The sequence below is a fragment of the Antarctobacter jejuensis genome (genome assembly GCF_052266595.1).
GTDB classification, from domain to species: Bacteria; Pseudomonadota; Alphaproteobacteria; order Rhodobacterales; family Rhodobacteraceae; genus Antarctobacter; species Antarctobacter jejuensis.
Genome location: NZ_JBQQXJ010000003.1, coordinates 113,052 through 169,385, shown reverse-complemented (window position 1 = coordinate 169,385; position 56,334 = coordinate 113,052). Strand labels below are relative to the sequence as shown.

Annotated in this window: 56 protein-coding genes and 1 tRNA gene (1 of these 57 cut by a window edge); 37 read left to right on the top strand and 20 right to left on the bottom strand. The window is 63.3% G+C overall.

All coding sequences use genetic code 11. From position 1 onward, the window contains the following. The first annotated feature begins 235 nt into the window (after positions 1-235). The gene (locus ACTXGA_RS05775) at positions 236-889 is read left to right on the top strand and encodes a CatB-related O-acetyltransferase (RefSeq protein WP_443392189.1); all 654 of its coding nucleotides are present in this window, start codon (positions 236-238) and stop codon (positions 887-889) included. A gap of 67 nt (positions 890-956) precedes the next feature. Here ACTXGA_RS05775 and ACTXGA_RS05770 read toward each other — a convergent pair whose 3' ends face one another. After that, positions 957-2,591, bottom strand: a complete 1,635-nt coding sequence (locus tag ACTXGA_RS05770; protein WP_443392188.1) for a SulP family inorganic anion transporter — start codon at positions 2,589-2,591, stop codon at positions 957-959. 89 nt (positions 2,592-2,680) lie between these two features. Beyond that, positions 2,681-4,852, bottom strand: a complete 2,172-nt coding sequence (locus ACTXGA_RS05765; RefSeq protein WP_443392187.1) for a DEAD/DEAH box helicase — start codon at positions 4,850-4,852, stop codon at positions 2,681-2,683. Between the two features lie 228 nt (positions 4,853-5,080). Between ACTXGA_RS05765 and ACTXGA_RS05760 the strand changes: the two genes are divergently transcribed. The 4 genes from ACTXGA_RS05760 to ACTXGA_RS05745 all read left to right on the top strand — a co-directional run bounded on the left by ACTXGA_RS05760 (position 5,081) and on the right by ACTXGA_RS05745 (position 7,880). Continuing rightward, positions 5,081-5,959 carry an S-methyl-5'-thioadenosine phosphorylase gene (locus tag ACTXGA_RS05760; protein ID WP_443392186.1) on the top strand — a complete coding sequence of 293 codons (879 nt, stop codon included), beginning with the start codon at positions 5,081-5,083 and terminating at the stop codon, positions 5,957-5,959. A 4-nt stretch (positions 5,960-5,963) separates the two neighbouring features. Continuing rightward, positions 5,964-6,641: a DUF2927 domain-containing protein gene (locus tag ACTXGA_RS05755; RefSeq protein WP_443392185.1), complete on the top strand. Its 678-nt coding sequence runs from the start codon at positions 5,964-5,966 to the stop codon at positions 6,639-6,641. Between the two features lie 4 nt (positions 6,642-6,645). Then, positions 6,646-7,266 (top strand): LysE family translocator, encoded by a 621-nt coding sequence (locus ACTXGA_RS05750; protein WP_443392184.1) that lies wholly within the window; start codon positions 6,646-6,648, stop codon positions 7,264-7,266. 74 nt (positions 7,267-7,340) lie between these two features. Next, positions 7,341-7,880, top strand: a complete 540-nt coding sequence (locus tag ACTXGA_RS05745; RefSeq protein ID WP_443392183.1) for an adenine phosphoribosyltransferase — start codon at positions 7,341-7,343, stop codon at positions 7,878-7,880. 147 nt (positions 7,881-8,027) lie between these two features. On the opposite strand, the gene phaZ is transcribed toward ACTXGA_RS05745, so the two are convergent. Then, positions 8,028-9,311, bottom strand: a complete 1,284-nt coding sequence (gene phaZ, locus ACTXGA_RS05740; protein WP_443392182.1) for a polyhydroxyalkanoate depolymerase — start codon at positions 9,309-9,311, stop codon at positions 8,028-8,030. 133 nt (positions 9,312-9,444) lie between these two features. Here phaZ and ACTXGA_RS05735 point away from each other — a divergent pair, with 133 nt between their 5' ends. From ACTXGA_RS05735 to ACTXGA_RS05725, 3 genes are all read left to right on the top strand, one after another. Next, entirely contained in the window at positions 9,445-11,247 is a 1,803-nt protein-coding gene (locus ACTXGA_RS05735) for a PHA/PHB synthase family protein (protein ID WP_443392181.1), read from the top strand. A gap of 122 nt (positions 11,248-11,369) precedes the next feature. After that, positions 11,370-11,822 (top strand): phasin, PhaP, encoded by a 453-nt coding sequence (locus ACTXGA_RS05730; RefSeq protein WP_443392180.1) that lies wholly within the window; start codon positions 11,370-11,372, stop codon positions 11,820-11,822. 305 nt (positions 11,823-12,127) lie between these two features. Beyond that, positions 12,128-12,586: a phasin, PhaP gene (locus ACTXGA_RS05725; RefSeq protein WP_443392179.1), complete on the top strand. Its 459-nt coding sequence runs from the start codon at positions 12,128-12,130 to the stop codon at positions 12,584-12,586. A gap of 168 nt (positions 12,587-12,754) precedes the next feature. Here ACTXGA_RS05725 and ACTXGA_RS05720 read toward each other — a convergent pair whose 3' ends face one another. The 7 genes from ACTXGA_RS05720 to topA all read right to left on the bottom strand — a co-directional run bounded on the left by ACTXGA_RS05720 (position 12,755) and on the right by topA (position 19,009). Continuing rightward, entirely contained in the window at positions 12,755-13,273 is a 519-nt protein-coding gene (locus ACTXGA_RS05720; RefSeq protein ID WP_443392178.1) for a hypothetical protein, read from the bottom strand. 72 nt (positions 13,274-13,345) lie between these two features. Beyond that, a complete protein-coding gene (locus ACTXGA_RS05715; RefSeq protein ID WP_443392177.1) occupies positions 13,346-13,612 on the bottom strand; it encodes a hypothetical protein in 267 nt (88 codons plus the stop codon). Positions 13,613-13,941: 329 nt separating this feature from the next. After that, positions 13,942-14,565 carry a CoA transferase subunit B gene (locus ACTXGA_RS05710; protein ID WP_443392176.1) on the bottom strand — a complete coding sequence of 208 codons (624 nt, stop codon included), beginning with the start codon at positions 14,563-14,565 and terminating at the stop codon, positions 13,942-13,944. A 3-nt stretch (positions 14,566-14,568) separates the two neighbouring features. Beyond that, entirely contained in the window at positions 14,569-14,796 is a 228-nt protein-coding gene (locus ACTXGA_RS05705; RefSeq protein ID WP_443392175.1) for a hypothetical protein, read from the bottom strand. 1 nt (position 14,797) lies between these two features. Then, positions 14,798-15,496: a CoA transferase subunit A gene (locus tag ACTXGA_RS05700; RefSeq protein ID WP_443392174.1), complete on the bottom strand. Its 699-nt coding sequence runs from the start codon at positions 15,494-15,496 to the stop codon at positions 14,798-14,800. 87 nt (positions 15,497-15,583) lie between these two features. Continuing rightward, on the bottom strand, positions 15,584-16,165 hold the full coding sequence (locus ACTXGA_RS05695) for a L,D-transpeptidase (protein ID WP_443392173.1): 582 nt from the start codon (positions 16,163-16,165) through the stop codon (positions 15,584-15,586). 102 nt (positions 16,166-16,267) lie between these two features. Continuing rightward, positions 16,268-19,009, bottom strand: coding sequence for a type I DNA topoisomerase (gene topA, locus ACTXGA_RS05690; protein WP_443392172.1), 2,742 nt, complete (start codon positions 19,007-19,009; stop codon positions 16,268-16,270). Positions 19,010-19,196: 187 nt separating this feature from the next. Here topA and ACTXGA_RS05685 point away from each other — a divergent pair, with 187 nt between their 5' ends. After that, a complete protein-coding gene (locus ACTXGA_RS05685; RefSeq protein ID WP_443392171.1) occupies positions 19,197-19,637 on the top strand; it encodes a hypothetical protein in 441 nt (146 codons plus the stop codon). On the opposite strand, the gene dprA is transcribed toward ACTXGA_RS05685, so the two are convergent. From dprA to tldD, 3 genes are all read right to left on the bottom strand, one after another. After that, positions 19,634-20,854: a DNA-processing protein DprA gene (gene dprA / locus ACTXGA_RS05680; protein WP_443392170.1), complete on the bottom strand. Its 1,221-nt coding sequence runs from the start codon at positions 20,852-20,854 to the stop codon at positions 19,634-19,636. The two genes, ACTXGA_RS05685 and dprA, sit on opposite strands and share 4 nt — an antisense overlap. A gap of 146 nt (positions 20,855-21,000) precedes the next feature. Beyond that, positions 21,001-21,450, bottom strand: coding sequence for a hypothetical protein (locus ACTXGA_RS05675; RefSeq protein ID WP_443392169.1), 450 nt, complete (start codon positions 21,448-21,450; stop codon positions 21,001-21,003). Between the two features lie 16 nt (positions 21,451-21,466). Next, entirely contained in the window at positions 21,467-22,888 is a 1,422-nt protein-coding gene (gene tldD / locus ACTXGA_RS05670; RefSeq protein WP_443392168.1) for a metalloprotease TldD, read from the bottom strand. 186 nt (positions 22,889-23,074) lie between these two features. On the opposite strand from tldD, the gene coxB reads away from it, so the two are divergent. The 11 genes from coxB to ACTXGA_RS05615 all read left to right on the top strand — a co-directional run bounded on the left by coxB (position 23,075) and on the right by ACTXGA_RS05615 (position 33,035). Beyond that, positions 23,075-23,950 (top strand): cytochrome c oxidase subunit II, encoded by an 876-nt coding sequence (gene coxB, locus ACTXGA_RS05665; RefSeq protein ID WP_443392167.1) that lies wholly within the window; start codon positions 23,075-23,077, stop codon positions 23,948-23,950. Positions 23,951-24,032: 82 nt separating this feature from the next. Next, positions 24,033-24,968 carry a heme o synthase gene (cyoE, locus tag ACTXGA_RS05660; RefSeq protein WP_443392166.1) on the top strand — a complete coding sequence of 312 codons (936 nt, stop codon included), beginning with the start codon at positions 24,033-24,035 and terminating at the stop codon, positions 24,966-24,968. After that, positions 24,965-25,135, top strand: a complete 171-nt coding sequence (locus ACTXGA_RS05655; protein ID WP_443392165.1) for a cytochrome c oxidase system small membrane protein — start codon at positions 24,965-24,967, stop codon at positions 25,133-25,135. Before cyoE ends, ACTXGA_RS05655 begins: the two co-directional genes overlap by 4 nt. Further along, positions 25,125-25,709 carry a cytochrome c oxidase assembly protein gene (locus tag ACTXGA_RS05650; RefSeq protein WP_443392164.1) on the top strand — a complete coding sequence of 195 codons (585 nt, stop codon included), beginning with the start codon at positions 25,125-25,127 and terminating at the stop codon, positions 25,707-25,709. The genes ACTXGA_RS05655 and ACTXGA_RS05650 overlap by 11 nt, the downstream gene beginning before the upstream one ends. A 24-nt stretch (positions 25,710-25,733) precedes the next feature. After that, positions 25,734-26,540, top strand: coding sequence for a cytochrome c oxidase subunit 3 (locus tag ACTXGA_RS05645; RefSeq protein ID WP_443392163.1), 807 nt, complete (start codon positions 25,734-25,736; stop codon positions 26,538-26,540). Positions 26,541-26,672: 132 nt separating this feature from the next. Next, positions 26,673-27,350, top strand: coding sequence for an SURF1 family protein (locus ACTXGA_RS05640; RefSeq protein ID WP_443392162.1), 678 nt, complete (start codon positions 26,673-26,675; stop codon positions 27,348-27,350). 1 nt (position 27,351) lies between these two features. Next, positions 27,352-28,740 carry a threonine synthase gene (thrC, locus tag ACTXGA_RS05635; protein ID WP_443392161.1) on the top strand — a complete coding sequence of 463 codons (1,389 nt, stop codon included), beginning with the start codon at positions 27,352-27,354 and terminating at the stop codon, positions 28,738-28,740. Further along, the gene (locus ACTXGA_RS05630; protein ID WP_443392160.1) at positions 28,737-29,999 is read left to right on the top strand and encodes a M16 family metallopeptidase; all 1,263 of its coding nucleotides are present in this window, start codon (positions 28,737-28,739) and stop codon (positions 29,997-29,999) included. Before thrC ends, ACTXGA_RS05630 begins: the two co-directional genes overlap by 4 nt. Further along, positions 29,999-30,583 carry a GNAT family N-acetyltransferase gene (locus ACTXGA_RS05625; RefSeq protein ID WP_443392159.1) on the top strand — a complete coding sequence of 195 codons (585 nt, stop codon included), beginning with the start codon at positions 29,999-30,001 and terminating at the stop codon, positions 30,581-30,583. The genes ACTXGA_RS05630 and ACTXGA_RS05625 overlap by 1 nt, the downstream gene beginning before the upstream one ends. 130 nt (positions 30,584-30,713) lie before the next feature. Further along, on the top strand, positions 30,714-31,541 hold the full coding sequence (locus ACTXGA_RS05620) for an MBL fold metallo-hydrolase (protein ID WP_443392158.1): 828 nt from the start codon (positions 30,714-30,716) through the stop codon (positions 31,539-31,541). 72 nt (positions 31,542-31,613) lie between these two features. Next, entirely contained in the window at positions 31,614-33,035 is a 1,422-nt protein-coding gene (locus ACTXGA_RS05615; RefSeq protein WP_443392157.1) for an FAD-binding oxidoreductase, read from the top strand. A gap of 103 nt (positions 33,036-33,138) precedes the next feature. Here the strand turns inward: ACTXGA_RS05615 and ACTXGA_RS05610 are convergent, their stop codons facing one another. Continuing rightward, the gene (locus ACTXGA_RS05610; RefSeq protein WP_443392156.1) at positions 33,139-33,990 is read right to left on the bottom strand and encodes a lytic transglycosylase domain-containing protein; all 852 of its coding nucleotides are present in this window, start codon (positions 33,988-33,990) and stop codon (positions 33,139-33,141) included. 368 nt (positions 33,991-34,358) lie between these two features. Between ACTXGA_RS05610 and ACTXGA_RS05605 the strand changes: the two genes are divergently transcribed. From ACTXGA_RS05605 to ACTXGA_RS05540, 14 genes are all read left to right on the top strand, one after another. After that, positions 34,359-34,538 (top strand): hypothetical protein, encoded by a 180-nt coding sequence (locus tag ACTXGA_RS05605; protein WP_443392155.1) that lies wholly within the window; start codon positions 34,359-34,361, stop codon positions 34,536-34,538. Positions 34,539-34,664: 126 nt separating this feature from the next. Beyond that, positions 34,665-34,844: a hypothetical protein gene (locus tag ACTXGA_RS05600; RefSeq protein WP_443392155.1), complete on the top strand. Its 180-nt coding sequence runs from the start codon at positions 34,665-34,667 to the stop codon at positions 34,842-34,844. A 103-nt stretch (positions 34,845-34,947) separates the two neighbouring features. Beyond that, on the top strand, positions 34,948-35,127 hold the full coding sequence (locus tag ACTXGA_RS05595; protein ID WP_443392154.1) for a hypothetical protein: 180 nt from the start codon (positions 34,948-34,950) through the stop codon (positions 35,125-35,127). A gap of 188 nt (positions 35,128-35,315) precedes the next feature. Then, entirely contained in the window at positions 35,316-36,170 is an 855-nt protein-coding gene (gene cpaB / locus ACTXGA_RS05590; RefSeq protein ID WP_443392153.1) for a Flp pilus assembly protein CpaB, read from the top strand. Positions 36,171-36,411: 241 nt separating this feature from the next. Continuing rightward, the gene (locus tag ACTXGA_RS05585; protein ID WP_443392152.1) at positions 36,412-37,839 is read left to right on the top strand and encodes a type II and III secretion system protein family protein; all 1,428 of its coding nucleotides are present in this window, start codon (positions 36,412-36,414) and stop codon (positions 37,837-37,839) included. Between the two features lie 14 nt (positions 37,840-37,853). Next, complete coding sequence (locus ACTXGA_RS05580; protein WP_443392151.1) at positions 37,854-38,510, top strand: OmpA family protein; 657 nt, start codon at positions 37,854-37,856, stop codon at positions 38,508-38,510. Between the two features lie 331 nt (positions 38,511-38,841). Beyond that, positions 38,842-40,089, top strand: a complete 1,248-nt coding sequence (locus tag ACTXGA_RS05575) for a CpaE/TadZ family protein (RefSeq protein ID WP_443392150.1) — start codon at positions 38,842-38,844, stop codon at positions 40,087-40,089. A 14-nt stretch (positions 40,090-40,103) separates the two neighbouring features. After that, positions 40,104-41,546, top strand: a complete 1,443-nt coding sequence (locus tag ACTXGA_RS05570; protein ID WP_443392149.1) for a TadA family conjugal transfer-associated ATPase — start codon at positions 40,104-40,106, stop codon at positions 41,544-41,546. Positions 41,547-41,551: 5 nt separating this feature from the next. Next, complete coding sequence (locus ACTXGA_RS05565; RefSeq protein WP_443392148.1) at positions 41,552-42,517, top strand: type II secretion system F family protein; 966 nt, start codon at positions 41,552-41,554, stop codon at positions 42,515-42,517. A 10-nt stretch (positions 42,518-42,527) separates the two neighbouring features. Further along, positions 42,528-43,505, top strand: a complete 978-nt coding sequence (locus ACTXGA_RS05560) for a type II secretion system F family protein (RefSeq protein ID WP_443392147.1) — start codon at positions 42,528-42,530, stop codon at positions 43,503-43,505. A 146-nt stretch (positions 43,506-43,651) separates the two neighbouring features. After that, entirely contained in the window at positions 43,652-44,083 is a 432-nt protein-coding gene (locus ACTXGA_RS05555; protein ID WP_443392409.1) for a tetratricopeptide repeat protein, read from the top strand. A gap of 87 nt (positions 44,084-44,170) precedes the next feature. Beyond that, positions 44,171-45,019 (top strand): tetratricopeptide repeat protein, encoded by an 849-nt coding sequence (locus ACTXGA_RS05550; protein WP_443392146.1) that lies wholly within the window; start codon positions 44,171-44,173, stop codon positions 45,017-45,019. A gap of 4 nt (positions 45,020-45,023) precedes the next feature. After that, a complete protein-coding gene (locus ACTXGA_RS05545; protein ID WP_443392145.1) occupies positions 45,024-45,527 on the top strand; it encodes a prepilin peptidase in 504 nt (167 codons plus the stop codon). A 199-nt stretch (positions 45,528-45,726) separates the two neighbouring features. After that, complete coding sequence (locus ACTXGA_RS05540) at positions 45,727-47,040, top strand: DUF8689 domain-containing protein (protein ID WP_443392144.1); 1,314 nt, start codon at positions 45,727-45,729, stop codon at positions 47,038-47,040. A gap of 36 nt (positions 47,041-47,076) precedes the next feature. Here the strand turns inward: ACTXGA_RS05540 and ACTXGA_RS05535 are convergent, their stop codons facing one another. Then, positions 47,077-48,093, bottom strand: a complete 1,017-nt coding sequence (locus tag ACTXGA_RS05535; protein WP_443392143.1) for an alpha/beta hydrolase family protein — start codon at positions 48,091-48,093, stop codon at positions 47,077-47,079. 134 nt (positions 48,094-48,227) lie between these two features. On the opposite strand from ACTXGA_RS05535, the gene ACTXGA_RS05530 reads away from it, so the two are divergent. Both ACTXGA_RS05530 and ACTXGA_RS05525 read left to right on the top strand, forming a co-directional pair. Beyond that, positions 48,228-49,229: a helix-turn-helix domain-containing protein gene (locus ACTXGA_RS05530; protein ID WP_443392142.1), complete on the top strand. Its 1,002-nt coding sequence runs from the start codon at positions 48,228-48,230 to the stop codon at positions 49,227-49,229. Between the two features lie 100 nt (positions 49,230-49,329). Continuing rightward, positions 49,330-49,406 (top strand) — tRNA-Met (locus ACTXGA_RS05525). Between the two features lie 114 nt (positions 49,407-49,520). Here ACTXGA_RS05525 and ACTXGA_RS05520 read toward each other — a convergent pair. The 5 genes from ACTXGA_RS05520 to ACTXGA_RS05500 all read right to left on the bottom strand — a co-directional run bounded on the left by ACTXGA_RS05520 (position 49,521) and on the right by ACTXGA_RS05500 (position 55,746). Then, complete coding sequence (locus ACTXGA_RS05520; RefSeq protein ID WP_443392141.1) at positions 49,521-50,018, bottom strand: pseudoazurin; 498 nt, start codon at positions 50,016-50,018, stop codon at positions 49,521-49,523. A gap of 132 nt (positions 50,019-50,150) precedes the next feature. Continuing rightward, positions 50,151-51,191, bottom strand: a complete 1,041-nt coding sequence (locus ACTXGA_RS05515; protein WP_443392140.1) for a lipocalin-like domain-containing protein — start codon at positions 51,189-51,191, stop codon at positions 50,151-50,153. Further along, positions 51,181-53,580 (bottom strand): FtsX-like permease family protein, encoded by a 2,400-nt coding sequence (locus ACTXGA_RS05510; RefSeq protein WP_443392139.1) that lies wholly within the window; start codon positions 53,578-53,580, stop codon positions 51,181-51,183. Before ACTXGA_RS05510 ends, ACTXGA_RS05515 begins: the two co-directional genes overlap by 11 nt. Then, on the bottom strand, positions 53,577-54,233 hold the full coding sequence (locus ACTXGA_RS05505; RefSeq protein ID WP_443392138.1) for an ABC transporter ATP-binding protein: 657 nt from the start codon (positions 54,231-54,233) through the stop codon (positions 53,577-53,579). The genes ACTXGA_RS05510 and ACTXGA_RS05505 overlap by 4 nt, the downstream gene beginning before the upstream one ends. A gap of 142 nt (positions 54,234-54,375) precedes the next feature. After that, positions 54,376-55,746 (bottom strand): aspartate aminotransferase family protein, encoded by a 1,371-nt coding sequence (locus ACTXGA_RS05500; RefSeq protein ID WP_443392137.1) that lies wholly within the window; start codon positions 55,744-55,746, stop codon positions 54,376-54,378. A 375-nt stretch (positions 55,747-56,121) separates the two neighbouring features. On the opposite strand from ACTXGA_RS05500, the gene ACTXGA_RS05495 reads away from it, so the two are divergent. Then, a protein-coding gene (locus ACTXGA_RS05495; protein ID WP_443392136.1) for a hypothetical protein crosses the window boundary here: on the top strand, positions 56,122-56,334 show its 5' end (the start). Its footprint extends 330 nt past the window's final position; only the first 213 of its 543 coding nucleotides appear in the window; its start codon is at positions 56,122-56,124; its stop codon lies beyond the right edge, outside the window.

The following is a 56,334-nucleotide window of genomic DNA, read 5'->3' as shown; positions in this document are numbered from 1 at the left end:
CCAGTGGGCAAAGGTGCCTTTCCACAGGAAAGGTCACCTCCCACACCCTCGCTGTTCCGGGCGCAACGCCTCCCCCACGTCCCAGCGCGGATACACAGGTGCCATGCAGATCCGTTTGGCCCCGGCTCTCGCATTTTATGCCGATCCGTGTTATTCGGCCCCCGCACCAATGGAGGCACCGATGGACCAGACCCTTTGAACCCCTGACATTTCTCAAGCGTTCACAGGAGGCATCATGCCCGTTCCATCCCCCCTGCCCGCGGCCGATCTGGCCCATCCCATCACCCTGCCCGACGGGTCCAGTCACCTCGGCACGGTCTATTTGAAAAACGTCATCGACCACCCGAAGTTCGAGATCGGTGATTTCACCTACGCCAGCGATTTCGACCCGCCCGAGGATTGGGCCGCGCGGCTGGCGCCCTTCCTGTTTCCCTTCAGTCAGGAAATGCTGCACATCGGCAAGTACTGCCAGATCGCGCATGGGGTGCGCTTTATCGGGTCTTCGGCCAATCATGCGACGGATGGTCTGACCACTTTTCCCTTTGCCGTTTTCGACCCTGAATCCATGCTGGGCTATCAGCCCGACAGCCGCGACATAGTGATCGGCCATGACGTCTGGCTGGGATACGGTGCCATGGTCTTGCCCGGCGCGCGGATCGGCAACGGCGTGATTGTCGGTGCGGGCGCGGTCGTGCGCGGCACGGTGCCGGATTACGCGGTCGTCACCGGCAACCCGGCGCAGGTGGTTCGGATGCGGTTTTCACCCGAAGACATCGCTACGCTGAATGCGCTGGCATGGTGGGATTGGCCACCCGAGACAGTGGCCAAGGCGCGGCCTGCGTTGGAGGCCGGTGATGTTGCGGCGCTGCAGAGTTTCGCGCCGTCGTGACATGAGGGCCTGACATGGAAAGGGCGCCCCGCGGGGCGCCCTTTCGAAACCTTGGATGACGTAGCGCTCAGTGCCCGCCCAGAATACCGGTGCGCACGTTGTAATCGACCGCGATTTCATAGTCGGGATCGTCGTCGCTATCGACCATCAGGTGACCCGCCTTGGTCAGCAGCTTGTGACAATCACGGCTCAGGTGGCGCAGCTTGATATGCTTCCCGGCGGCTTCGTATTTCGCGGCCAGCGCCTCGATCGCCTGCAGGGCCGACTGGTCGACCACGCGGCTTTCCTTGAAGTCGACGATCACGGTTTCGGGGTCGTTTTCGATGTCGAACAGCTCACCAAACCCTTCCGAAGAGCCAAAGAACAGCGGGCCGCGGATCTCGTAGACCTTGGCGCCAAGGTCCGTCACCGACTCACGCGTGTGGGCATCGATGCGCCGCGCGTTGTTCCACGCATAGGCCAGCGCCGAGACGATCACGCCGACGACCACGGCGACCGCAAGGTCCTCCATCACCGTGACCACGGTCACCAGCAGAATGACAAAGGCATCGGTCAGCGGCACTTTCCTCAGGATCGTCAGGGAGTTCCACGCAAATGTCCCGATCACCACCATGAACATCACCCCCACCAGCGCGGCCAGAGGGATCAGTTCGATCAGAGGTGCGGCGAAGAGAATGAAGATCAAAAGGAACAGCGCCGCCGCGATCCCCGCGATCCGCGTCCGCGCGCCGGATTTCACGTTGATCATCGACTGGCCGATCATGGCGCAACCGCCCATGCCGCCAAAGAAGCCGGTCAGCACGTTGGACGCGCCCTGCGCGATACACTCTTGCGATGCACCGCCGCGCTTGCCAGTCATTTCACCGACAAGGTTCAGCGTCAAAAGCGATTCAATCAGCCCGATGGCCGCAAGGATCACCGCGTAGGGCAGGATGATTTCGAGGGTTTCCAGATTGAAGGGCACCGACGGGATATGAAAGGTCGGCAGACCGCCCTGGATCGAGGCAAGGTCCCCGACACGCGGCACATCAAGACCAAAGCCGATCACCAGCGCCGCCACCACGAAGATGCCCGCAAGCGGTGCAGGCACCACCTTGCTGATCTTCGGCATCAGCCAGATGATTGCCATTGTCAGCGCCGTCAGCCCCAGCATCATGTACAGCGGCATGCCCGACAGCCATTCACCCCCGCTCAGGCCATGGCCTGTGTTCTCCATCGTGCCGGGCACCTTGAACTGTCCCAACTGGGCCAGGAAGATCACGATGGCCAGACCGTTCACAAAGCCCAGCATCACCGGATGCGGCACCAGACGGATGAACTTGCCCCATTGCAGCGCCCCGGCGATCACCTGCAGGATCCCCATCAGCACCACGGTCGCAAACAGGTACTCGACCCCGTGTTGAGCCACCAGCGCCACCATCACCACGGCCAAAGCCCCGGTCGCCCCCGAGATCATGCCCGGGCGGCCGCCGATCAGCGCCGTTACAAGCCCCACAAGAAACGCCGCATAGAGCCCCACCAGCGGGTGCACACCTGCCACAAAGGCAAAGGCCACCGCCTCCGGGACAAGGGCAAGGGCGACGGTAAGACCTGCAAGCAGTTCAATCCGCAGCCGCCCGGCGGTAAGCTTTTCCTCCGGCATCAGCGACAGGTCTGACAATTCGAGGCGATTGGCGAAACGCGCCAGCAAAGCTTTTTTCATCGGGGGAATCCTTGGTGTTTGCGCTCACGCACTTACTGCAACGCAGCATGAAAGGCCACCCCGCGGGGCCTGCGCCCCACGGTTGCCAGTCACTTCGGTTTGCGTCTTGGCACCGCATCGCCACCACGCCGCGCATCCGCGCCGCGCGGTTTGGCCGGTCCGGGTTTTCCGGGCTTGGGCTTGCCCCCGGCCTTTGGATGGCTCTTGGGTTTGCCGGTTGCGCCATCGGCGCGTTTGCCCGGTTTACCAGTGGACCGCTCGCTCTTGCGGAAGGACTTGCCCGCCGATTCCGCGCCCGGGCGGAACGGTTTGCCCTTGGCTTCCGGCTTTGACTTCCAGACCTTGGCAGGTTTGTCGGACTTTTCGCGCTTCGGCTCTGCCGGTGCCGCATCGGCCCCCGGTTTGGATGCCGCAGGATCGGGGCGCTCTGACCGCTGGGGACGATCTTGGCGGTCGGGACGTTCGGCGCGCGCCGGTCGTTCCGGGCGCGCGGGCCGATCCTCACGCGCAGGTCGCTCTGCACGGTCAGGCCGATCTTCCCGCGCCGGTCGCTCTGCGCGTTCGGGGCGCTCGGGGCGCCCCGCCCGTTGCGGGCGATCACCCTTGTCGCGGCGCGGACCGCCACGGTCCTTGCCTTCGTAGCGCGGCTTGTCCCCGGCATAGGGTTTGCGGGCCGGGCGTTGCGCGCCCTCGGGCACCCCGTCGACCAGACGGGCGGTGACCTCATCGGACAATTCGCCGTTCGCCCCCAAAGCCGCCTGAACCTTGGCAACCTGCGCCTCGGCAATCTCGACATAGCTTTCACTGTCCTGAACCCGGATCGCGCCAATCGCATCCTTGTTCAGGTCCGCCGCGCGCAAAATCATCGGCAACAGCCAGCGCGGCTCTGCCCGGTCATTGCGGCCTACCGACAGGACAAACCAGCGGCTGGGGCCGAATTCACGTTTTTCGCGCCGTTGCGGGGTATCCGGGCTTTGCAGTTCTTCCGGAGCGGAATTGCGCGCCTGATGCATGCGCCAGACGGCGGCGGCCACGGCCTCTGACCCGTGCATCTCCAGCAAACGTTTGGCAAACGCCGCCTGTTCTTCGGTCACCGGATCCGTCCAGGCCGGATCGGTCAGGAGCCGCTCTTCGTCCTTCTGGATGATGTCTTCGGCAGAGGGCGGCACCCCCCATTCGGCGGTGATCTTGGCCCACTTCAGCAGGCGTTCGGCCTTTTTCGCAACTTTGGGCGGCACGATCAGCGCCGACAGCCCCTTGCGCCCGGCGCGCCCGGTGCGCCCCGAGCGGTGCAGCAGCGACTCCGTATTGGTCGGCAGATCGGCATGAATGACAAGGTTCAGGTTCGGCAGGTCGATCCCGCGCGCGGCCACATCCGTGGCCACGCAGACCCGCGCCCGTCCGTCCCGCATGGCTTGCAGGGCATGGCTGCGCTCTGTCTGGCTGAGTTCGCCCGACAACGACACCACCGGCAGGCCACGGTTGGCAAGACGCGTGGTCAGATGGGTCACCTGCGCGCGGGTGTTGGCAAAGACGATGGCACTTTCGCCGTCGTGATAGCGCAGCAGGTTGAAGATGGCGTGGTCGCTGTCCGACTGGGCAACGCGCAGCGCCTGATAGGAAATGTCGCTGTGTTGCTGGGCCTTGTCGATCGTGTTGATCCGCTTGGCATCGCGCTGGAATTCATCGGCGATGCGCGCGATGACGGGCGATACAGTTGCAGAGAACAACAGCGTCCGGCGCTCTGCTGGGGCCTCATTCAGGATGAATTCCAGATCCTCGCGAAAGCCGAGGTCCAGCATCTCATCCGCTTCGTCCAGCACCACGGCACGCGCGTCGCTCAGATCCAGCGCGCCGCGCCGGATGTGGTCGCACAGGCGCCCCGGAGTCCCGACAACGATATGGGTGCCGCGTTCCAGCAACCGGCGTTCCTGCCGGATATCCATGCCACCGACGCAGGCGTTCACAATGGCCCCGGTCTTGGCATAGAGCCAGCGCAGTTCCTGCATGACCTGAAAGGCCAGCTCCCGCGTCGGCGCCACGACCAGCGCCAGAGGCGTGCCCGCCGGTCCGAACCGCTCTGCATCCCCCAACAGCGTGGGTGCGATGGCGAGGCCAAAGCCCACCGTCTTGCCCGATCCGGTCTGCGCGGAGACCAGCAGGTCCGCCTCGCCGACCTCTGGCTGGGTGACGGCCTGTTGCACGGGTGTGAGTGTGTCGAAGCCGCGCTCTGCAAGCGCCTCCGAAAGGGGGGGTATCATGGCGGGAAGGCTCCGGCGGTAGGAGACCGGGCAGCTTGCCGGTCGGCAGGGAAAACGTGCTTCTACAGTGTGTCGCCGCAGAAGTATAGCGGCAAATTCCGCATGGGTGGCCCCACCTCCCTGCATGGACACGGTCACCCGGACACACCCCGGCCGAAGTTTTCGCGCCCTGTTGAACCCCGCAACGGAGCGTGGCTAACTGCAGGCGATCAACATGCGAGGGGCGCCATGACCGAGACGATGATCGCCGTGATCGGCGGCTCAGGCATCTATGAGATCGACGGACTTGAGGGCGCCGCATGGCGTCCCGTGGACAGTCCTTGGGGCACCCCGTCGGACGAGATCCTGACCGGCACGCTGAACGGCGTGAAGATGGCCTTTCTGCCGCGACACGGGCGCGGCCATGTCCACAGCCCGACCACGGTGCCCTATCGCGCCAATATCGACGCACTGAAACGCCTGGGTGTGACTGACGTGATTTCCGTGTCAGCCTGCGGCAGTTTCCGAGAAGAATATGCGCCGGGCGATTTCGTCGTCGTCGACCAGTTCGTCGACCGCACCGTCGCCCGTGAGAAGTCGTTCTTTGGGACGGGCTGCGTGGCCCACGTTTCGGTCGCGCATCCCACCTGCCCCCGTCTGGGAGAGGCCTGCTTTTCCGCCGCCAAAGAGGCCGGGATCACAATCCACAAGGGCGGCACCTATCTTGCGATGGAAGGGCCGCAGTTCTCGACACTGGCGGAATCGAAAATGTACCGCGAAAGCTGGGGCTGCGACGTGATCGGCATGACCAACATGCCAGAGGCCAAGCTCGCCCGCGAAGCGGAGCTGTGTTACGCCTCCATCGCCATGGTCACCGATTACGACAGCTGGCACCCCGACCACGGCGAGGTCGATATCAACGACATCATCCGCACCATGATGAGCAACGCGGACAAGGGCCGCGAGATGGTCCGCCGCCTGCCTGCCTTGCTGGGCGCTGACCGGACGCCCTGCCCGCATGGGTGCGACCGGGCGCTGGAATATGCCTTGCTTACGGCCCCCGACAAACGCGACCCGGCCCTGCTGGCCAAACTGGACGCCGTGGCGGGCCGGATGCTGAACGGCTGACGTCATGCGCGGACGGCTCGCCCTGCTTTGTGCCGCCCTTGCCCTGCCGCTGTCTCTTGCGGCAGCGGAGGATTTCGTGGTCTCGGAGGGTCCGCTCAGCGACGATGATTTCTATCGGCTTGTCGCCTGTGCCGCGCCGCCCGGCGAGGGATGCCGCAAGGACTATGTCCATTGGCCGACGGACAATCCGATCCGCGTCCAGATGACCCGGATCGACCGCGCCTTTCTGGGCGGGCGGCAGAAACGCGCCCGTGCGGCGCTTCACCGTGCGATCAAGTACATTAACCGTGTCGACAGCGCGATCACCCTGCGCGAAGTCTCTGAAAGTGCCGAGGCCGATATCCGCATCTACCTCCTCGACACGGACGGGTCTGCGCCAATCGAAGGCACCGGCGTTCAGGGCGTCGACGGCAGCACGGTGACGGGCGCGCGTGTCATCGTCTGGTCGCGCAGCGATACCCGGGAGATCCAGCGCGCCTTGATCATTTTCGGCACCAAGCTGCATATTCGCCACTACGAATCCGCGATGATAGAGGAACTGACGCAGGCGCTTGGCCTGCTGACCGACATTCGCAACCCCACCTACCTTGGCCAATCGGTGTTTTCACAGGACGACAACGATTCCAAGGATCTGGGACCACAGGACATCATGGCGCTGCGTCGCCACTACCCCAAGGACTGACCCGATGGATCTATCGCTCTGGATGACCTTTGTCGCCGCCTCCACCGCGCTGCTGCTGATCCCCGGCCCGACCGTGCTGCTGGTGCTGTCCTACGCGCTCAGCAAGGGGCGGACTGTTGCCGTGGCCTCTGCCGCCGGTGTTGCCACAGGCGATTTCATCGCCATGTCACTGTCGCTGGCGGGACTGGGCGCCGTGGTCGCCGCCTCGGCCACCTTGTTCACGGTGCTTAAATGGGTCGGGGCCATCTATCTTGTCTGGCTGGGCATCCGGTTGATCCGCTCGGCCCCCAGCAAGGGTCTGACCCTGCCTGACTCCGATGTCTCTGCGCGTGGCGTCTTTCTGCACAACATGACGGTGACGGCGCTGAACCCCAAGAGCATCGCCTTCTTCATTGCCTTCGTGCCGCAGTTCGTCACGACCGACCGGGCGCTGCTGCCACAATTCGCCATCCTTGTGACCACCTTCGTCGCCCTCGCCGCCCTGAATGCGCTGGCCTACGCGCTGGCGGCTGATCGTCTGCGGCGCATGATCTCACGGCCCAGCGTCCTGACGGGTCTGACGCGCGCCGGTGGCGCGACCTTGATCGGCATGGGTGTGCTCACGGCCACGCTGCGCCGTGCCTGACACCGCACCCCTTGCACCTGCGACCTAGGCCGGGGTACCGCTGGAGCTGCGTTTTTCTCTGGCCAGGAGCGGACATGCCGAAAAAGACCGAGATCAAGGACTACATCCGGACCATCGCCGATTTCCCCCACGAAGGGATCATGTTTCGCGATGTCACCACGCTCTTTGCGGACCCGCGCGGGTTTCGCATGGCCATCGACCAGTTGCTGCACCCCTATGCCGGGGTCCGCTTCGACAAGGTCGTGGGACTGGAGGCGCGCGGCTTCATCCTCGGAGGGGCCGTGGCACACCAGTTGTCCGCCGGGTTCGTACCGATCCGAAAGAAGGGCAAGCTGCCCGGTGCGGTAATCTCCGAAGAGTATCAGCTGGAATATGGAGAGGCCGTGGTCGAAATCCACGACGACGCCATCCTGGCCGGCGAAAAGGTGCTGCTGGTGGATGACCTATTGGCCACGGGCGGCACGGCAGAGGCCGGGATCAAGCTGGTCGAGCGGCTGGGAGGAGAGCTGATCGGCTGCGCCTTCGTGATCGACTTGCCGGAACTTGGCGGCCGCAAGCGGCTCGAAGCGATGGATATGGACGTCCACGCGCTTTGCGCCTTTGACGGCCTGTGAGGCTGGCCGTCAAAGGCGCAGGTCAAGGCGTCCCGAACCTGAGCAAGCAGCGCCCGCCGGAGGCCAGAGCGCGCAGCGCGGAGGCCGACACAAAAAGAGCGCGCCGCACGGCGCGCCCCTTTGGATCAGGCTGACGATTTTCCGGGGTCAGCGGTGGTCCGCGATATTCACCGTATTCGCGCTTGTCTTCGGTGCCGGGGCGCCCGAGTTCGCGTCGATGAAGTCCAGCACCAGCGGGCGGATATTGTTGCGCCAGCTCTTGCCTGCAAAGATGCCGTAGTGGCCCGCGCCCGGCTCCAGATGGCTCGCCTTCTTCTCGTCCGGCAATCCGGTGCAGAGGTCCAGTGCGGCAACACATTGCCCCGGGGCGGAAATGTCGTCCTTGGACCCTTCGACAGTCTTTACCGCGACATTCGTGATCGCGCCGATATCCACCTTGTGCCCCGCCACGACGAATTCGTTCTTCGCGATCTCACGGTTCTTGAAGATCCGCTCCACCGTCGACAGATAGAACTCGGCCGGCATGTCCATCACGGCAAGGTATTCGTCGTAAAAGCGGTTGTGCGCATCGTGGTCCGAAGCTTCGCCGCGCGCCACCCGCAGGATCTGATCCTGGAAGGCCGCAGAATGCCGGTCCCCGTTCATCGACATGAAAGAGGCCAACTGCAGCAGGCCGGGATAGACCAGTCGGCCCACGCCCTTGTACTTGAAGCCGACCCGCTGGATCATCGTTTCTTCCAGCTGCCCCATGGTGACCCGGCGGCCGAAATCGGTCACGTCCGTGGGGGTCGCATCGGGATCGATCGGCCCGCCGATCAGGGTCAGGGTGCGGGGCTGCGCGTCGGGGTCCTGCTCTGCCAGATAGGCGGTCGCGGCCAGGGTCAGCGGCGCCGGCTGGCAGACCGCGATCACATGGGTATCGGGGCCCAGATGGCGCATGAAGTCCATCAGGTAGAGGGTGTAATCCTCGATGTCGAACTTGCCCGCCGAGACGGGAATGTCGCGCGCGTTGTGCCAGTCGGTGACATAGACCTCGCAGTTGACGATCAGCGATTTCACGGTCGAGCGCAGCAGCGTCGCGTAGTGGCCGGACATCGGCGCAACCAGCAGGATCTTGCGCGGCTGTTCCTCTCGTCCGGTGACGTTGAAGTGGACCAGATCGCCAAACGGCCGCTCCACCACGGTTTCGATGTCAACCAGATGGTCTTTGCCGTCTTCGCAGGTGAAGGTGTGGATGCCCCAGTCGGGCTTGACCACCATGCGCTCGAAGGTGCGCTCTGTTACCGCACCCCAGGCGGCCATCCAGGCCAGCGCCGGGTTGGGCACCGCGGAAAACATCGGGTAGGAGGCCATGGTCCGCGCCGTCGCACCCAACCAGGCGTTGGTGTTGCGGATGCTTTCCATCATATCGTACGTCGCCATGTAGCGCATGGGTGCCACTCCTAGTATAGTCGAAAGGGGGGTAGCGGAGGACCGCGCACCCGGGACCGAGCCAATTCGTCGCTTTGCCCCCCAGACCCACGACGTTATGCTGCAAGTGCGAAGATAGGGGGATTTAATTCCGATGACAATAAACGAGGTTGCCGCAGGTGAAAACCGCAAGCGGCTGGAGGAGAACCTTGAGCGTGTGGAGGAACTTAGCAAGCGTCTCGTTGCATCTCTGACGCGACGTCACCCCACACCGCCCGCACTGAATGGCCCCGACAACGCGCTTTATGCAAAGGCAGCGCAGGCCTACTGGCAGGAATGGATGACCAACCCGGCGAAGCTGATCGAACAGCAGGTCAGCTTCTGGGGAAAGACCGTCACCCACTTCGTCGAGGCGCAGCAGACGCTTGCCAAGGGCAAGCTGGAAGCCCCCGAAGACCCCGGCCCGAAGGACCGCCGCTTCAAGAACCCGCTGTGGGACAACCACCCCTACTTCAACTACGTCAAGCAGCAGTATCTCATCAACGCCGATGCCATCCGTGAGGCCGTCGATGCCATCGACGACATGGACGAAAAGGAAAAGCGGCGTCTGCGCTATTTCAGCCAGCAGATCGTCGACATGTTCGCGCCGACGAACTTCCTTGCCACCAACCCCGAAGCGTTGATGAAGGCGGTCGAGACCGAGGGGGAAAGCCTTGTGCGCGGGCTGGAAAACCTCGTTGCGGACCTCGAGGCCAACAACGGCGAACTGATCGTGCGGCTGGCGGACGAAAGCGCCTTCGAGATCGGCGAAAACATCGCCACCGCGCAGGGCGAGGTCATCTATCGCAACCGCATGATGGAAGTGATCCAGTACAGCCCGACCACCGAACAGGTCCATGAGACCCCGATCGTGCTGTTCCCGCCATGGATCAACAAGTTCTACATCCTCGACCTGAAACCACAGAACAGCCTGATCCGCTGGGTCGTCGATCAGGGCTATACCCTGTTCGTGGTCAGCTGGATCAACCCGGATGCCAAGTATCGGGACGTCGGCCTCGAAGAATATGTGGACGAGGGCTATCTCAAGGCGATGGACATCGCCAAGGAGGTCTGTGGCGTCGACCGGGTCAATGCCGTCGGTTACTGCATCGCGGGCACGACCCTCAGCCTGACGCTCGCGCTGCTGAAAAAGCGCGGCGACAAGACGGTGAAGTCGGCCACCTTCTTCACCGCGCTGACCGACTTCAGCGATCAGGGGGAATTCACCCCTTTCCTGCAAGAAGATTTCGCCGACGGTCTGGAACAGGAGATCAATCAGGAAGGGATCCTGCCCTCCTTCATCATGGCGCGTACCTTCTCTTTCCTGCGCTCCAACGATCTGGTCTACGGGCCGGCGATCCGGTCCTACATGATGGGAGAGACGCCTCCGGCCTTTGACCTTCTGTACTGGAACGGCGACGGCGCTAACCTGCCCGGCAAGATGTTCAGCCAGTATCTGCGCGGACTGTGCCAACGCAACGAATTCGCCGAAGGCACGTTGGAGATGTTTGGCGAGACGCTGAGCGTCAAGGATGTGGATGTCCCGCTGATGTCTATCGCCGCAGAGACGGATCACATCGCCGCCGCCCGTGACGTGTTCCGCGGCGTGCAGATGATGGGATCGCGGTCCAAGCAGTTCGTCATGGGCCAGTCCGGCCATATCGCCGGCATCGTCAACCCGCCGTCGAAAGGCAAGTACGGCCATTTCATCAACGATGATCTCAGCCTCGATTTCGATGACTGGGTGGCCGCGGCCGACTTCCGCGAGGGATCGTGGTGGCCGTATTGGGAGGCCTGGCTGCGCAAGCGGTCCGGCAAGAAGGTGGATGCGCGGATTCCGGGTGATTCGAAGTACGAACCGCTTGCCCCCGCCCCCGGCACCTACGTCAAACTGAAGGCCAGCAAACAAATTCAGTGAGTTGGCGGAAACCCGCTGCGGCGCAGAATTTCACTTGAAATGCTGCGCCGCAGCATGCATATTCTTGACAGCTGCAACGACCCGGGGCTGGCCCGCGGAAGCACTGGAAAAGGATTTGACAGATGGCTGCTCAAGCACAAGATTTCACCGCCATGATGAAAGACATGATGGGCGCATTTCCCGTCGACACCAAAGCGATGGAAGACGCCTTCAAGACCACCGCAACGATGAACGAAAAGCTTTCGGCTGTTGCTCTGGAAGCCGCTGACAAGTCGATCGAACTGTCGACTTCCTGGACCAAGGGCACCCTGGCCAAGCTGGCCGATATGTCCAAAGCCAAGGCAGAGCCGGCTGACTACGCCAAAGCCATGACCGACTTCGCATCGGCTCAGGCAGAAGTGGCCGCCGAGAACATGGCAGCCTTCGCCGAGATCGCCAAGAAGGTCCAGATGGACACCGTTGAGCTGCTGATGGCTGCTGGCAAGGACTTCTCCGAAGACGCCACCGCCGCTGTCAAGAAAGCCACCGACGAAATGACCGCGACCGCCAAGAAAGCGACCGCAGCCGCCAAGTAATACAGGCAGGAAGTTCGGCCTCGGCCGAAGCGGAATTTGCGCCCTCTCCTCCCAATCCGGCGCAAAATCCCTGGGCAGGATCCTCGTGATCCTGCCCTTTTTCGTATCTGCCGCCTTTGGTTTTTCTCATCAAGGCTGGCGCCGTCTACAAGATAGATTTGCAAGCATCGTTTGATTGGTCAATTTTGCCGCAGTGCAGAAAAAGACTTGAAATGCTGCGCTGCAGCATTCATATTCCTCTCAGACGCAGAACACGGGGCTCCCCGGGCTGCGGAGACTGACACCGCAAACTAAGGATGACTCAAATGACACAGACCCCCGATTTCACCGCGATGATGAAAGACATGATGGGCGCATTCCCGGTTGACACCAAAGCCGTGGAAGACGCGTTCAAGACCAACGCAACCCTGAACGAAAAGCTGTCGGGCGTTGCTCTGGAAGCCGCTGACAAGTCGATCGAACTGTCGACCTCGTGGACCAAGAACACCCTGTCCAAGCTGGCAGACATGTCGAAAGCCAAGGCAGAGCCGGCCGACTACGCCAAAGCCATGACCGACTTCGCATCGGCTCAGGCAGAAGTTGCCGCCGAGAACATGTCCGCTTTCGCCGAGATCGCCAAGAAGGTCCAGATGGACACCGTCGAGCTGCTGATGGCTGCTGGCAAGGACTTCTCCGAAGACGCCACCGCCGCTGTCAAGAAAGCCACCGACGAGGTGACCAAGACCGCCGCGACCGCGACCAAGAAAGCCGCACCGGCCAAGTAATCCGGTCAGGCAATTCGGCCCAGGCCGAAATGGAATTTGCGCCCTCTCCTCCCAATCGAGGCGCAATGACCTGGGGCAGGATCTTCGGATCCTGCCTCTTTTTATTTGGCGGGCGCATATTGTCTTCCAAGGGCGCAAACCCTCAGGAAACGCCTGAGCTTCAGGGGATCATTCTCCCTCGCCGCTGGATCCCTGGTCACTCGTCCGCCGCCTGTTGGTGACCCAACGCACCGGCAACGCCCCGCAATGTCCAAGGTCGATGGCAAAGAGCAGTCCCTCTTCCTCGGAATAGCTCAGGTTGGTCCATATCAGGTCACCGAAGCTTTTGAACGGACGTCCCGTCTCGTCAGGGAAGGAATCAAAGTCGCACTCGCTCCACAGACCGCTGCGCGTGGGGTGCCGACCGATCCAGTATCCGCCAAAGGGAATCTGATCGTTGATGATCGGGTTGTCCTTCGTCAGCATCACATAGATGGCGTCCGGATCGACATAGAGCGACAAACTGAGCGCCGGGATATCAAGGCGCGCATAGTCCGCGCCGTTTGTTCCCACCACATCGCCAATGATTTCGACATCGCCGATGTAGCTGCCGTCGTTGTCGTAGAGAGGGTCGATCCCGTCCGCAGACGCGACAGTCGACAGTGCGATCATCAGCGCCGCAGCCACGGGTTTCATCAGGTCCATCATTCGATGTCATCCTTCCGCGTAAAATCGGTTCGGATCCGTCACGATGGCGGACCCGATATTTTGGGCGGCGACCTATTCGGCGCGAAGTTCTGCGCTGTCCGGGCAGTCACTGCCACTTTCATAGCTGGGTAGGATGATGAGATAGGCGTAGTCGTCGGAGCCGCTGCCATTCGGATTGGGAATGGCATAGGGCAGGCCCCATTGGGCTTGGGGAACGCTCATGCTGCCACCGTCGGCTCCTTTCGAGACACCCGAGGAATTGTACCAGCATGTCAGAGGACCGGCAGAAACCGCCGAGGCGCAGAGCGCGCAGGTCATCGTCAGAAAGAGGAGTCGCATAGCATATCCTTTTCAAAGACTAAATTTTTGGGAAACGAAAGACGGGAAACCGAACGCGATCTCGACTGCCCGGACATCAGGGTCCCCGCTGGTGCCCGGCAAAGCAACATAAAACGGTGAAATCACCGCAATAACGGGCCTCGCTCTACCATGCCGACTGCTCACACCCCGCGAAACGCGGCATGCGGGAGGGGTGGCCGCGCGTTGGCGGTCCGGACAGAGACCAGGATGTAGGGAGGGTGTCCTTCTGGATCAGCGCCTCAATAGAACTGCGATCCGTCGGGAGGTGATCCCACCCCGGGCCGATGGCCCCGGGCAGGAAAGGGGTATTAGACGATGGTGGCCTGCGTTGCGGCGCGCAGCTCTTCCTCGGTCACACCATCGGCGCATTCGACGATTTTCAGCCCGCCCTCGACCACGTCCAGGACGCCGAGGTTGGTGATGATGCGGTCCACCACCCCCTTGCCGGTCAGCGGCAGGGTGCATTCCTTCAGCACCTTGCTGTCGCCGTGTTTGTTGGTGTGGTCCATCACCACGATGACGCGGCCGACACCGGCCACCAGATCCATGGCGCCGCCCATGCCCTTGACCAGCTTGCCGGGGATCATCCAGTTCGCGAGGTCGCCGTTCTCGGCCACTTCCATCGCGCCAAGGATCGCCGCAGCAATTTTGCCGCCACGGATCATCCCGAAGGAGGTCGCGCTATCAAAGTAGGAGGTTCGTGCCAGTTCGGTGATGGTCTGTTTGCCGGCGTTGATCAGGTCCGGGTCCTCTTCCCCCTCGATGGGGAACGGGCCCATGCCCAGCATGCCGTTTTCCGACTGCAGCGTGATGTCCTTGTCGCCGACGTAATTGGCGACAAGCGTCGGGATGCCGATCCCGAGGTTCACATACATGCCGTCTTCGAGTTCTTCTGCCGCGCGCGCGGCCATCTGGTTACGATCCCAGGGCATTCTTCAATCCCTCTCAAGAAGTTCGGTGAGTTTGTCTTGGCTGGCGGCGGCGATTTCGGCTGTTTCCAGCGTCGCCATCATTGATGCCACCTGCGCAATGGTCAGGACATGATCCTGGCTGGCTTCCGGGCCAAACGCGTCGACGACAAGTCGGCGCGCGATATGCAGATAGAGCTCTGCACGCGCCGCGATTCGTTGAACCTGTTCGTCCTCTACCAGGTGATCGTCCATGTCAGGCGGCCGGGCGCGTGGTGCGCTGTTCGATCCGCTTTTCGTGCTCACCCTGGATGATCCGGTGCACGTAGATGCCCGGCAGGTGGATGTGATCCGGATCGATGCTGCCGCGCGGCACGATTTCCTCGACCTCGACGACGCAGACCTTGCCGCACATGGCAGCCGGCGGGTTGAAGTTGCGCGCGGTCTTGCGGAACACGAGGTTGCCGGTGTCGTCCGCCTTCCACGCCTTGACGATGGAAAGATCGGCAAAGATGCCCTCTTCGAGGATGTAATCCTGACCACCCCAGGATTTCACTTCCTTGCCCTCGGCGATCACGGTGCCGACGCCGGTCTTGGTGTAAAAGCCCGGGATGCCGCAGCCACCGGCGCGCATGCGTTCGGCCAGTGTGCCCTGCGGGTTGAATTCCAGCTCCAGCTCACCGGACAGGTATTGGCGCATGAATTCAGCGTTTTCGCCCACGTAGGACGACATCATCTTCTTGATCTGCTTGGTGTCGAGCAGCTTGCCCAGGCCAAAACCGTCAACGCCCGCGTTGTTCGAGGCCACGGTCAGATCCTTGACCCCGCTTTCGACCAGTGCGTCGATCAGCAGTTCCGGAATGCCGCAGAGGCCAAAACCGCCCGACGCGATGAGCATGCCGTCAAACAGCAGACCATCAAGCGCCTCGGCGGCTGTGCCGTAGACCTTTTTCATGGAAATCTCCCCTGATTTCTGGATCAGGGGAGTTTTCGCCGCCCTGCAGCGGGATGTCAACGCACCTCGGCGATGAGAGCGCTCACATCAGATAAGACGCACCTGCGTCCCGATCGGCGTGATCTCGAACAGTTCGGCGATCTTTTCATTGTAGAGGCCGATACAGCCATCCGACGACGGGCGCCCGATCTTGCGCGTGTCATGGGTGCCGTGGATCAGGTAGGCGGGCCAGTCAAGGTACATGGCATGCGTCCCCAACGGGTTGTCGGGTGCACCGCCTTCGACCGGTTTCCAGTCCGGGAAGCGTTCCATCTGGCTGGCGGTCGGGGTCCAGGAGGGGCCGACCTTTTTGCGCACGATCTTGGTATAGCCGCGCTTGGTCAGCTCATCGGTCTTTGGGACCGAGGTGGGGTAGACGCGGTAATCGCTGCCATCGGCGTTCCAGTAGTGCAGCGCACGGCTGGCCGTGTCACAGACGATGCAGCCCACACCCAGCTCATCGAAATGATCGCGCCAGTCCTGGCTGGTGAAGCTGGACACGTTTCGCCGCACCAAAGTGTTGGCCTCACGCGTTTCCATGATGTCCTGAGCGCGCACCTGCGCCGGAACAATCAGCGCCGCCCCGCCTGTCAGCAACAGACCGCGACGCGAAAAAACTGTCTTGGTCATGGGTATTCTCCTTGCCTGTCTTGCTGGGCAACGCGCTACATGACGCTGCGAAGCAGCGCCAATCACATTGTATTGACAAGATATCAGCAGGCGGAGAGGCGCTTAATCCTCGGTCACGTCATCATCTGTGCTTGCCGCGCTCTTCTTGGCGGCGGTTTTCTTTGCCGTGGTCTTCTTGGCGGCAGTTTTCTTGGCCGGAGCCTTTTTGGCTGCAGGCTTTTTGGCAGCCGCCTTCTTGGCTGTGGCTTTCTTCTTGCCGCCCTTTGACGCCTTTTCGTTGACGATGGCCACCGCTGCGTCCAGCGTCACGTCCTTGGGGTCGACATCCTTGGGCAAGGTCGCATTGACCTTTTCCCACTTCACGTAAGGTCCATAACGGCCCTCGTAGACGTCAATCTTGCCGCCGTCGGGATGTTCACCCAACTCGCGCATCGGTTTCGCCGCCGCACCGCGACCGCGCCCGGGATTGGCGCGCTTCTCGGCCAGCAGTTCGACCGCGCGGTTCATGCCGATCTCGAAAACCTCCTGAAATTCCTTGAGGTTAACGTAGACTGGTTTTTCCTCATCAGGTTTCTGGTGCATGATGTAAGGCCCGAACCGGCCAAGGTTCGAACTGACCACGCCGCCATCCGGGTGCATGCCGATCTGACGCGGCATGGTCAGCAGCGTCAGCGCCTTTTCCAGCGTCATGCCATCGGGTTCCCAGCCAGGTAGGTACTGCCCCTTGGCCTTGGGCAGCGAGGCACGCGGCGGTTTCTTGTTCTCCGGCGTCGCTTCGCCGCGCTGGACATAAGGGCCAAAGCGCCCGGCCTTCAGCCAGATCTCATCGCCCTGATCCTCGCCCAGCACCCGTTCATCCCCCTCTGCCCCTTCGCCGGCAATGGGACGGGTATAGGTGCATTCCGGGTAGTTGCCGCAGCCAACGAACCCGCCGGTGCGCGAGGTTTTCAGGTGCAGTTTCCCTTGCCCGCATTTCGGGCAAATCCGCGGGTCCGATCCGTCTTCGCGCGGCGGATACAGTTGCGGCGCCAGTGCCTCGTCCAGCACGTCCAGAACTTCGGAAATGCGCAGGTCGGACGTTTCCGAAATCGCCGCGCTGAAATCGCGCCAGAACTTCGCCAGAAGGTCCTTGTAGTCCTCTTCCCCGGCGGACACGCTGTCCAGCTCGTTCTCCAGCGCGGCGGTGAAATCATATTCCACGTAACGCTTGAAGAAGTTCAGCAGGAAGATGGTGACGATCCGGCCCTTGTCCTCGGGGAACAGGCGGTTCTGTTCCTTGCGGACGTATTCGCGATCCTGAATCGTGGTGATGACGCTGGCGTAGGTCGAGGGGCGACCGATGCCCAGCTCTTCCATCTTCTTGACCAGCGTTGCCTCCGTGTAGCGCGGCGGCGGGTTGGTAAAGCTTTGCGTGGCCAGCGTTGCGCCGTCATCGGACATGACTGCGTTGCGTTTGTCGCCAACGGCTTTTTCGACGGCCTTGGCGTGTTCGCTTTTCAATGCGCCCGCGTCGAACTTGGCTGGCTCGCCCTGCATGATCTGTGGCAGGCGTTTGTCATCGTCCTCAACAGGCTCATCCCGGCCTTCCTCGTAGACCTTGAGGAAACCATCGAACAGCACCACCTGACCGGTCGCACGCAGTCCAACTTGACCGTCCTCACTGCCGATCTCGACCGTGGTGCGTTCCAGCCGCGCGGCCTCCATCTGGCAGGCCAGCGTGCGCTTCCAGATCAGGTCATACAGCTTGCGCTGATCCGGATCCGACAGACGCAGGCTTTCGGTGTCCTTGGTCATGTCGGTCGGGCGGATACATTCGTGCGCTTCCTGCGCGTTCTTGGCCTTGTTCTTGTAGATGCGCGGGCTGGAGGGCACGTAATCCGCGCCAAAGCGGTCCTTGATCGCTTCGCGCGCCTCGGTCACCGCCTCCGGCGCCATGTCGATCCCGTCGGTCCGCATGTAAGTGATGTGCCCGGCCTCATAGAGCCGTTGTGCCGCGTTCATCGTCTGCCGCGCGCCCATGCCGAACTTGCGGCTGGCTTCCTGTTGCAGGGTCGAGGTCATGAAGGGCGCGGAGGGGTTGCGCGACGCCGGTTTCGCCTCGACGCTCAGCACCTTCAGGCTGCGCTTGGCCACCGCATCGACGGCCATTTCCGCCTGAGTGGCGTTTTCAAGGTCGTAGCGGTCCAGCTTCTTGCCGGCGAGGTTGGTCAGCCGGGCCTCATAGCTCTGGCCGCGCGGCGTGGTCAGCTGGGCCTTCACCTGCCAGTATTCGCGGGCGCGAAACGCCTCGATCTCCATCTCCCGCTCGACGATCAGGCGCAGGCAGACAGATTGCACGCGGCCAGCGGAACGTGCGCCCGGCAGTTTGCGCCACAGGACCGGCGACAGGTTGAACCCAACAAGGTAATCCAGCGCGCGGCGGGCCAGGTAGGCCTCGACCAGCGGTGCATCGATGTCGCGCGGGTTCTGCATCGCCTCGGTCACGGCGGCCTTGGTGATGGCGTTGAAGGTCACGCGCTCGACCTTGGTGGTCTTCTTGATCGACCGGCGCTTGGTCAGCGCCTCTTTGAGGTGCCAGCTGATCGCCTCGCCCTCGCGGTCGGGGTCGGTCGCGAGGATCAGTTCGTCGTCGGTTTTCAGGGCTTCGGCGATGGCGGCGACGTGTTTTCGCGAATCGTTCCCCACCTCCCACTTCATCTCGAATCCGTTGTCGGTATCGACCGACCCGTCCTTCGGCGGCAGGTCCCTCACGTGTCCGTAAGAGGCCAGAACCGTGTAGTCGGAACCCAGATATTTGTTGATAGTCTTGGCCTTGGCCGGGGATTCGACGACGACGACGGGCATGGGGGCTGCTACCTCGCGAGTTCTCTTTTGGCCCAAAGCGGGGCCTTGTCTGGTGCCGCGTATGGCGGCGCAACATGTGGGGCGCAAGGCCGATTTGTCAATCCGGGGCTCCGTGACGCTGGCCTTGACGCTTTCCCGCCTGGGCGGATTGCGGTTAGCTGGGCACAGATTGCCCGGAGGAAATGAAATGCGTCGCAGCCGTTTTGCACTGACCTTTTTCGCGGTCCTGTCCGTTGCCTTGCCCGCCCTTGCATGGGATACGCCCGAACGGGGCACGGCCCTGCGCAATTCGCTGATGGACGCCGCCCGCCCGCATGCGGAATGGGTGCTTGGGGCGCCGGTGACCTTTGTCGTCGATGGGCTGCGGGTCAGCGGCGATGTCGCCTTTGCCAGCCTGCACCCGGTCCGCCCGGGCGGCCGCGAAATCACGCCCGGCGAAATCCCCCAGCGTTTCGATCAGGACAACCCCTTCGACTGGGGCGGGGCCGATATGCAGGTGCTGTACCAACGGTCCGGCGCAACATGGGTGGCGGTACATCACGTCATCGGTGCCACGGACGTCTGGTGGTCACACCCGGATTACTGTCCGCTTTGGCACCCGGTGATCCCGGAGTTCTGCGGCGGCTAGTGACGCGTGACCCGTGACAGCAGGCCACCCGGCTGCCGCCGGATCTGACCGTCCAGTTCCAGATCGGTCAGCACCGGCGACACCTGCCCGGCTGCCGCCCCAAGATCGCGGATCAACTGATCCTCGGCCACCGGCGATGGCCCCAACCGTTCCAGGATCTGGCGATGCAGCGCCGCGGCTTCGCGCAGGGTTTGCGTGTCCTCCCCTGATGCGGCCGACGTCGCACAGGGCGCGGGTGTCCCGGGGCGCGGCGACAGCGCCTGATGGGCGCGTGGCGTCAGATCCAGTTCGGTCTGCCCTGCCGTCCCAAGGTCGAACTCGACAGGCGGCAGCGCCTCGATGATGTCATCCGTGTTGCGCACCAGCCGTGCACCGTCTCGGATCAGCATGTTACAGCCTCCGGCCCGGGCGTCCATCGGATGCCCTGGCACTGCCAATACCTCGCGCCCCTGATCAAGCGCGTTTCTTGCCGTGATGAGAGAGCCGGATTTCGCCGCGGCCTCGACCACCACAACCGCGCGGGCAAGGCCCGAAACGATGCGGTTGCGGGTAGGAAAATGCCGGGCGACCGGCTGCGTCCCGATGGGTTGCTCGCTGATCCGGACGCCACCGTTCTGCGCAATCTGCTCGGCCAATCGTGTGTTTTCAGACGGATAGAGAACATCGACACCGCCCGCCATGACCGCAACCGTGCCGGTCTGCAGGGATGCGACATGCGCCGCCGTGTCGATGCCCCGCGCCAAACCGGACACCACGACGAACCCGGCCTCGCCCAGCCCTTCTGACAGTTTGCGGGCCATCCGGATGCCCAGCGAAGACGCATTTCGCGCCCCCACGAGGGCCACCATGGGCCTGTTCAGCGCCTCGACCGATCCGATGGTCCAGAGGACCGGCGGCGCGTCCGGCAATTCAGCCAGATCACGGGGATAGTCACTGTCACCACGACAGATCAGCCGCGCCCCAAGACGATGCCCGGCGGTCAGTTCCGCCTCTGCCACCTGTCTGGGGCAGATCTCATACCCTTTGACCCCGGCGGCGCGGGCCACCTCGGGCAAAGCCTCCAGCGCGCCCTGCACAGAGCCGTGTTCGTTAGTCAATTTCCAGAAGGTCGTCGGCCCCACCCGACGTGAGCGCAAGAGACGGAGCCAGTCCACACGATGATCTTCCGTGGTGGGTGGGAGTGGGGGGTGAGTGGAAGAGTTGCTTTCGTCGCGCATCCTGACCCCGTCTTCTTGCTTATCGATTCATAGCGCCACGGTGGTTAACCATTAATGAATCGCGGAGGGGTTGATGCGTTTTTTCCGACAAAGATAATTGTTGGCCGGAAATCCGGAGAACATACCTGAACGGTCTGCGTATCAATTCAAGCCCGGCCTCCCGGGGGATTTGGAGCGACTCTCTCTGCACTGGCCCGAAATCGCGTGGCCAACGCCCTCAGAAACGCCAGATGGATCACCGCAAGGAATGGACCCAGAAAGGCAGCGAGGATGCTGCCAATCAGCACCGACAACACACCCCCGATAGCCAACCCGCCCGCCATGGCGACGGCCCATCCCCCGTGCCCGCTGCGCAGCGCGTAATGAAGTGCGACCGCACCGGGCAAATGCCCCATCCAACTGAACAGCACGGAAAAGGTCAGCACGAATCCGATCGCGGCAAGGACGGCTGCAAGACCTTCCGACACCCAGGCAACCGAGGTTGCACTCATCCCGAGCGAATATCCGAAAACCACCGTCCCGACCAACGTCAGCCCGATGGCCATCAGGTGCACCCAGATCGACAGGCTGTCAGCCAGGGCCGGATCGGTGCGCACCGGATGCCACCATGGCTCAGGCCTGTGCGCCGCCAACCGTCAGGCCCCCGATCATCACGGTCGGCTGCCCGACACCCACCGGCACCCATTGCCCCTGCTTGCCGCAATTGCCCATACCCGGGTCCAGCGCCATGTCATTGCCCAAGGCGCGGATCTGCTGCAGCGCCGTGGCGCCATCCCCGATCAGGGTTGCCCCCTTGACCGGCGCGCCAACCTTGCCGTCCTTGACGCGGTAGGCCTCGGTGCAGCTGAACACGAACTTGCCGTTGGTGATGTCGACCTGACCACCGCCAAATCCCACGGCCCAGATGCCGTCCTTCAGGTCGGCCACGATATCGGCCGGGTCGGCATCGCCGCCCAGCATATAGGTGTTGGTCATGCGCGGCATGGGAATATGGGCAAAGCTCTGACGTCTGCCGTTGCCCGTGGGCTGCACCCCCATCAGGCGCGCGTTCTGACGGTCCTGCATGAAGCCGACCAGCTTGCCATCCTCGATCAACACGTTCTTGCCGCTGGGTGTGCCCTCATCGTCGATGGTGATGGATCCGCGCCGGTCCGGGATCGTGCCGTCATCCAGCACGGTGACGCCCTTGGCCGCCACCTGCTGTCCCATCAGACCGGCAAAAGCCGAGGATCCTTTGCGATTGAAGTCGCCTTCCAATCCGTGGCCGATGGCCTCGTGTAGCAGGATACCGGGCCAGCCGGGGCCAAGCACGATGTCCATGACCCCCGCCGGGGCCGGTTCTGCCTCCAGGTTGACCAGCGCGATGCGCAGCGCCTCGCGCGCTTTGGCCTGCCAGTCCTGCGGTGCCAGCAGACCGTCGAGGGACACGCGGCCCCCGCCCCCGGCCACACCGGATTCGCGGCGGCCATTCTGTTCGACGATGACAGAGACATTGACCCGCGTCATCGGCCGAACGTCGCTGACCAGCGTGCCATCGGCGCGCAGGATAGAGACCTCCTGCAAAGAGGCCGCGATGGTTGCCGTCACCTGCACCACGCGCGGGTCCAGATCGCGCGCAAAGGCGTCGATCTCGCGCAGCACCTCCAGCTTGACCGGAAAACTTGCGCCGTCGATCGGGTCCGCATCGGTGTAAAGGGTGCGATTGGTGCCCGGCGGCGGCGGGGACATCACGCCGCCGCCATCCCCGATGGCCAGCCGCGCCGTCTCGACCGCGCGTTTTACCGCGTTTTCGCTGATCTCGGTGGCGTGGGCATAGCCCGCAACCTCACCTTTCACCGCACGCAGGCCAAAGCCTTCGGACGAATCGTAACTGGCGGTCTTGACCCGGCCATCGTCCAGAACCAGCGATTCCGAGCGCGCGCGCTCCAGGAACAATTCGCCGTCTTCCGCCCCGCTAAGGGCCTCCGAGACCAGCGCAGAGGTGGCATCAAGGTCAAGGTGCGTGTCGAAAGGGCGGAACGGCGCGGAACTCATGTGGCTCTCCAATTTTGATCTGGATCAAGAAAAGCGGCGGTTTGCCGCAACGGCCGTGCTTTCCCGGCATTCCAGAATATGATTTTAAGCTGACCAGAACGCAATGGGAGGTCCGAAGTCCGTCTTGTGGACCTGTGCTTCCTTTCTTGTGCGCACGAACACACTCGCAACCGACCAGGGTGAGACATGACATTCAAATCGATGCTGACGGGCCTCTTCGCTGCCCTCCTCGCCGCGCCGGCACTGGCGCAGGACCTTCCGGTGCTGGGCAAACCCCAGCCGGGCGGCCTTGGCTTTCAGCCTGCCGCGACCGAACTGGCTGCGGACCTGCAGTGGCTGGACGGCATGATCCTTGTGATCATCACCGCCATCTGCCTGTTTGTTGTCGCCCTGCTGGCCTACATCATCGTCCGCTTCAACAGTAAGGCGAACCCGACGCCGGGCACCTTCACGCACAACTCGCCGCTCGAGGTGGCATGGACCATCGGTCCGATCGTGATCCTCGTCTTCATCGGCGCGTTTTCCCTGCCGGTGCTTTTCAAGCAGCAGGAGATCCCCGAGGCGGACATCACCATCAAGGCCATCGGCGCACAGTGGTACTGGACCTATGAATATGTCGGCACCGACCTTGCCTATGACAGCTTCATGATCGGCTCGCCCGCCACCGGCGGCGACAACCGCATGACCCCCGAGGTCGAGGAACAGCTGATCGCGGCAGGCTATGACAAGAGCGACTTCCTGCTGGCCACCGACACGGCCGTGGTTGTTCCCGTCGGCAAGACCATCGTTGTTCAGGCCACCGGCGCGGACGTGATCCACTCCTGGACCATCCCGGCCTTCGGCGTGAAGCAGGACGCGGTTCCCGGCCGTCTGGCGGAACTGTGGTTCACCGCCGAGAAAGAAGGCGTCTACTTTGGCCAGTGCTCGGAACTCTGCGGCATTGCCCACGCCTACATGCCGATCACCGTCAAGGTTGTCAGCGAAGAGGCCTATGAGGCATGGCTGCAGCGCTCCATCGATGACGGCGGTTACGTCGACGTCCGCGAAGTGCTGACCAACTGAGCCGGGATGGGTTGATAACCCATCCTACGCCAAACCCGTAGGGTGCGCCGGTTAGGCGCACCTTTTGACCACAGGGATCCCGATGAGCGACGCTAGCCTGCACAGCACGACCCATGAAAACGAGGCCCAGTTCGGCGATTATTTCGCCCTGTTGAAGCCGCGCGTCATGACGCTTGTCGTGTTCACGGCCTTCGTGGGCCTGCTGGCCGCGCCAGTCGCGGTTCATCCCTTTGTCGGCTTCTGCGCAATCCTGTTCATCGCCGTGGGCGGCGGTGCCTCGGGCGCGCTGAACATGTGGTACGATTCGGACATCGACGCGGTGATGAAACGCACCGCCAAGCGCCCGATCCCCGCCGGCAAAGTGACCCGGGACGAGGCGTTGGCCATCGGCCTGACGCTCTCCGCCTTTGCCGTGGTCTTCCTTGGCCTTGCGACCAACTGGGTCGCTGCAGGCCTTCTGGCCTTTACCATCTTCTTCTACGTCGTGATCTACACGATGTGGCTCAAGCGGCTGACACCGCAGAACATCGTGATCGGCGGCGCCGCCGGGGCCTTTCCCCCGATGATCGGCTGGGCCGCCGCGACCGGCGACATCTCAACCGCCTCGGTGCTGATGTTCTGCCTGACATTTCTCTGGACGCCGCCGCATTTCTGGGCGCTCGCCCTCTTTGTCCGCATGGACTATGACAACGCCACCGTGCCGATGCTGACCGTGACACACGGACGCCGCGCGACCCGCCGTCACATCCTGATCTACACGCTGCTGCTGGCCGCCTTTGCAATTGGCCTCGGATTCACCCAGGTTGGCGGCCCGATCTACCTTGCCACCGCCATCGCGCTGAACGCCCTGTTCATCCGTGGCGCGGTGCAGATCTTCCGCCGCGATGAGGCACAGGCCGAAGCGGACAGCTACAAGGCCGAAAAGTCTTTCTTCAAGCTGTCGCTGCTCTATCTCTTCGCTCACTTCGGAGCGATCCTGATCGAGGCCGGGATCGACCGTCTGGGGGTCTGGGCATGAGCCTGATGAAAGAACATGAACTGCACAAGCGCCGCCGTGGCCGCAACATCGGCGTGGGGCTGGTGCTGGCGGTGTTCATCGCCATCATCTTTGGGCTGACCATGGTCAAGGTGTCGCGCGGAGATTTCCAGATGCAACCTCAACAGGGGGTCAGCAATGGCAATTGACGGCAAGACAAGAACCGTATTCCAGACCGTGGGCGTGGTCGTCCTGATGGGCGGACTGGCCTGGGCCTCGGTGCCCTTTTACGACTGGTTCTGCCGGGTCACCGGCTTTGGCGGCACGCCCAACGTGGCGGATGCCGCGGGCGCCGAGATACTCGACAAGACCATCAAGATCCGCTTCGACGCCTCCAAATCGCGCGACATGCCGTGGGAATTCAAACCGATGCAGACGGAAATGACCCTGCGCATCGGCGAAGAGGGCCTTGCCTTCTACGAGGCTTACAACCCCACCGACCGTCCCGTTGCCGGGCAGGCGTCTTACAACGTCGCCCCCTACGAGGCTGGCGGTTTCTTCTCGAAGATCGAATGCTTCTGCTTTACCGAGCAGGTGCTGATGCCCGGTGAGCGCGTGCAGATGCCGGTCAGCTTTTTCGTCGATCCCGAGATCGTCACCGACCGCGATGCCAAGTACACAAAGCACATCACGCTCAGCTATACCTTCTACGAGATCGACCTGCCCGAAGAAGCGCAGGCCGCACTCGACGCCAAGAGAGACGCGAAAGCGTCCGTGAACTAACGCCAATCGAGGGAACGAACTGACATGGCGCATGCAAAGAACCACGACTACCACATTCTGAACCCCTCTATCTGGCCTTTGCTTGGGGCCTTGGCCGGCTTCATCATGCTGTTCGGAGCGGTCCTGCTGTTCCACGACAACGGCCCTTGGATGTTCCTGATCGGCTTCGTCGGCGTGCTCTACGTCATGTTCGGCTGGTGGGCGGAAACTGTGGCCGAAAACCAGGTCGGCGATCACACACCCGTGGTGCTGATCGGCCTGCGCTACGGCTTTATCCTCTTCATCATGTCCGAGGTGATGTTCTTCTTCGCCTGGTTCTGGTCGTTCTTCAAACACGCGATCTACCCGATGGACCCGGACGGCAACTCGCCGGCGGTTGACGGTATCTGGCCGCCCGCAGGGATCGAAACCTTCGACCCCTGGCACCTGCCGCTGATCAACACGCTGATCCTGCTCTGCTCGGGCGCGGCTGCCACCTGGGCGCACCACGCGCTGGTGCACGAAGACAACCGCAAGGACATCAAGTCCGGCCTGATCATCGCCGTGATCCTCGGCCTGATCTTCACCGTGTTCCAGGCATACGAATACAGCCACGCGGCCTTCGGCTTCTCCGGCAACATCTACGGCGCCAACTTCTTCATGGCGACGGGCTTTCACGGCGCACACGTGATCATCGGCACGATCTTCCTGTTCATCTGCCTGATCCGCGTCTACCGCGGCCACTTCACCGCCGAAAACCACCTCGGTTTCGAAGCGGCGGCTTGGTACTGGCACTTCGTCGACGTGGTCTGGCTGTTCCTCTTCGCAGCCGTCTACATCTGGGGCGGCTGAGGAACGCTGGGTTAAATCCCACCCTACGCCCACCCTTTGCTCGGTGGCGCAGGTTGGGGCTTGAACCCACGGCCTCACAGGATAAACCAAGGCGCGCCCCCGTGGCGCGCCTTTTCCGTTTCGGAGCCCCGCTTGAGACGTTACATCGCCCCCCTGCTGATCGGCCTTGTCGGCGCCGCCATCCTGCTATGGCTGGGAACATGGCAACTTGGCCGGTTGGAGTGGAAGCGCGGCGTCCTCGACGAGATCGAGACGACCATTGCGGGCGATCCACAGCCTCTGCCCCGCATGATCGACCCTCAGGCGCAACGCTATCTGCCTGTCACCTTGACCGGCGAAATCGGCGATGAGGCTCTCGCGGTGCTGGTTTCGGTCAAACAGCGCGGCGCAGGCTGGCGTCTGATTTCCCCGTTCCAGACCGATGATGGCCGCCGCATCCTCGTCGATCGCGGTTTTGTCCCTGTCGATCAAAAGGACAAGCCGTTGCACACCGGCCGCGTGATCATCGACGGCAACCTGCACTGGCCCGATGATCGCAATTCATCTACCCCGGACAACGATCCTGCCAAGAACACATGGTTCGCGCGCGACCTTGCCCCGATGGCCGAGGCGCTGAACACCGAACCGCTGCTGGTGGTGACACGGCAGATGTCGCCCGCGGACACGGGCTTGACGCCCCTGCCCGTCGACACCAGCGGCATCCCGAACGATCACTTGCAATACGCCATCACGTGGTATTCGCTCGCCGCGGTCTGGCTCATCATGACAGGCGTCTGGATCCGGCGTCTCAGGACAGGCAGGGAGGCCTGACATGCGTTACATCTCCACCCGCGGACAAGCGCCCTCGCTCACCTTCGAAGCGGCCATGCTGTCCGGTCTGGCCCGCGACGGCGGCCTGTATGTGCCTGAAACCATCCCGACCATGTCCGCCGATGACATCCGCGCCCTGCACGGCCTCAGCTATGAGGAAACCGCCTTTCGCGTGATGCGGCCCTTCGTGGGCGACGGGTTCACCGATGAGGTCTTTGCCGATCTGATCGCCAAGGCCTACGCGGGCTTTGGCCACAACGCCCGCGCGCCGCTGGTGCAACTGGCCCCCGGGCATTTCCTGCTGGAGCTGTTCCACGGTCCGACGCTGGCCTTCAAGGACTTCGCCATGCAGCTGATCGGCCAGCTGTTCCAGGAGGCGCTGGAACGCCGGGGCGAACGCGTGACCATCGTCGGCGCGACCTCGGGCGATACCGGCTCCGCTGCGATCGAGGCCTTCAAGGGGCTCGACAATGTCGATGTCTTCATCCTCTTCCCGCATGGCCGCGTGTCAGAGGTGCAGCGCCGCCAAATGACCACCCCGCCAGAGGCCAATGTCCACGCGCTCGCCCTCGACGGACATTTCGACGACTGTCAGGCCCGGCTGAAGGATATGTTCAACCACTTCGAGTTCCGTGACGAGGTGCGCCTTGCCGGGGTCAATTCGATCAACTGGGCGCGGGTTCTGGCGCAGGTTGTCTACTACTTCTCCGCCGCCGTTTCGCTGGGCGCGCCGGACCGCAAGGTCAGCTTCACCGTCCCCACCGGCAACTTTGGCGATATCTTCGCGGGCTACATCGCCAAGAAGATGGGCCTGCCCATCGACCGTCTGGTGGTGGCTACCAACCAGAACGACATCCTGCATCGCTGCCTGTCGTCGGGGGCCTACCAGACCTCGGAGGTTCACCCGTCGATCAGCCCCTCGATGGACATCCAGGTCAGCAGCAACTTTGAACGCGCACTGTTCGACGCCTACAACCGCGATGGCGCGGCGGTGGCGCAGTTGATGGACGAACTGAAGGCCGGTGGATTCAACGTCAGCCAAGGCGCACTGCAGGCCCTGCGCGAACATTTCGACTCGGCCCGCGTGTCCGAGGAGGAAACGCTGGACACCATCCGTACCGCGAACGACAGCATGGGCGAGTTGCTCTGCCCGCATTCGGCCATCGGCGTCCGCGTCGGCGAGGCGCTGCGCACCCCCGAAACGCCCATGGTGACGCTGGCCACCGCCCACCCGGCCAAGTTCCCCGACGCGGTCGAAAAGGCCAGCGGCATTCGCCCACCTCTTCCCAATCGCATGGCCGACCTGTATGAGCGTTCGGAACGCGTGACCCGGGTCCAGAACGACCTCACCGCGCTTGAAACCCTCATCAAGGAGCGTTTGTCCAAGTGACCGTTCAGCTCGCCACTCTCTCCAACGGCCTGCGGGTCGTGACCGAAAACATGCCCGGCCTGCAATCCGCGTCGGTCGGTCTATGGGTCACGGCAGGCGGCCGGCATGAGCGGGCAGAACAGAACGGCATCGCGCATTTCCTTGAGCATATGGCCTTCAAGGGAACGACCACCCGCAGCGCCCTGCAGATCGCCGAATCCATCGAGGACGTGGGAGGCTATATCAACGCCTATACCTCGCGCGAGGTGACGGCCTATTACGCCCGCGTGCTGGAGGCGGATGTCGCCCTTGCCGTGGACGTGATCGCCGATATCCTGCGCAACCCGGTCTTTGATCCGCATGAGATCGAGGTCGAGCGCCACGTGATCCTGCAAGAAATCGGTCAGGCGCATGACACGCCCGACGACGTGATCTTTGACTGGTTGCAGGAAAAGGCCTACCCGGATCAGCCCATCGGCCGCACCATCCTTGGTGACAGCCACCGCGTGCAGGCGTTCAACCGGGATGATCTTGCCGCCTTCGTGGATGAACATTACGGGCCGGACCAGATGATCCTCTCCGCTGCAGGCGCGGTGGATCACGATGCGCTGGTGAAACAGGCGGAGGCGCTGTTTGGCGACATGGTCCCGCGCCGTGCCCTGTCCGCCGATCCGGCCAAGTTCCACGGCGGCGAGATGCGCCGCACCAAGGATCTTGAACAGGCGCATCTGGCGCTGGCCTTCGAAGGCCCCGGCTATCGCGACCGCGACTTCTATACCGGGCAGATCTACTCCATCGCGCTTGGCGGCGGCATGTCCTCGCGGCTGTTTCAGGAAATTCGCGAAAAGCGCGGCCTCTGCTATTCAATCTTCGCGCAAAGCGGGGCCTACGCTGATACCGGCATGACCACCATCTACGCCGGAACCTCTGGCGAAGAGATGCCCGAACTCATCACCCTGACCATAGATGAGATGAAGCGCGCTGCAGAGGACATGTCGGATGCCGAGATCGAGCGCGCCCGCGCCCAGATGAAGGCCGGCCTGCTGATGGGGCTGGAAAGCCCCTCGTCCCGCGCGGAACGCAGCGCCCGCATGATCCAGATCTGGGGCAGCGTCCCCCCGATCGAGGCCACAGTCTTCAAGATCGACGCCGTGACCCGTGCCGACGTTCTGCGCTTTGCCGAAGCGCAGGCGGCGCAATCCGCGGCCGCCCTTGCGCTCTACGGGCCGATCAAGGATGCGCCCTCCCTCGCTGATCTTCAGGCCCGCCGGGCGGCGTGATGCTGGCTTTTCGGCGCAAGGTGAAGCTCGAGACTGAGCGCCTGACGCTGCGCCCGCCGGTGCATTCGGATTTCACGCCCTGGTCGCTGTTGCGCCGCGAAAGCGAGGAATACCTGACGCCCTGGGAACCGGCGTGGTCGCCCGACCACCTGTCGCGCAAGGCCTTTACCAACCGGGTCTACTGGGCCTCCCGGTCGATCAACATGGGCACCGCTTTACCGCTCTTCCTGATCCGGCGCGACGATCAGGCCATCCTTGGCGCGATCACGCTGGACAATATCCGGCGCGGACCGGCGCAGGCTGGAACGCTGGGCTATTGGGTCGGAGAACGCTACACCCGCCGTGGTTATATGTCCGAAGCCATCGCCGCCGTGGTGCATCACGCCTTCGACAAGATGGGCCTCAGCCGGATCGAGGCCGCCTGCCTGCCGGAAAACGTCGCCTCGCGCGGGCTGCTGGAACGGTCGGGCTTCAAATACGAAGGCGTCGCGCAAAGCTATCTGCAGATCAATGGCCGCTGGCGCACGCATGTGCTTTATGCCTCGCTCCGCATGGACAGGCGCGGACGCACCGACATCGGCTGATCCGCCTGCTTATTTGCGGATCATCGACCCCGCCCATTGGCCCCCAATCTCTACCACATCGCATTTGTGAGTTTGGCAGACGCACGCCGCGCGCTACTCTTCCTTCAGTCCCGCCACGAAGGAGCGCCCGATGATCCGCCTCGCCGCCGCCTTTTTCTGCCTGCTCGCCGGTGCCACCGCCGCGCAGGATCAGCGACGCCCCTCGCATTGCATCGCCATCGCCGATGCGGCACCGGGCCTGCAGTACCTGCACAAGGCCAGCTGGACCGCCCCGATAGAAGAGTACCACCTGCGCATCCATTACATCGCGCATGCGTCCTTTCTGATCCAGACACGCGGCGGGCTGAAGGCGATCACCGATTACAACGGCCAGATTGGCTTTACCGCCATGATCCCCGACATCGTCACCATGAACCACGCCCATACCACCCACTGGACGCCCGCCGTCGATCCCGCCATTCCGCATGTCCTGCAAGGCTGGGGAGAGGAATTCGGCAAGGGGATCGAACACCACCTCGACCTTGGCGAAATGCTGATCCGCAACGTCTCGACCAACATCCGCTCCGCCTTTGGCGGGGACGAACCGCTGGGCAACTCGATCTTCATCTTCGAGGCAGAGGGGCTCTGCGTCGCCCATCTGGGTCACCTGCACCATGAACCGACGGACCGGCAATACGCGGCGCTGGGACGCGCCGATATCCTGATGGTGCCGGTGGACGGCGGCATGACCATCCCGCTGTCCACGGTGGAACGCATCGTGGACCGGCTGAAAAGCTCCGTGGTGATCCCGATGCACTGGTTCTCGGGCTATGCGCTGGAACAGTTCCTTGCCGATGTCGACGACACCTTCGTCATCGACCGCCGCGACACAGCCACGCTGGACATCTCGCTGCGCGATCTGCCCCGCCGACCGACGGTGATCGTCCTGCAACCGCGCTACCTGTCCGACGAGGAGTAAGGAACGCCGCGCCTCTGGCCGTCGCGCCTCCGCCATGCCAGAAAGCGGCTGCAGCTGCCGAAAGTACCTGACATGCCTCTCACCCCCGCCGACGATACCTTTGCCGAAAACCTTTCGGCACAGTTCCCCCCGGACACCGTCCGTCCCGCCGATGCGCGCCACCGCGAAGACCCGCGCGGGCGGTTCACCTCCAGTGCGGCTTGGGTCGCCCTGCCCCGTACGACCGAAGAGACGGCAAGGCTCGTCCGGGCCTGTTCCGAGGCCCGTGTGGGCCTGATCCCCTTCGGCGGCGGCACCGGCCTCGTGGGCGGTCAACTGATGCCAGACGGCCCCGCCCCGCTGATCGTCTCGTTGGAGCGCATGTCCGCCATCCGCGCCGTCAAGCCAAAGGAAAACGTCGCGGTGGTCGAGGCGGGCGCGATCCTCGCCGACGTGCAGTGCGCGGCGGCAGAGGTCGACCGGCTGTTCCCGCTCTCGCTCGCATCAGAAGGCTCGGCCCGCATCGGCGGCCTGTTGTCGACCAACGCGGGTGGCGTCAACACCCTGCGCTATGGCAACGCGCGCGATCAGGTTCTGGGACTGGAGGCGGTGCTGCCGGACGGATCGATCTGGCACGGGCTGAAACGCCTGCGCAAGGACAACACAGGCTACGACCTGCGCCACCTGCTGATGGGCGCCGAAGGCACGCTTGGCATCCTGACCGCCGCCTCGCTCAAGCTGGCGCCGCGTCCGGCGGCCACCGGCACCGCGCTGCTCACCGTGACGGACCCGACCGCCGCGCTGGCGCTGTTGGCGCTCGCCCGCACACAGGTCGGCGACGGCGTCAGCGCCTTTGAGCTGATCCATCGCACCGGCTTCGATTTCCTCGCGGCGCAGCTGCCCGACCTGCGCCAGCCCTGGACCACGCCGCCGGATTGGTCGGTGCTGATCGATCTCGGCCTTGGCCGCGGCACCGCCCCGGCAGAGGCGCTGGAAACCCTGTTTGTCGAGGCGCATGAGGCCGGGCTTGTCACCGACGGCATCGTGGCGCAATCGGTCGGGCAGGCCCAAGACCTCTGGACGCTGCGCGAACACATCCCGGAGGCCAACCGCCGCATCGGCGCCGTCTCCAGCCACGACATCTCCGTCCCTCTCGGCGCGATCCCGGACTTCATCTCGCGCGCCGGTCCCGCCTTGGCAGAGCTGGGCGACTGGCGGATCAACTGTTTCGGCCATGTGGGTGACGGCAACCTGCACTACAACGTCTTCCCCGTCCCCGGCAAACGCAAGGAAGACCACACCCACCAACGCGACGCCATCAAACGCTGCGTGCATGATCTGGTGCATGACTTGGGTGGATCCGTCTCCGCGGAACATGGCGTGGGCCGGCTGAAGGTCGATGACCTCGAACGTTACAGCGACCCGGCCAAATTGGCGGCCATGCGCGCCATCAAACAGGCGCTGGACCCAAGGGGCATCATGAACCCCGGCGCGGTCCTGCGGCAGCCGGAGTAACCCGCGCCCTGCCATTCTTTGGGCTTTCAAATACCCTCGGGGGTGAGGCCGCAGGCCGAGGGGGCAGCGCCCCCTCCCCTTTCCGTCCCGCAAAACCAGAGGTTCAGGGGTTCATGATGCGGAACACGCAGCCGTCAGAGACCAGCTCCGGCGGGGTCATGCACAACCCGCGCGCCACCTGAAAGGCCGCCAGAACCTTGGGCACATAGTCCCGCGTCTCGGCATAAGGCGGCACGCCGCCGTGTTTGCCGATCGAATTCTCACCCGCGTTGTAGCCCGCAAGGACAAGGATCGGGTCGCCGTCGAACTTCTCCATGAGGAAATCGAGAAAGGCGACCCCGCCGCGGATGTTCTGGGTGGGATCAAGCGAATCCGCGACCCCGAACCGCGCCGCTGTGTCCGGCATCAACTGCATCAGCCCCTGCGCGCCCGCCCCGCTCTCGGCCCGGGCCTTGCCCGCCGATTCCACCGCGATCACTGCCAGCGCCAGCGCCGGTGAAACGCGCGTGCCCACGGTTTCACGCAACAGGTCCACGCCATAGGCCGATGCGATCTCCTGCAAGCCCTGCAGGCGCGGCGCGCCGACGCTCTGGCCTGCGGGTCCCTTGGCAAGACTGGCCAGTGCAGGCCCAAGCCGCCCCGGCCCGGTTTTCGAGGCTTCCGGCGCAACCTGCTGCCAGTACCATGCGTAGGCGCCCATCTCGACCCCGGGCGCCAGCGCCACGGCCTCCTGCAATCCGGGCTTTGGCTTGGGGGCCTTGGGCAGCGGCGGCGCAACGGCCGGGTTGGCGCGGGGCGCGATCTGCACCGTGATGCGCTTCTTGACGCCGCCTGACGGCGGCTTGACCCGTTTGAAGGTGAAATCTTCGAAAGGCGGGGGCGCAGGGGTCTCTTCGGCGCTGGCACATGCGCAGGCAAAGACAACCGCCAGCGCGGCGCCAAATACAGTTTTCATGACCATGGGGCTGCTCGATCCCTGTTTGTTAGGTCTTTTGTTTTACCAGTCTCGCACAATCATGGGTGTTTTTCCATCAGTACCACACAGACCGGAAACAATAGCTGAAAATCAGCCGTGTTCTGGCCACTCAAAATCACCGAAGATCGCAAAAAAAATGCACTTTTCCACACCATTACAAAGCTTTACGAAATTCACTTCCAAAAAATAGCTCGGCTGCAAAATCACACCATTCGGGCCACACTCTCGCCCCAAACCAACTGCAGATTACACCCATACCGCCGAGGGGCAGGGCAAGTTGAGAGAGGCCCAGACCACCCCCGAGACGGTCCACGTGAACAACGAACTACATCTACGGAGAGAGAACCATGATCAACTTCATCAAGAACTTCCGCAAGGACGAAGACGGCGCCGTTACTGTTGACTGGGTCGTCCTGACCGCAGCCGTCGTGGGCCTGGCCGTTGCCGCCTACTCGACCATCGAGACCAACTCCACCACGCTGATCGACGCAGCGGCTGCACGTGTGGCACTCGAAAACGACTTCTAAGTCGGGCGCGGCCTGAGCGCCGCGTAATCCCTGGCGCGCGCAAGCGGCGCGCGCCACGCCTGCCCCACAGCGCGGCCACATGGGTCGCATGATCTTATCGACCCACGGGTCAACCGGAGAAAACACATGATCAACTTCATCAAGAACTTCCGCAAGGACGAAGACGGCGCCGTTACTGTTGACTGGGTCGTCCTGACCGCAGCCGTCGTGGGCCTGGCCGTTGCCGCCTACTCGACCATCGAGACCAACTCCACCACGCTGATCGACGCAGCGGCTGCACGTGTGGCACTCGAAAACGACTTCTAAGTCACTTGATCGTCTGACGATCGTTTGAAAGGCGCGGGCCCAGGGCGGCGCGCGCCTTTTTTGCCTACCGACTTTGAGCCGACTAACCCCTCGGAGTACCACGATGTACAATTTTATTAAGTGCTACCGGGACAAAGAAGATGGTGCCGTTACCGTCGACTGGGTTGTTCTGACCGCTGCCATCGTCGGTTTCTGCATCGCGGCCTACACTGCCGCTGAAACCGCGACCCTCGGTCTGCGCGACGGCGTCTCCGCCGAACTGACACGCCAGAACGACTTCTGACCCTACCTGCCTTGCAGGGCACGGCGGAGCGACCCTGAAACGGGCCGCCCGTTGCTGTTTGTGGGACCCAGAGATTGTCATTCAAATCGTCGCTAAACTGCCTGTCTGCCGTCCTATTGTTGCCAGATTCCCCTGACAGGATGAGGCAACGCCGGAATTCCGGTCAACGTTCTCAAATGAGGTGACATATGCGACTCGTATTCGGACTCGTCCTGATTGCCGGTCTCGCGCTCGCGGGCTTCGCGGTCTACATGGCGCAGAATTACATCGGCGCGTATGAAAACGCGCTGGCCCAGGAACGCGCGAAATCGGGGTCGTCTGTCCCCGTCCAGGAGGTCTACATCACGACCCGCGCGATCAACTACGGCGAAGAGATCAAGCCCGAGGACGTCGCCTTGACGCCCTGGCCGAAACAGGCCTTGCCGGAAGATTACTTCGATGAAGAGAACCCCTTCTTCATCACCGGCGAAGGTGCCCGTCTTGCCATGCGCCCGATCGAGAAGGCCGAGGTGCTCATGGCGATCAAGGTCTCCGAGCCGGGTGGCGACGCCGGGCTGACCTCGCGGCTGGAACGCGGACAGCGTGCTTTTGCCATCAAGGTCGACGTCGCCTCCGGCGTGTCGGGCTTCCTGCGCCCCGGGGACCGGGTCGACGTCTATTGGACCGGCCGCCTGCCGGGCGAGATCGGTGAACGCTCGCAGGGCGAGGTCACCAAGCTGATCCAGACCGGCATCCGCCTGATCGCAATCGACCAGACCTCCGAAGCGGAATACAACACCGCAACCATCGCGCGCACCGTGACCGTTGCGGCCAGCCCGGCGCAGGTTGCCGCCCTGGCGCAGGCACAATCCACGGGCAAGCTCTCGCTCTCCCTGATGTCGCAGCTTGACGACACGGTGGCCGAGGCGATCGAGGTCGATCAACTCTCGCTGCTGGGTCTTGTGGCCGAAGAGCGGATCGAGAAGAAGACCGAAAAATCCTGCACCACCCGGGTTCGCCGCGGCGCCGACGTGGTCGAGATCTCGATCCCCTGCACAAACTGAGCGGCGCCCGACCGCTCCGCTCACACGGTATTCCACCGGCCATATCAACCGGTTGCCCTGAAAGGACCGCTGCCACCGCAGCGGTCCTTTGACTGTTGCAGCCAAGACTCTGTTGCCGGTTATCCACATAAAACCCAGCCCTGAACCTATTGATTCTTGCAAAAAATCGCGATTAGCCGCATGGTCTCAGGAAATGCAGGCGATAGACCTGCGACCGAGGCGTGATCGAAAGGCAGGTCACATGAAAATCGATAAGTTTATGAAGGCGGCCCTCTTGGGGCTGTCCCTTGCGGCCGCACCGATGGCGACCGAAGTACACGCGGAATACGTCCGCATCCTGCGCAACGGCAATCAGCCGATCCTGCAGGTGCCGATGAACCGCGCGCTGGTGGTGGAAAGCGAGACGCCCTTCGCAGAGCTCTCGATCGCCAACCCGGCCATCGCGGACATCTCTTCGCTGAACGACAGGAACATCTACGTACTGGGCAAGGCGCCGGGAACCACAACCCTGACGATCCTTGACGCGGCGGGTGAGCTGATCACCAACGTCGATATCCGCGTCTCCCCGGACGTCTCCGAATTCAAGGAGCGCCTGCGCCAGATCCTGCCGCAGGAAAAGATCGAGGTCCGTACAGCCAATGACGGCATTGTCCTGTCTGGCACGATCTCTTCGACCGCGCGGATGCAGCGCGCTCTGGACCTTGCCGAACGGTATGCTCCGGAACGCGTGTCGAACCTGATGGTTGTCGGCGGCGTGCAGCAGGTCATGCTGAAAGTCCGCTTTGCAGAGATGGAGCGCACCGCCGCCAAGATGCTGCGCACCTCGCTGGCCACCGGCGGATCGGTGGCGAGCGGCAACCTCGGCCTTGAACTTGGCACCGGCAACGCCGCATCTCTGGCGCATTTGGACTCGGTGGCTGACAAACTGGCCCCCAAGGGCGTCGATGTCGAAGGCGCCGTGCTCTTCGGCTTCAACGCAGGCGGGCTCGAAGTGGGCATCATGCTGGAGGCGCTGGAACGCAAAGGCGTCGTGCGCACCCTGGCAGAGCCGAACCTGACCGCCCTGTCCGGCCAAGAGGCCAAGTTCCTCGCCGGTGGCGAATATCCGATCCCGGTCAGCCAGCAGAACAACACCATCACCATCGAATACAAGCCGTTCGGGGTTGAACTGAACTTCATCCCGCGCGTGGTCGATGGCGATGTCATCAATCTCGAGCTTGAAGCCGCGGTGTCCTCGATCGACAGCAACAACTCGATCGTTCTGTCCGACATCACCATCAACGGCTTCCGTCGGCGCGAAACCTCGACCACGGTTGAACTGCGTGACGGCGAAAGCTTTGCCATCGCGGGCCTGTTGATGGACGATTTCACCGACCAGAACTCGCAACTGCCGTGGCTGGGCGACGTTCCGGTGCTGGGCGCGCTGTTCCGCAGCGCCGAATTCTCCCGCTCGCAGTCGGAACTGGTCATCATCGTGACACCGCATCTGGTGACGCCGACCCGTGGTGACTTCTATGCCCTGCCCACCGACCGCGTCGTACCGCCCACCGAACGGGACCTGTTCCTGCGGGGCAAGGTCGCGGGCAACGCGAAAACGCCGCGGACCGGCGCTGCTGGCGAAGTCGCCAAGCAGGACTTCACCGGGTCCTACGGCTATGTAATGGACTGAGATAGAGGCGAAAGATGATCAGGCTCCCCATAACTGCCGCCCTCTCAATGGGTCTCGTGATCGCCGGGTGCAGCCAGGCACCCGTCGGCTTTGACCGCGAGGCGGGTGCGCTGATCGACACCGGCTACTTCGGCAACGCCACCATGAACAACACCCAGATCATGAGCGGTGAGAAGCAGGTCATCTATGATCTTTCGCAGCGCTTTGCCTCCGAAGTCATGACGACGGTGAACTTTGCCTTCAACAGCGCGCAACTGGATCAGGGCGCGCGGGACACGCTGAGCGAACAGGCCCGCTGGATCCGTCAGTTTCCCGAAGTCCGCTTTCGCGTCTACGGCCACACCGACAAGGTCGGTTCCAACGGCTACAACAAATCCCTTGGTCAACGCCGCGCCAATGCGGTCGTGAACTACCTTGTCAGCCAGGGCATCAGCCGCAAACGGCTGGAGGCGGTGGTCTCCTTCGGCGAAACACAGCCCTTGATCGTGACCGAGGGCCGCGAACGCCGCAACCGCCGCACCGTGACCGAGGTTTCGGGGTTCGTGGGCAGCCATCCCACCGTTCTGGACGGCAAATACGCCGAGATCATCTATCGCGAATACGTGAACAGCGCCGAACCCAAGACTGGCCTCACCGGCCAGGAAGGTCAGGACCTGACAATCACCGAATAACTGCTCTGTTGAGCGGCTGCATAAAGGGGCCTTCGGGCCCCTTTTTCGTGCGGGGGCGACAACAGTTCAAATGCTGGCGCGCAGAATAAACATGGCTTTACCGACAGAATTGGCTTGACGCGAATTACGTCACTTTTCGTGTCCAATCCCCCGTTTCAGTCTCCGATCATCGTACAATTTCGGTTTTTTGGCCCAAATGTTGCCTCCTTTGTAGAGGAATGTCGTCCTGAAGAACCAGTGCGTGCGGCCCATTCGAGTCGCCGCTCAGGGCCAAAGAGGACAAGAGCTTGAGACGTCCCGAAAAGCCCGACCGTAACAAGGAACGACAGGCATGACGATGACATCACAGCAAGAAGAGCCGGCCCCGATCGTGGCTTGCACGATCAGCCGGGATGTCCAGAATTTCGACTTGCTGATCGACGATATGGAAGCCCTGCTTGGCGAAGGTTGGGGCGATCTGGGGTTCGATGAGGCCGCCGCATTTCTGCGCCAGCCCGATGCCGCCTCGCTGGAGTTCGTGGCCATGGCCATCGACGCCATCGACGAGCCGGACCTGCCCATGCTTTCAGAGGTCATCATGGCCGCGCGCGAAAACGGGATCAAGGTGATCCTGATCGCCGAGGATGTCACCCCCGCCTCGCTGCACCAGTTGCTGCGCGACGGCGCCAATGAATTTGTCCCCTACCCCCTGCCGGAGGGAGAACTGGCCGCGGCGCTGGAACGCCTGCGCCGCCCTGCCCCCGCCGCCGTTCAGGCAGCCGCCCCCGAGGCCGGCCCCGAAGGGGTCAAGCTGTCGGGCTCTGGCGACGGTGTTCTGATTGCCATTCAGGGACTTGCGGGCGGTGTCGGCGCGACCACGCTGGCGGTCAACCTCGCCTATGAACTGGCAACGTCGGGCAAGGAAAAGCAGCCCAAGGTCTGCCTGATCGACCTTGGGCTGCAATTCGGCTCTGTCTCCACCTACCTCGATCTGCCGCGCCGCGAGGCGGTCTATGAAACGCTTCAGGACATCGAGGCGATGGACACCGACAGCTTTGGCCAGGCCCTGGTGAGTTACGAAGACAAACTGCAGGTGTTCACCGCCCCCACCGACATGCTCCCGCTGGACATCGTCGGCGCGGACGAGATCAAGCGCCTGCTGAGCCTGACCCGGCAGTTTTTCGATTACGTCATCGTCGACATGCCCACGACCCTTGTGCAATGGACCGAAACCGTCCTGCACGAGGCGCAGCTCTACTTTGCGCTGGTCGAACTGGACATGCGCTCGGCCCAGAACACGCTCCGGCTCAAGCGGGCGCTGCAATCCGAGGAACTGCCCTTCGACAAGATCCGCTTTGCGCTGAACCGCGCGCCGAAGTTCACCGACCTTCAGGGCAAAAGCCGGGTCAAGCGCATGGCGGACAGCCTTGGCATCGCGCTTGACGTGCAACTGCCCGATGGCGGCCGTGCCGTCACGCAGGCCTGCGATCACGGGCTGCCGCTTGCCAACCACGCTGCCAAGAACCCGCTTCGCCGGGAAATCGTCAAACTCGCTCAACAGCTTAATGCCATTGGTGCCGCCGACGCCGAAGCCGCCTGAACCTGGGGGAATACATGTTTTCGCGTTACAAAAAGACTGCCGATCCGCTTGCGACACCGGTAAAGGCGGCCCCTGCGGCCGCCGCCGCACCCGCGACACCCAAGACACCGCCCTCCGCCACCCGGCGCAAGATGCCGCCCAAGACCGCGGCACAGACCGGGCCGGTGGACAAGGAAAAGAAGCGCAAGGAGCGCCTTGGCGAGATCAAGCTGGAGCTGCACCGCGCGCTTCTGGAAAACCTGAACCTCTCCGCCCTGGATCAGGCGACCGAAGGCGATCTGCGCGAGGAAATCAGCGCAATCGCCAACGAGACCCTGCAGGAAAAGGGCGTCGTCCTGAACCGCGACGAACGCCGCGCCATGATGGCCGACCTCTATGACGAGGTGAAAGGCCTTGGCCCGCTGGAGCCGCTGCTCAAGGACGAGACGATCTCGGATATTCTGGTCAACGGCCCGCACCAGATCTTTATCGAACAGAACGGCAAGCTGTCCGTGTCGGACGTGACCTTCAAGGATGAAAAGCACCTGATGCGGATCATCGACAAGATCGTCTCCGCTGTGGGGCGTCGCGTCGATGAATCGAACCCCTATGTGGACGCCCGTCTTGCGGACGGATCGCGTTTCAACGCCATGGTGCCCCCCGTCGCCATCGACGGCAGCCTTGTCTCCATTCGTAAGTTCAAGAAGGACAAGCTGGGCATCGACGACCTGGTGAACTTCGGTGCCTTTACAGAGGAAATGGCCGTCTACCTGCAGGCCGCCGTCGCCACCCGCCTGAACATCATCGTCTCCGGCGGTACAGGCTCGGGTAAGACGACCACGCTCAACGCACTGTCATCCTTCATCGACGACAGCGAGCGCATCCTGACCATCGAAGACACCGCCGAACTTCAGCTGCAACAGAGCCATGTGGGCCGGATGGAAAGCCGCCCGCCCAACGTCGAGGGCAAGGGCGCGGTCACCCCGCGCGACTGTCTGAAAAACGCCCTTCGTATGCGTCCCGACCGGATCATCGTCGGCGAAACGCGCGGCGAGGAAGTCATCGACATGTTGCAGGCCATGAACACCGGCCACGACGGATCCATGACCACGATCCACGCCAACTCCGCCCGCGACGGTGTCGCGCGTCTGGAAAACATGATCGCTATGGCCGGTATCGAAATGCCGCTCAAGGCCATGCGCAGCCAGATTTCTTCGGCTGTGAACCTCATCGTGCAGGCCAGCCGCCTGCAGGACGGCTCGCGCCGCATGACCTCGATCACCGAGATCACCGGCATGGAAGGCGATGTGATTTCAATGCAAGAGATCTTTCGCTACCAGCGCGTCGGCCTGACCCCCGATAACAAGATCATCGGCCATTTCACCGCAACCGGCGTGCGCAGTGCCTTTGCGGAACGTTTCCGGATGTGGGGCTACGACGTGCCGGCCTCCATCTACGAACCCTTTAGAGCGGAGTAAGACCCATGCTCAGCGCAGAACCCATCATTTACGGCGGGATCTTCTTCGGCGTCCTGGCGCTGGTCAACGGCGTCTACCTCGTGGCCTTCGGCAAATCGATCAGCCTGACCAGCAAGGTCAACCGCCGCCTTGAAATGCTGGACAAGGGCGAACGCCGAGAGGACGTCCTGGCCAAGCTCCGCAAGGAGATGGACCAGCACATGAAAAGCCGCTCGCTGCCCATCTACTCGATGCTGGCAAGCAAGGCGCAGAAAGCGGCGCTGGCCTTCACGCCGCAACAGCTCATTCTGGTCATGGTCGCGGCCTCCGTCTTTGCCTTCGTCGGTCTCAGCATCGGCACCGAAGCGGGCGCTGCCATCCGCGCGGTCATGTCCGTCTTCATGGGCGTCGGCGGCGTCTACTTCTGGGTCAACCAGCGCGCCAAGAAGCGCCTGACCATGATCGAGGAACAACTGCCCGACGCGGTGGAACTGATGGTGCGTAGCCTGCGCGTCGGCCACCCCTTCTCCTCGGCCATCTCCATCGTCGCCAAGGAACTCAAGGATCCGCTGGCCACCGAATTCGGCATCATTGCCGACGAATCGACCTATGGCCGCGACGTGGGTGAATCGCTGAAACACATGGCCGAACGGCTGGACATGCAGGATTTGCGCTTTCTGGCCGTGGCCGTGGCGATCCAGCAGCAGGCCGGCGGCAACCTTGCCGAGATCCTCGAAGGTCTGGCCAAGGTGATCCGCGCCCGTTTCCGCCTGTTCCGCCGGGTCAAGGCCATCACCGCAGAGGCGCAATGGTCAGGCAAGTTCCTGTCCGGCTTCCCAATCGGCGCGCTGATTTTCATCCAGGTGGCCAAGCCCGATTACTACGACGAAGTGCTGGACCACCCGTGGTTCATTCCCGCCTGCTTTATCGTGGGCATCATGCTGGCCGCGAACATGATCGTCATGCGCTGGCTGGTGAACATCAAGGTCTGAGGCACATCCCATGTTAGAAACACTCAACGCGATGATCACCGAAACGCTGGGCCCCGCCGGTCCGCTGATCGTGGTCGCGGGACTGGCGGCGCTGCTGATCGTCGCCACCATCCCGATCTTCATGAACCAAAAGCCGGATCCGCTCGACAAGCTCAAGAAGAGCGGTCAGGACCGGATGGCCGCCGACACCCGCGCAGTGCTGCGGGAAAAGTCGAAGAACGAGAAGCTCAACAAGTACGCCCAGTTCCTTGAACCGCAAGACGCCAAGGAACTGTCGGAAATCCGCACCAAGCTGATGCAGGCCGGGTACCGGTCCAAGGACGCGGTGCAGATCTATTACTTCGCGCAATTCGTGCTGGGCGTTCTGCTTCTGGGCGCGGGCGTGACCTATTACCTGCTGATGATCGACCCGGTCACCGCCACGATGAACCAAAAGCTGATGTATATCCTTGGCCCCGGCGTCTTTGGCTACATGGCGCCCAAGTACTGGGTCAACAAACGGATGGCGAAACGGCAGGAACTGATTCAGCAGGGCTTTCCCGACAGTCTCGACATGATGCTGGTCTGTGTCGAGGCGGGCCAGTCGATGGATCAAGCCATCATCCGCGTCGCCAAGGAACTGCACGCCTCCTATCCCCCGCTGGCCGAGGAATATGAGATCATCAGCTACGAGATGAAGGCCGGCAAGGACAAGAGCCAGGTCCTGAACGACATGTCGGACCGCTGCGGCCTGCCCGACATCTCCTCATTTGTCACCGTGCTGAACCAGGCGACGACCTTCGGGACATCCATTTCCGACGCGCTTCGGGTCTATGCCGAAGAAATGCGTGACAAAAGAGTCATGCGCGCCGAAGAAGCGGCCAACAAACTGCCGACAAAGATGACGCTGACGACTATGATGCTCACGGTGCCACCGCTCCTGATCATCCTCGTGGGCCCCTCCGCGGTCGGCATTACAGAGATGGGCTCTATCGGCGTGGGTCAATGACCGAATGAAACAGGCTCTCTGGGCCGCCCTGCTCTCTCGCCGCCCGGCGGCGCCGCCCGGGGGAGCCCCGTTTTGGGGGCGGTCCGGACCGCGACGGATCCCCTTTTGCGCCAGAACTCGACCCAAGGGGAGAGGCCGTCGACGGCCTGACCGTGGGCCACCGCCTGATGGCCGCGCAGCAATATGAACTCGCCCTTGATTCCTTTACCCGCGCCGCCGGTGAACAGGGCCTGACCGGCGAGGTGCTGATGGCGCTTGGTTCCGCCAACCTTGCCCTGGGCCGGTTGCATCAGGCCGAACCGCTGCTGCGCCGCGCGGTGAAGGCAGAACCGGACTGGCCCGAAGCATGGAACAATCTTGGCATCGTGCTCATCGAACTGGGCGAATATTCCGAAGCCTCGCAGGTCTTCCGGCGCGCCTATGCGCTCGACAATGGCGAAAGTGACTCAATCCGAGACAATCTTCGCTTGGCGCTCGCAAAATTGGAAAATCCTGTTTATGATGAGCCCTTAGAGCAAGAGTACAAGATCGTCCGCCGCGGCACCGGGGATTACCTGATCCGGCGCACCGGCGGCTGAAGACGTTAGCCCCACCAAGAGGGCACAAAAAAAACAGCCGCCACAAAATGGCGGGTCGAGAGGCAGAGCAGAAAAGGACGCAGGCAGATGCGCCACCCCATTCTCGTAGTTTGTGCGGCCGCGGCAGTCGTGCTGTCGGGCTGTGATAAAGGCATCGACAAGGCCGAAATGGACCGCAAGTTCCAAGGCGTGAACGTGGTCGATGAAACCGGCCTCAACGAGGTCATGCTCACCGTTGGCGACCCGAACGAGGCAGTGAATTACTTTCAGCGCACCAGCGCGGAAAACCCTGACCGGATCGACGCCATGCGCGGACTGGCGATTTCCCTCGTCCGCGCCAAGCGCGTCAACGAGGCCAAGGTCGCCTGGGCCAAGGTTGTCGAGCACAAGGACAGCACCGACGATGACCGCGTGCAGCTGGCCGACGTGCTGATCCGCGCCGGCGAATGGGATCAGGCGGAAAAGGTGCTGGACGCCATTCCCCCCACCCATGAAACCTTCAAGCGTTACCGGCTGGAGGCGATGATCGCCGACGGCAACAAGGAATGGAAAAAGGCCGACAGCTTTTATGAGGTCGCGGTGGGTCTGACCACCACCCCTGCCTCCGTGCTGAACAACTGGGGCTATTCCAAGCTTACGCGCGGCGATTTCGTCGAGGCCGAAAAGCTGTTCGTCGATTCCATCCGCCATGATGACAAGCTGTTCACCGCCAAGAACAACCTTGTCATGGCGCGTGGCGCGCAGGGCAAATACAGCCTCCCCGTGATCCCCACGACGCAGGTGGAACGGGCCGAACTGCTGCACACGCTTGGCCTTGCGGCGATCAAGCGGGGCGACGTGGAAACCGGCAAGACCCTGCTGCGCGAAGCGATCGAAACCCACCCGCAGCACTTCGACGCCGCGTCCCGCGCGCTTTCGGCCCTCGAAGAGGCCTGAGCCGATGTCGCAGAGCGCCGTTGCGGCGGCCTGGTTCCTGCCCTTTGTCCTGCCGATCTGTCTGTATATCTTTTATACGGATATCAAGGGGATGCGCATTCCCAACCATGCGGTTCTGACGCTGGTCGGGGTCTATCTCTTTGTCGGCGTGATCGCGCTGCCGCTGGAGGATTACCTCTGGCGCTACCTGCATCTGGTGGTGGTTCTGGTGGCGGGCATCGCGCTCAACGCGGGCGGCGCGATGGGCGCGGGTGATGCCAAGTTCGCCGCCGCCGCCGCGCCGCTGATCCATATCGGCGACCTGCGGTTCCTGATGGCGCTCTTTGCCGCCAATCTGGTGGCCGCCTTTGTGGCGCACCGGCTGGCCAAACATACCCCCCTCCGCCAGATGGCCCCCGACTGGCACAGCTGGCAAAGCGGCACGCGCTTTCCGATGGGCATGGCCCTTGGCGGCACGCTGGCGATCTACCTTGCCCTTGGGTTGTTATACGGCCAGCACACACCCTGACACGGGATCGCGTCGACACGCCTCCCCCGGGCTGTCGGCGCACTCCCCGCTGCCCCCAAATTCAGACTTGGCCGGGATCCGGGATTTCGGCGACAGGGCCCTTGCGGCTCTGAGGTCCGCGTCTTTCCCAACCCGCTCCCACATCCTGCCACATTCCCCTGTCACCTTGGCCGCAAAAGCAGTTGAGGGCAGTTCAGACATGAACATGGAAACCGGCACCGTCGTGGCACCGCCGCCGCCGAAGCGCATCGAAGAAATGCAGCTTCCCCTGGTGATGATGCGCGACATCATCCTCAAGACGATGTTCCGCAAGAACACCAACCAGGTCACGGAACTGGCCCGCACAGTCTGCCTTCCGGTCCCTGTGACCCAGGAAATCATCGACATGTGCCGCAGTCAGGGCCTGATGGAGGCGATGGGCACCCTCGGCGCCGCCGGAGAGACCGTGAACGAAATGCCCTATCAGCTGACCGACAGCGGCAAGGCCCGCGCGCTGGATGCGCTGGCGCAGTCGGAATATTTCGGCGCCATGCCGGTCCCGCTCGATGTCTACCGGGAACAGGTCAAACGCCAGTCGATCCGCAACATCCAGATTTCGCGCGAACAACTGACCGGCGCCATGGGCCACCTCGTCCTGCCGGACGACCTGATTTCCAACCTCGGCCCGGCTGTGTCCGCCGGTCGCTCCATCCTGATGTACGGGCCCCCGGGCAACGGCAAATCCTCGATTTCCAACGGCATCCGCGATGCCATGGGCGACAAGATCTACGTCCCGCGCGCCATCGAATATTCCGGTCAGGTCATCACCGTTTATGACCCCATCGTGCATTCCAAGGCCGAAGGCGACGTCGAGAACCCGCTCAGCCTGCGCCGCACCACGCGGTTCGACCGGCGCTACGTGATGTGCCAGCGGCCCACGGTAATCACCGGCGGTGAACTCTCGCTGGACATGCTGGACCTTGTCTACAACCCCACCGCGCGCACCTATCAGGCGCCCCTGCAGCTAAAATCCACCGGCGGCATCTTCATCGTGGACGACCTTGGCCGTCAGGCCGAACCGCCTCAGAAACTGGTCAACCGCTGGATCGTTCCGCTGGAGGAATCAAAGGACATCCTTGCGCTGCAGTCGGGTGAAAAATTCGAGGTCCCCTTCGACACGCTGGTGATCTTCTCGACCAACTTCCACCCGAACGAGATCTTCGACAAAGCGGCCCTGCGCCGTATCTTTTTCAAGATCAAGATCGACGGACCGAACCAGCAGAACTTCCTCAAGATCTTCTCGCTGGTCGCCCGCAAGAAAAAGATGCAGTTGGACGAGGCTGCGCTGGTCCACCTGCTCAAGAACAAATACCCGACCATCGACAACATCTACGCCAACTATCAGCCGATCTTCCTGATCGACCAGATGATCGCGATCTGCGATTTCGAAGGCATCCCCTACCGCATGACCCCGGAACTGATCGACCGCGCCTGGGGCAACATGTTCGTCAAAGACGAAAAGATCGTGAAATGACGGATGGGGGCGCCATAGGGCGCCCCCCCTGTTTGGTCACTCCAGCCCCATGAAACCGGCCACGGCCTGCAATATCTGCGCGTGAACGGCCCCACGGTCCGTGCCCTCCGGATCGGTACAGATCGGATCGTCCTGTTCTTCTTCCAGAATTGCGGCTGCCATGGGCTTGCACTCGGGCAGCGCCGTGAAATGGATGGCCGGGGCCAACTCGACATACTGTGCCTGCGGCAGCCGCGCGGCGAAATCGCTGCCCTCCGGTCCCATATCCGACGCCCCCAGTCGCCTATCCTTGCCAAGGTTGATCAACAGGGTCGGCAGGTCCAGCGCCTGCACGCTGTCCTGCGTCGCGACAAAGGTAAAGGCCGGATCAATCACCATGGCCCCCGTCACGCGCGGGTCGCGGGCGTCGGCTGAAAACCCCTCTGGCAGGTTGCGGAAATCGACGCCGCCCTTGTCGAAAAACGCGCAATCGGACCGCGCGGTGTCCGCCTCGCAATAGGGCGCATAGGCCCCCGCATCAAAGCGCAGCCCGGCCAATCCCAGCGCCGTCGCGCCACCCAGTGAAAACCCCAGAGAATAGATCCGGTCCGGGTCGACCGCGCCCGCGAACTCCGGCTCTGCCAGGAACTGGTCCAGCGCCGCGCTCAGATCCAATGCCCTCTCATCCAGCCGAACGGAGCGCCGCGGTGAGCTGTCGCCGCTGGTGCTGCCGGGGTGGTTCACCGTCAGCACGATGGCGCCCCGCTCTGCCAGTCCGGCCAGCAGCCACGCCATGTTGTCCATGCTGCCGCCCGACCCGTGAGAGAACAGCACCAAGGGATGCCGCCCTTCGCCAAAGCGCGGGCCCATGAACACCCGCACGCCTTTGAAAATCGGGTTGTCGCCGATGCGGGTCATGTAGGTCGGATTGGCTGCGGGATAGTAAAAACTCGCCTCCAGCGGGCGGGCACGGTGCGCGGCCTGAACGTCCATCCGGTCGAAACCGGGCAGCAGCGGCTGCGCCTGCGCCAGCCCGCCAAGGGCGATCAGGGCGGCGGTCATAAGGTGTTTCATCTTGTCTCTCCAAAGAGCGGTTGCGATGCCGCCACCCTCGGGAAATCTTGCCGCGCGCGCGTCCTTTATCCGGTTTTCGGACGTTCCGAACCGGTTTAAGGACGTCCTCGAACCGACCGACAGTTGGGACCCCCATGATCGCCCTGCCCCTGCCGCTGATCTTTGCCTGTCTGATCCTCTTTCTTTTGGCCCAGTCGTTGCGTCAGGGCGGCATGGGGCGCGAGGTGACAGCCCTGCTGGCCCTCTGCGCATGGCAGAGCCTTGCGATCTCCTTGGTGCATTTCTACGGACTGCGCTGGCTGTCTCCGCTGCTGCCGCTGGTGGCCTGCGCGCTGCCGCCGCTGGCCTGGCTGGCCTTTCGCGCCGCCCTGTTCGACAGGGTGACGCTGGCGCAGGCCGCGCCGCACGCTCTGGCGCCCGCGTTTGGCCTGTTCTGCCTTGTTGCCGTCCCGGCGGCCCTGGATGTCACGGTGCCGCTGCTGTTTTTCGGCTATGGAGGGGCCATTCTTTGGGCCTTGCGCGCGGACAATCCGCTTCCCCGCGCGCGGCTGGATGCGGGGCCCTGGCCCGCCCGGATCTGGAAAGGGCTGGCCGCCGCGCTGATCCTGTCAGCCATCGGCGATGTGGTCATCTCCATGGCCTTTCTCTATGGCCACCCTAGGGTACATGGGGTGGTGGTCAGCCTTGTCTCCTCGCTGTCTCTGCTGATGGTCGCCGTGCTGGCCCTGACGCGCGATGGCAGACCCCCGGCAGAGGCCGAGCCGCCGCTGAGCGTGCCTGAGGAAACCGTCGACGCCGACGACACCCACCTGCTGGCGAGACTGGATCAGTTGATGGCGGCGGATCAGTTGTTTCTGGAACCCGAATTGACGCTGGCCCGTCTGGCGCGCCGCCTGCAGGTGCCGGCCAAGCAATTGTCTGCGGCGATCAACCGGCAAACCGGCGAAAACGTCTCACGTCATGTAAACGGCTACCGGATTCGCCACGCCTGTGACCTGCTGTCCGGCGGCATGCCCGTAACGGACGCGATCTATGCCAGCGGCTTCAACACCAAGTCCAATTTCAACCGTGAATTCCTGCGTGTCACCGGCCAGTCACCCTCGGCATGGCGCGCGGAAAGCGCTGCGACGACCTGACAGCAAGAGAACCCCCGCCGACCCAACCCTTGCCTGCGCTTTTTGGCGAAATCGGGCTTGACGCCAGCCCCCGCCTTCCGTATCCGACCACCCACTGAATGGCGCGGTAGCTCAGTTGGTTAGAGCGAACGACTCATAATCGTTAGGTCGGGGGTTCGAGTCCCCCCCACGCCACCAGTCTTCCCTTTCTCGAAAAACGACCGCACCCAGGGGCACGCATTGCCCCCTGCGCACGTGCCCTTGGCCCACTGTGATGCATGCTCACCCAATGTGAGCAGCTCCGCACCGGCATCACGCCGACAGGTCCATCCCCTCGACCTCGGCCCAGATGTCGCCCCAGACGGCCTTGGCCTTGCCGCGGTGCCCGACGGCTTTCGCGGCCTCCAGGTTGTCCATCATGCCCGCGCCCTTGACGATGATCAGTCCCACCATCCCGGCGGCGTAATGCGGCGTGCACTGGTAACCGTAAAATCCCGGCTGCTCCAGCGTGACGGCGACCTCCTCGTTGATCTTGCCACCCCATTCCACGGCGCCATCCGGCAACATGCCCTCGGTCGCGGCAGAGTTATGCCCTTTGTCCGCCGCCACGAAACGCACGGTGTCGCCCGGCTCCGCCACCAGCACGCGGGGCAGAAAGACCTGCCGCAACCGCTTGTTTTCCGGGTGGGCGTTCAGCATCTGCACGTCATGGGTCGCCGCCGCCAGAACGGCCCGCGGCAGGGCCAGGGCCAGCGCGGCAGAGGCCGCCGCAGTAACGAACAGGGCGCGGCGGGTGATGAAATGATCCAAGGTGTCCTCCGTCGGAATTAGGGCTTGTCCGCCCTCAGAATGGGCCGGACAGGCGCGGGGTCAAGGTGGGGCACTTCCGCGCGGCTTGTCCAGCGGCGCATCGGGCCATCGGCTGAAATCCCCTGCCCGGCCTCACTCGTAGCCGGTCATTTCCAGATAGCCGCGCCCGGTGTGACTGCCCGTGATCCGCACCGGCCCCTCCCAGTAGGAAATCGCCAGATCCATCCACGCGGCATCATTCACCGCCTGAACCGTCACATCCACGCCGCGTTCCGGCAGCCGCACCTGCCAGCGCACCGGCATTTGCCGGCCGGCCACCAGAACCCGGTCCAGCGGTTCGGCGGCAAAGTCCCCGTCGCCATAGGCCGTCACCGCGCCATCCGCCCCGATCCAGGTGGCGGAGGTATAGCCCTCCCCGCCCTCCTCGCGCAGCCGGAATCCCATCAGCTTGTCCCCCGTGTCGAAGGCCAGCGAAAACCAGTCCCATCCCGATTGGCTCTCCGCCAGCGGCTGAGAGGACCACTCCCGGTCCAGCCAGGCCGAGCCGCTGACCGGCACCTCGCCCTCGGGCAGGGTCAGCACCCCTTCGATCCGGTAAAAGGGCTGCGAGTAATAATAACTCGCCTGCCCCTGCGCGGATTTCACCGAATAGCCGTCCCGCCCGTGAAAGACCAAGGGCCCTTCCGTCTGCAGCGCCATGTCATAGCGAAACTCTGCCCCGCTGGCGCGCAGGGTCAGCGCATCGAAGGTCTCGCCCGCCATCTGCCAATCGTCGATCCATGCCTCGAACGGCGCCGCCCGCACCCCCGCCTGCCCGATCCCGCCGCGGGCAAAGCGTTCGGCGGCATAATGCGCCTCTGGCGTGGTCACTGCGGCATGGCCAAACCACACCTGCGGAGAGGTCCAGCCCGCCCGCTCTTCCGGCGCTAGGGCGGACCGGAACAGCGTCCATTGCAACCCGTAATCCCGCCCCTCCGGCCCTTTCAGGTTGGCGGTCAGATACCACCACTCGATGCGATAGTCCGGATGCGGGCCGTGATCGGCGGGAAAATCGAACACCGGGTCGGGCTGCGGTACGGCAAAGCCATCCGCCTCTGTCCCCAGCCCGGCAAACCCCTGCGCCAGCGCCGCAAAGGGCCAGAGCATCAGGAAAATCAACACCCTAACGTTCATTGGCAAAGACCTTCAGCAAATGGCTCGGCGGGGTGCGCGCCAGTTTCCGCGCGGGCCAAAGCGCGGCTAGACCGGCCGCGATCAGCGTCCACGCCCCCAGTTGCGCATATTGCCATGGAAACAGGTACATCGGCAGCCGCCAGCCAAACGCCTCGACATTCACCACCGCCAGCAGGACCCAGGCCAGCGCCAGCCCAAGCGGCAGCGCCAGCACCGCCGTCAACGCCGCCAGAACCAGCGCCCGCACCAGTTCCGCCCGCGCCAGCGCGCCGCGCGTCAGCCCCATCGCCCAGACCGGCGCCAATTGCGGCAGGCGGATCGCGGCCAGCGTCAAGAGGCTCATCAGGATGGCAAATCCCGCCACGGCCAGCGTCAGCACGTTCAGCGCTGCGGTCACGGAAAAGGTCCGCTCGAACACCTGCAGGGAAAACGCCTTCAGCGCGTGCTGGTCAATCACGGCGGTTTCGGGCAGGCCAAAGCGTGCGCCCAGATCCGCCCGCAGATCCGCCGCCGACAGGCCGATCACCGCCAGTTGGCGCGGCGCCTCGTCGGGGAAGGCCGCGCTGAATCGCGCCTCGGACACCACCGCCTGACCAATCGGATTGCCGTAATCGCCGTAAATCCCCGCCAGCGGCAGGCTCAGCCCGGGCCCAAGCGGCAGGTCATCGCCCAGCCCCACACCCGCGCGCCGCGCCAGCTGTTCGTTCACGATCACCGCCTCGCCGCTGGCGACCCGGTCCCACAAACCACGCTCCGCCTGCAGGAATGTCCAGTGCTCGGCATAGCCGGTCCCCGCCCGGATCCCCAGAACCTCTGCCGGCACGCCCTGAACCCGCGTATCCACCGACAGCAAAGGCAGGACCACCGCGCCGCGCCCCTGCAGATAGGCGTCCATCTCGGCAAACTTTGCCGCATCGAAGCCGCGCACATAACTCTCGGCGAACAGCTTCTGATCAAGGAAATCGACAAAGGTCAGGCGAAAGCTCGACACCATGGTCGAGACTCCCACATTCGCCGCCATCGCCAAGAGCAGCGCCATCAGCGCAAGGCTGAGGCCCGGCAATTGCTGCCGCGTGTCGGCCCAGAACCAGCCGGTCAGCGCGCCCTTGGCCCGCGACTGACCCAGCGCCAGAACCGCGCCCAACAGCAGGGGCAACAGCAGCGCCGCGCCCAGCAGCAGACAGCCCAGCATGACGAAACTGGCGATCAGGCCAAGATCCAGCAGGGTCAGGACAAGGGCCGCCGCCAGCAACACCAGCGCCAGCGCCGCCTGCCCCCACCGGCCCCGCCCGGATGTCACGGCCCAGGCGCGGGGCCGCGCGCTGGCAAGGATCGGCATCCGCGCGATCTTCCACAGTGCCCCGGCCCCGGCCAGCCCGGCACCGATCACCGCGATCCCGAGGCCAGACACCCACCAGACCGGGCGCAGTTGCAGCCCGCCTGCCACCTGCGCACCGTACAACCCCTCCAGCGTCGCCGCCACGCCGGGCAGCAACAGCGCCGCCACGGCATAGCCCAACAGCACGCCCAGCACCCCGGCCAAGAGCGACAGCGCCATCAGTTCCAGCGCCATCAGCACCACCAGACGGCGCAGCGGCACGCCCAGCGTGCGCAGGGTCCGCACCATGCCGCGCCGCTGTTCAAAGACCAGCCCGATGGTGCCATGCACGATGAAAATGCCAACCGCGAAACTCAGCAGGCCAAAGGCCGTCAGGTTGAGGTGAAAACTGTCCGTCAACTGCCCCACGTCGCTCGATCCCTGCGCGGCCACGCGGCTCAGACCCGGCGCGATCTCCTCCAGCGGCGGCACCCCAAGCGGTTGCTGCGGCACCACGATCAGCCGGGTCAGCCGCCCGGCCCGGTCCAGTAGGCGCTGCGCCACACCCACATCCGTGACCACCGTATCGGGGGCAAGGTTCGGGTCCACGATCACCTTTTGCGTCACCTGCCCCTGCAGGCGCGCCGCCACCTCTGCATTGGCAAACAGCACGCCGTCGGACAAAAACGCGCTCAGGTCCAGATCATCCGCCGTCGCCACCGGGCTCAGGTTGCCGGGCGTGGTCAGCGGGTCCAGCCCGACGATGCGCACCGCCCCATCCGGCAGGCGCAACCGTCCCTCAACGACGGGTGACACCTGCCAGCCCGCCCGCCGCAGCGAGATGTAAACCTCCTGCGGTAAACTTTCGCCTGCACGAGGGATCAACTGATCGAACCGCCCTTCGCCCAGCGTCTGCGCCGCCGCGTCATAGCTGGCCCGCGCCTCTGCATTGATCGCCTGCACGCCCGACCACAGCCCCGTGGCCAGCGCCAGTCCCGCCAGAAAGGTGAACAATTGCAGGGGATTGCGCCACCAGTGCGACAGCAGCGCCTGCAGGCAGGCGCGCGTCATGCCAGCCGCCCGGCGCTGAGATGCAATTGCCGGTCCATCCGTGCCGCCACCGCCGCCGAATGGGTCACGACCATCAGCGCCGCCCCGGTTTCCGCCACCAGCGACAGCATCTCGTCCAGCACATCCGCCGCCGTCGCCTCGTCCAGATTGCCGGTCGGCTCATCCGCCAGGATCAGACGCGGCCGCGCCGCCAAGGTACGCGCGATCGCCACCCGCTGCTGCTGTCCACCGGACAGTTGCTCGGGGTATTTCGCCCCCTGCGCCTCCAGCCCCAGCCTGGCCATCAGTGCCGAGGTACGCGCCGCATCCTCGCGGCCCGACAGCCGCGCCTGAAACCGGATGTTGTCCAGCACCGTCAGCGAGGGGATCAGGTTGAACTGCTGAAAGATCACGCCGACTTCGCTGCGCCGCAGGGCCGCGCGCTCAGCCTCTCCCAGTCCGGAAATCTCTTGCCCGTTCAGGTGGATGCTGCCCGCGTCCACGCTGTCCAGCCCGCCGACCAGATGCAAAAGGGTGCTCTTGCCGGAACCGGACTCCCCCTGCAGGGACAGCGTCTGCCCCTGATCCAGCGTCAGGTCGACGCCCGCCAGAACGGGCACCGGCCCGTCCACGCCGGGATAGGATTTCCTCACACCCTTAACATCTAGCAACATGCCACCGTCCTTCGCTTCGGCTCACATAGGCCTCTGACGGCAATAGCAAAGCCCGCCGCCCCGCAACAGACAGCGCTTTCGCAGACAAAAAAAAGCGCGCCCGTGGCACCCACGGACGCGCCCCATCACCACTGGCGTTGCGTCAGCCCAGCACTTCGGCCACGGCCTCGGCGGTCTTGCCCGCGACCTCATCCGCCTCTGCCGTGGTCAGGCAGAACGGCGGCGCAAAGCCAAGGATGTCGCCCTGCGGCATGGCCCGCCCGATCACGCCCCGCTTCAGCAGCGCCGCCGCAACGCTGGGCCCCACCTTCTTGGACGGATCGAAATACGTCCGGCTGTCGCGATCGGCGACGAATTCCACCGCCGCCATCATGCCCGCACCGCGCACCTCGCCGACGTGGGCATGATCGCCCAGCGCCTGCGTCAGGGCCTGATTGAAATAGGTCCCCACCTCACCCGCATTCTGCACCAGGTTCAGCGCGTCCAGCAGCTTGAGGTTGGCAACCCCCGCCGCCGCCCCGATGGGATGCGCCGAATAGGTCCAGCCGTGGCCGATGGGGCCGTTTTCATCGGTCCCCTGCTCCAGCACCTTCCACATGCGGTCCCCCACGATGGACCCGGACAAGGGCGCATAGGCCGAGGTCAGACCCTTGGCGATGGTGATCAGGTCCGGCTTCAGCCCGTAGTGGTCAGAGCCCATCATCGTGCCCAAACGGCCAAAGCCGGTGACCACCTCATCGGCGATCAGCAGGATGTCATGCTTGGTCAGCACCGCCTGAATCGCCTCCCAATAGCCCGGCGGCGGCGGCACGATGCCCCCCGTGCCCAAAACTGGCTCTCCGATGAAGGCGGCGATGGTATCCGCCCCCTCGCGTTCGATCAGCGCCTCCAGCTCAGCGGCGCAATGGGCGGTGAACTGCTCCGGCGTCTGGTTCAGGTCATCGCGGCGATAGTAATAGGGCGCTTTGGTGTGGAGCACCTGCGCCAGCGGCAGATCGAACTTCTTGTGGAACAGCTCCAGCCCGGTCAGCGAGCCGGTCATCAGGCCCGACCCGTGATAACCCCGCCACCGAGAGATGATCTTCTTCTTTTCAGGACGGCCAAGGATGTTGTTGTAGTACCAGACCAGCTTGATGTTGGTCTCATTCGCGTCCGAGCCGCTGAGGCCGAAATAGACCTTGGACATGCCCGCGGGCGCACGGTCCAGCACCATCTTGGCCAGCGTGATGCTGGCCTCGGTACCGTGGCCGACATAGGCGTGGTAATAGGCCAGTTCCTTCGCCTGCTCGGCAATCGCCTCGGAGATTTCGGGACGGCCATAGCCCACGTTCACGCAATAGAGCCCGGCAAAGGCGTCCAGCAGGCGGGTGCCGTCACGGTCCTCGATATGACAGCCCTTGCCGCCCGTCACCACGCGGTTCGGCAGGTTCCCCCGCGCGAATTCGGCCAGATGGGTCGACGGGTGGAAAAAGTTTTCGCGGTCCCACTGGTCCAGTTGATCGTTTCTCAGCATCACAGGCTCCTCTTGCGCGGCGGCGCGCCGCTGTCTGACGAATAAAGGAAGCCCCGTGTCGCACGCATCGGGCGCCAGAGGCTCCTCGCTCCCCTGCAGCAGCGCGCAATGCCTTTATTGCGGGGGATGCTGCATGGCTAACCGATTTTGCGGGGCGTTTCCAGCGGGTCGGCCAGGTGTTCCCGAAACCGGGCAAAAGACCAGGATCGCCGAAGCAGAACAGCCTCCGCGCAAAGGTCAAAAGACAGGCGGCTTGCCTCAACAGCATGAAATACGGTAGGATTTACTAGGCGTGATGTACGCCTGCGGTGTCGACACGGCACCCTTTGAGGCAGCGATCCCAGGGAATCGAGCATTTTTCCGAAGGGAACGATCATGATGCTACAATTTAAACGAACAGTACTTTCTGCAGCCATTGCCGCAGGTTTTCTCTCTGCGCCCGTCCATGCCGCTTCGGTCAATTGGGGGGGATTGGGCGGCCCGAACGAGTTTACAACCGCCTCGATCAGTTTCACCGGGTTTGAGGCTGACACCTTGGTGAATATCACGAGCCAAGGGTATTATTTTACCAACAACGGAGCCGGGTTC

Coding starts and splice junctions, on each gene's coding strand:
- ACTXGA_RS05775 (WP_443392189.1), top strand. CDS start 236: ATGCCCGTTCCATCCCCCCTGCCCGCGGCCGATCTGGCCCATCCCATC.
- ACTXGA_RS05770 (WP_443392188.1), bottom strand. CDS start 2,591: ATGAAAAAAGCTTTGCTGGCGCGTTTCGCCAATCGCCTCGAATTGTCA.
- ACTXGA_RS05765 (WP_443392187.1), bottom strand. CDS start 4,852: ATGATACCCCCCCTTTCGGAGGCGCTTGCAGAGCGCGGCTTCGACACA.
- ACTXGA_RS05760 (WP_443392186.1), top strand. CDS start 5,081: ATGACCGAGACGATGATCGCCGTGATCGGCGGCTCAGGCATCTATGAG.
- ACTXGA_RS05755 (WP_443392185.1), top strand. CDS start 5,964: ATGCGCGGACGGCTCGCCCTGCTTTGTGCCGCCCTTGCCCTGCCGCTG.
- ACTXGA_RS05750 (WP_443392184.1), top strand. CDS start 6,646: ATGGATCTATCGCTCTGGATGACCTTTGTCGCCGCCTCCACCGCGCTG.
- ACTXGA_RS05745 (WP_443392183.1), top strand. CDS start 7,341: ATGCCGAAAAAGACCGAGATCAAGGACTACATCCGGACCATCGCCGAT.
- phaZ (WP_443392182.1), bottom strand. CDS start 9,311: ATGCGCTACATGGCGACGTACGATATGATGGAAAGCATCCGCAACACC.
- ACTXGA_RS05735 (WP_443392181.1), top strand. CDS start 9,445: ATGACAATAAACGAGGTTGCCGCAGGTGAAAACCGCAAGCGGCTGGAG.
- ACTXGA_RS05730 (WP_443392180.1), top strand. CDS start 11,370: ATGGCTGCTCAAGCACAAGATTTCACCGCCATGATGAAAGACATGATG.
- ACTXGA_RS05725 (WP_443392179.1), top strand. CDS start 12,128: ATGACACAGACCCCCGATTTCACCGCGATGATGAAAGACATGATGGGC.
- ACTXGA_RS05720 (WP_443392178.1), bottom strand. CDS start 13,273: ATGATGGACCTGATGAAACCCGTGGCTGCGGCGCTGATGATCGCACTG.
- ACTXGA_RS05715 (WP_443392177.1), bottom strand. CDS start 13,612: ATGCGACTCCTCTTTCTGACGATGACCTGCGCGCTCTGCGCCTCGGCG.
- ACTXGA_RS05710 (WP_443392176.1), bottom strand. CDS start 14,565: ATGCCCTGGGATCGTAACCAGATGGCCGCGCGCGCGGCAGAAGAACTC.
- ACTXGA_RS05705 (WP_443392175.1), bottom strand. CDS start 14,796: ATGGACGATCACCTGGTAGAGGACGAACAGGTTCAACGAATCGCGGCG.
- ACTXGA_RS05700 (WP_443392174.1), bottom strand. CDS start 15,496: ATGAAAAAGGTCTACGGCACAGCCGCCGAGGCGCTTGATGGTCTGCTG.
- ACTXGA_RS05695 (WP_443392173.1), bottom strand. CDS start 16,165: ATGACCAAGACAGTTTTTTCGCGTCGCGGTCTGTTGCTGACAGGCGGG.
- topA (WP_443392172.1), bottom strand. CDS start 19,009: ATGCCCGTCGTCGTCGTCGAATCCCCGGCCAAGGCCAAGACTATCAAC.
- ACTXGA_RS05685 (WP_443392171.1), top strand. CDS start 19,197: ATGCGTCGCAGCCGTTTTGCACTGACCTTTTTCGCGGTCCTGTCCGTT.
- dprA (WP_443392170.1), bottom strand. CDS start 20,854: ATGCGCGACGAAAGCAACTCTTCCACTCACCCCCCACTCCCACCCACC.
- tldD (WP_443392168.1), bottom strand. CDS start 22,888: ATGAGTTCCGCGCCGTTCCGCCCTTTCGACACGCACCTTGACCTTGAT.
- coxB (WP_443392167.1), top strand. CDS start 23,075: ATGACATTCAAATCGATGCTGACGGGCCTCTTCGCTGCCCTCCTCGCC.
- cyoE (WP_443392166.1), top strand. CDS start 24,033: ATGAGCGACGCTAGCCTGCACAGCACGACCCATGAAAACGAGGCCCAG.
- ACTXGA_RS05655 (WP_443392165.1), top strand. CDS start 24,965: ATGAGCCTGATGAAAGAACATGAACTGCACAAGCGCCGCCGTGGCCGC.
- ACTXGA_RS05650 (WP_443392164.1), top strand. CDS start 25,125: ATGGCAATTGACGGCAAGACAAGAACCGTATTCCAGACCGTGGGCGTG.
- ACTXGA_RS05645 (WP_443392163.1), top strand. CDS start 25,734: ATGGCGCATGCAAAGAACCACGACTACCACATTCTGAACCCCTCTATC.
- thrC (WP_443392161.1), top strand. CDS start 27,352: ATGCGTTACATCTCCACCCGCGGACAAGCGCCCTCGCTCACCTTCGAA.
- ACTXGA_RS05625 (WP_443392159.1), top strand. CDS start 29,999: ATGCTGGCTTTTCGGCGCAAGGTGAAGCTCGAGACTGAGCGCCTGACG.
- ACTXGA_RS05620 (WP_443392158.1), top strand. CDS start 30,714: ATGATCCGCCTCGCCGCCGCCTTTTTCTGCCTGCTCGCCGGTGCCACC.
- ACTXGA_RS05615 (WP_443392157.1), top strand. CDS start 31,614: ATGCCTCTCACCCCCGCCGACGATACCTTTGCCGAAAACCTTTCGGCA.
- ACTXGA_RS05610 (WP_443392156.1), bottom strand. CDS start 33,990: ATGAAAACTGTATTTGGCGCCGCGCTGGCGGTTGTCTTTGCCTGCGCA.
- ACTXGA_RS05605 (WP_443392155.1), top strand. CDS start 34,359: ATGATCAACTTCATCAAGAACTTCCGCAAGGACGAAGACGGCGCCGTT.
- ACTXGA_RS05600 (WP_443392155.1), top strand. CDS start 34,665: ATGATCAACTTCATCAAGAACTTCCGCAAGGACGAAGACGGCGCCGTT.
- ACTXGA_RS05595 (WP_443392154.1), top strand. CDS start 34,948: ATGTACAATTTTATTAAGTGCTACCGGGACAAAGAAGATGGTGCCGTT.
- cpaB (WP_443392153.1), top strand. CDS start 35,316: ATGCGACTCGTATTCGGACTCGTCCTGATTGCCGGTCTCGCGCTCGCG.
- ACTXGA_RS05585 (WP_443392152.1), top strand. CDS start 36,412: ATGAAAATCGATAAGTTTATGAAGGCGGCCCTCTTGGGGCTGTCCCTT.
- ACTXGA_RS05580 (WP_443392151.1), top strand. CDS start 37,854: ATGATCAGGCTCCCCATAACTGCCGCCCTCTCAATGGGTCTCGTGATC.
- ACTXGA_RS05575 (WP_443392150.1), top strand. CDS start 38,842: ATGACGATGACATCACAGCAAGAAGAGCCGGCCCCGATCGTGGCTTGC.
- ACTXGA_RS05570 (WP_443392149.1), top strand. CDS start 40,104: ATGTTTTCGCGTTACAAAAAGACTGCCGATCCGCTTGCGACACCGGTA.
- ACTXGA_RS05565 (WP_443392148.1), top strand. CDS start 41,552: ATGCTCAGCGCAGAACCCATCATTTACGGCGGGATCTTCTTCGGCGTC.
- ACTXGA_RS05560 (WP_443392147.1), top strand. CDS start 42,528: ATGTTAGAAACACTCAACGCGATGATCACCGAAACGCTGGGCCCCGCC.
- ACTXGA_RS05550 (WP_443392146.1), top strand. CDS start 44,171: ATGCGCCACCCCATTCTCGTAGTTTGTGCGGCCGCGGCAGTCGTGCTG.
- ACTXGA_RS05545 (WP_443392145.1), top strand. CDS start 45,024: ATGTCGCAGAGCGCCGTTGCGGCGGCCTGGTTCCTGCCCTTTGTCCTG.
- ACTXGA_RS05540 (WP_443392144.1), top strand. CDS start 45,727: ATGAACATGGAAACCGGCACCGTCGTGGCACCGCCGCCGCCGAAGCGC.
- ACTXGA_RS05535 (WP_443392143.1), bottom strand. CDS start 48,093: ATGAAACACCTTATGACCGCCGCCCTGATCGCCCTTGGCGGGCTGGCG.
- ACTXGA_RS05530 (WP_443392142.1), top strand. CDS start 48,228: ATGATCGCCCTGCCCCTGCCGCTGATCTTTGCCTGTCTGATCCTCTTT.
- ACTXGA_RS05515 (WP_443392140.1), bottom strand. CDS start 51,191: ATGAACGTTAGGGTGTTGATTTTCCTGATGCTCTGGCCCTTTGCGGCG.
- ACTXGA_RS05510 (WP_443392139.1), bottom strand. CDS start 53,580: ATGACGCGCGCCTGCCTGCAGGCGCTGCTGTCGCACTGGTGGCGCAAT.
- ACTXGA_RS05505 (WP_443392138.1), bottom strand. CDS start 54,233: ATGTTGCTAGATGTTAAGGGTGTGAGGAAATCCTATCCCGGCGTGGAC.
- ACTXGA_RS05500 (WP_443392137.1), bottom strand. CDS start 55,746: ATGCTGAGAAACGATCAACTGGACCAGTGGGACCGCGAAAACTTTTTC.